Origin of the sequence: Ensifer sp. (assembly GCF_035999185.1) — a bacterium.
Classification (GTDB): Bacteria; Pseudomonadota; Alphaproteobacteria; order Rhizobiales; family Rhizobiaceae; genus Ensifer.
The window spans coordinates 1-55089 of record NZ_DASYHB010000110.1 but is presented as its reverse complement, the minus strand read 5'-3'; the positions used below and the strand labels follow the sequence as shown (position 1 = coordinate 55089).

Annotated in this window: 53 protein-coding genes (1 of these 53 only partly in view); 35 read left to right on the top strand and 18 right to left on the bottom strand. The window is 62.4% G+C overall.

All coding sequences use genetic code 11. The features are described 5' to 3' along the window. Positions 1-362: the 3' portion of a helix-turn-helix domain-containing protein gene (locus tag VGO04_RS12955; RefSeq protein ID WP_327496356.1), read on the top strand. 40 nt of this gene lie to the left of the window's left edge; the window shows 362 of its 402 coding nt (coding positions 41-402); its start codon lies off the left edge, out of view; its stop codon occupies positions 360-362. 26 nt (positions 363-388) lie between these two features. Here the strand turns inward: VGO04_RS12955 and VGO04_RS12950 are convergent, their stop codons facing one another. Then, complete coding sequence (locus VGO04_RS12950) at positions 389-1309, bottom strand: LysR family transcriptional regulator (protein WP_327496355.1); 921 nt, start codon at positions 1307-1309, stop codon at positions 389-391. 147 nt (positions 1310-1456) lie between these two features. On the opposite strand from VGO04_RS12950, the gene VGO04_RS12945 reads away from it, so the two are divergent. Both VGO04_RS12945 and VGO04_RS12940 read left to right on the top strand, forming a co-directional pair. Then, positions 1457-1729, top strand: a complete 273-nt coding sequence (locus VGO04_RS12945; RefSeq protein ID WP_327496354.1) for a DUF2798 domain-containing protein — start codon at positions 1457-1459, stop codon at positions 1727-1729. 162 nt (positions 1730-1891) lie between these two features. Beyond that, a complete protein-coding gene (locus VGO04_RS12940) occupies positions 1892-2257 on the top strand; it encodes an SH3 domain-containing protein (protein WP_327496353.1) in 366 nt (121 codons plus the stop codon). A 64-nt stretch (positions 2258-2321) separates the two neighbouring features. Here the strand turns inward: VGO04_RS12940 and VGO04_RS12935 are convergent, their stop codons facing one another. After that, positions 2322-4481, bottom strand: a complete 2160-nt coding sequence (locus VGO04_RS12935; RefSeq protein ID WP_327496352.1) for an inverse autotransporter beta domain-containing protein — start codon at positions 4479-4481, stop codon at positions 2322-2324. 262 nt (positions 4482-4743) lie between these two features. After that, positions 4744-5622, bottom strand: a complete 879-nt coding sequence (locus VGO04_RS12930) for a VOC family protein (protein WP_327496351.1) — start codon at positions 5620-5622, stop codon at positions 4744-4746. Positions 5623-5927: 305 nt separating this feature from the next. Between VGO04_RS12930 and VGO04_RS12925 the strand changes: the two genes are divergently transcribed. Next, positions 5928-6350, top strand: a complete 423-nt coding sequence (locus VGO04_RS12925; RefSeq protein WP_327496350.1) for a universal stress protein — start codon at positions 5928-5930, stop codon at positions 6348-6350. 64 nt (positions 6351-6414) lie between these two features. After that, positions 6415-6759 carry a TraR/DksA C4-type zinc finger protein gene (locus VGO04_RS12920; protein WP_327496349.1) on the top strand — a complete coding sequence of 115 codons (345 nt, stop codon included), beginning with the start codon at positions 6415-6417 and terminating at the stop codon, positions 6757-6759. 4 nt (positions 6760-6763) lie between these two features. On the opposite strand, the gene VGO04_RS12915 is transcribed toward VGO04_RS12920, so the two are convergent. Next, positions 6764-7237: a GNAT family N-acetyltransferase gene (locus tag VGO04_RS12915; RefSeq protein WP_327496348.1), complete on the bottom strand. Its 474-nt coding sequence runs from the start codon at positions 7235-7237 to the stop codon at positions 6764-6766. A gap of 243 nt (positions 7238-7480) precedes the next feature. Between VGO04_RS12915 and trhA the strand changes: the two genes are divergently transcribed. Further along, positions 7481-8143 (top strand): PAQR family membrane homeostasis protein TrhA, encoded by a 663-nt coding sequence (gene trhA, locus VGO04_RS12910; RefSeq protein WP_327496347.1) that lies wholly within the window; start codon positions 7481-7483, stop codon positions 8141-8143. 38 nt (positions 8144-8181) lie between these two features. Here trhA and VGO04_RS12905 read toward each other — a convergent pair whose 3' ends face one another. Then, the gene (locus VGO04_RS12905) at positions 8182-8706 is read right to left on the bottom strand and encodes a hypothetical protein (RefSeq protein WP_327496346.1); all 525 of its coding nucleotides are present in this window, start codon (positions 8704-8706) and stop codon (positions 8182-8184) included. Between the two features lie 128 nt (positions 8707-8834). Then, entirely contained in the window at positions 8835-9242 is a 408-nt protein-coding gene (msrB, locus tag VGO04_RS12900; protein ID WP_327496345.1) for a peptide-methionine (R)-S-oxide reductase MsrB, read from the bottom strand. Between the two features lie 153 nt (positions 9243-9395). Between msrB and VGO04_RS12895 the strand changes: the two genes are divergently transcribed. After that, a complete protein-coding gene (locus VGO04_RS12895) occupies positions 9396-10505 on the top strand; it encodes an endonuclease/exonuclease/phosphatase family protein (protein ID WP_327496344.1) in 1110 nt (369 codons plus the stop codon). Between the two features lie 17 nt (positions 10506-10522). Here the strand turns inward: VGO04_RS12895 and VGO04_RS12890 are convergent, their stop codons facing one another. Beyond that, positions 10523-12115: an EAL domain-containing protein gene (locus VGO04_RS12890; protein ID WP_327496343.1), complete on the bottom strand. Its 1593-nt coding sequence runs from the start codon at positions 12113-12115 to the stop codon at positions 10523-10525. A gap of 380 nt (positions 12116-12495) precedes the next feature. On the opposite strand from VGO04_RS12890, the gene VGO04_RS12885 reads away from it, so the two are divergent. From VGO04_RS12885 to mucR, 8 genes are all read left to right on the top strand, one after another. Then, a complete protein-coding gene (locus VGO04_RS12885) occupies positions 12496-14856 on the top strand; it encodes a putative monovalent cation/H+ antiporter subunit A (protein WP_327496342.1) in 2361 nt (786 codons plus the stop codon). After that, the gene (locus VGO04_RS12880; RefSeq protein WP_327496341.1) at positions 14853-15272 is read left to right on the top strand and encodes a Na(+)/H(+) antiporter subunit B; all 420 of its coding nucleotides are present in this window, start codon (positions 14853-14855) and stop codon (positions 15270-15272) included. The genes VGO04_RS12885 and VGO04_RS12880 overlap by 4 nt, the downstream gene beginning before the upstream one ends. After that, a complete protein-coding gene (locus tag VGO04_RS12875; protein ID WP_327496340.1) occupies positions 15272-15649 on the top strand; it encodes a Na+/H+ antiporter subunit C in 378 nt (125 codons plus the stop codon). The genes VGO04_RS12880 and VGO04_RS12875 overlap by 1 nt, the downstream gene beginning before the upstream one ends. A 7-nt stretch (positions 15650-15656) precedes the next feature. Further along, positions 15657-17219 carry a Na+/H+ antiporter subunit D gene (locus tag VGO04_RS12870; RefSeq protein WP_327496339.1) on the top strand — a complete coding sequence of 521 codons (1563 nt, stop codon included), beginning with the start codon at positions 15657-15659 and terminating at the stop codon, positions 17217-17219. After that, positions 17216-17692: a Na+/H+ antiporter subunit E gene (locus tag VGO04_RS12865; RefSeq protein ID WP_327496338.1), complete on the top strand. Its 477-nt coding sequence runs from the start codon at positions 17216-17218 to the stop codon at positions 17690-17692. Before VGO04_RS12870 ends, VGO04_RS12865 begins: the two co-directional genes overlap by 4 nt. Beyond that, a complete protein-coding gene (locus VGO04_RS12860) occupies positions 17689-18072 on the top strand; it encodes a cation:proton antiporter (protein ID WP_327496337.1) in 384 nt (127 codons plus the stop codon). Before VGO04_RS12865 ends, VGO04_RS12860 begins: the two co-directional genes overlap by 4 nt. Next, on the top strand, positions 18069-18428 hold the full coding sequence (gene mnhG / locus VGO04_RS12855) for a monovalent cation/H(+) antiporter subunit G (protein WP_327496336.1): 360 nt from the start codon (positions 18069-18071) through the stop codon (positions 18426-18428). Before VGO04_RS12860 ends, mnhG begins: the two co-directional genes overlap by 4 nt. 403 nt (positions 18429-18831) lie before the next feature. Beyond that, positions 18832-19263: an exopolysaccharide biosynthesis transcriptional regulator MucR gene (mucR, locus tag VGO04_RS12850; RefSeq protein WP_043620098.1), complete on the top strand. Its 432-nt coding sequence runs from the start codon at positions 18832-18834 to the stop codon at positions 19261-19263. 143 nt (positions 19264-19406) lie between these two features. Here the strand turns inward: mucR and VGO04_RS12845 are convergent, their stop codons facing one another. The 3 genes from VGO04_RS12845 to VGO04_RS12835 all read right to left on the bottom strand — a co-directional run bounded on the left by VGO04_RS12845 (position 19407) and on the right by VGO04_RS12835 (position 21469). Continuing rightward, the gene (locus VGO04_RS12845; protein WP_327496335.1) at positions 19407-19829 is read right to left on the bottom strand and encodes a SufE family protein; all 423 of its coding nucleotides are present in this window, start codon (positions 19827-19829) and stop codon (positions 19407-19409) included. A 181-nt stretch (positions 19830-20010) separates the two neighbouring features. Further along, the gene (locus tag VGO04_RS12840; RefSeq protein WP_327496334.1) at positions 20011-20787 is read right to left on the bottom strand and encodes a hypothetical protein; all 777 of its coding nucleotides are present in this window, start codon (positions 20785-20787) and stop codon (positions 20011-20013) included. A 214-nt stretch (positions 20788-21001) separates the two neighbouring features. After that, a complete protein-coding gene (locus VGO04_RS12835; RefSeq protein ID WP_327496485.1) occupies positions 21002-21469 on the bottom strand; it encodes a DUF5330 domain-containing protein in 468 nt (155 codons plus the stop codon). A 642-nt stretch (positions 21470-22111) separates the two neighbouring features. Here VGO04_RS12835 and VGO04_RS12830 point away from each other — a divergent pair. The 4 genes from VGO04_RS12830 (at position 22112) to VGO04_RS12815 (ending at position 26025) form a co-directional block, all read left to right on the top strand. Beyond that, a complete protein-coding gene (locus VGO04_RS12830; protein WP_327496484.1) occupies positions 22112-23680 on the top strand; it encodes a HAMP domain-containing sensor histidine kinase in 1569 nt (522 codons plus the stop codon). After that, positions 23652-24617 (top strand): peptidoglycan-binding domain-containing protein, encoded by a 966-nt coding sequence (locus tag VGO04_RS12825; protein WP_327496333.1) that lies wholly within the window; start codon positions 23652-23654, stop codon positions 24615-24617. The genes VGO04_RS12830 and VGO04_RS12825 overlap by 29 nt, the downstream gene beginning before the upstream one ends. A 59-nt stretch (positions 24618-24676) precedes the next feature. Beyond that, entirely contained in the window at positions 24677-25036 is a 360-nt protein-coding gene (locus tag VGO04_RS12820) for a DUF1491 family protein (RefSeq protein ID WP_327496332.1), read from the top strand. Between the two features lie 65 nt (positions 25037-25101). Continuing rightward, positions 25102-26025, top strand: a complete 924-nt coding sequence (locus VGO04_RS12815) for a MerR family transcriptional regulator (protein WP_327496331.1) — start codon at positions 25102-25104, stop codon at positions 26023-26025. Positions 26026-26069: 44 nt separating this feature from the next. Here VGO04_RS12815 and VGO04_RS12810 read toward each other — a convergent pair whose 3' ends face one another. After that, positions 26070-27152, bottom strand: coding sequence for a DUF2336 domain-containing protein (locus VGO04_RS12810; RefSeq protein ID WP_327496483.1), 1083 nt, complete (start codon positions 27150-27152; stop codon positions 26070-26072). 294 nt (positions 27153-27446) lie between these two features. Between VGO04_RS12810 and VGO04_RS12805 the strand changes: the two genes are divergently transcribed. The 3 genes from VGO04_RS12805 (at position 27447) to VGO04_RS12795 (ending at position 29120) form a co-directional block, all read left to right on the top strand. Continuing rightward, positions 27447-28157 (top strand): SH3 domain-containing protein, encoded by a 711-nt coding sequence (locus VGO04_RS12805; protein ID WP_327496330.1) that lies wholly within the window; start codon positions 27447-27449, stop codon positions 28155-28157. Positions 28158-28310: 153 nt separating this feature from the next. Further along, entirely contained in the window at positions 28311-28592 is a 282-nt protein-coding gene (locus VGO04_RS12800) for a hypothetical protein (RefSeq protein ID WP_327496329.1), read from the top strand. A 354-nt stretch (positions 28593-28946) separates the two neighbouring features. After that, positions 28947-29120, top strand: coding sequence for a hypothetical protein (locus VGO04_RS12795; RefSeq protein ID WP_327496328.1), 174 nt, complete (start codon positions 28947-28949; stop codon positions 29118-29120). A gap of 168 nt (positions 29121-29288) precedes the next feature. On the opposite strand, the gene VGO04_RS12790 is transcribed toward VGO04_RS12795, so the two are convergent. The 3 genes from VGO04_RS12790 to VGO04_RS12780 all read right to left on the bottom strand — a co-directional run bounded on the left by VGO04_RS12790 (position 29289) and on the right by VGO04_RS12780 (position 32781). After that, positions 29289-29834 (bottom strand): DUF1254 domain-containing protein, encoded by a 546-nt coding sequence (locus tag VGO04_RS12790; RefSeq protein WP_327496327.1) that lies wholly within the window; start codon positions 29832-29834, stop codon positions 29289-29291. Then, positions 29827-30414 carry a DUF1214 domain-containing protein gene (locus VGO04_RS12785; protein ID WP_327496326.1) on the bottom strand — a complete coding sequence of 196 codons (588 nt, stop codon included), beginning with the start codon at positions 30412-30414 and terminating at the stop codon, positions 29827-29829. Before VGO04_RS12785 ends, VGO04_RS12790 begins: the two co-directional genes overlap by 8 nt. Positions 30415-30570: 156 nt before the next feature. Then, on the bottom strand, positions 30571-32781 hold the full coding sequence (locus tag VGO04_RS12780) for a transglycosylase domain-containing protein (RefSeq protein WP_327496482.1): 2211 nt from the start codon (positions 32779-32781) through the stop codon (positions 30571-30573). A 257-nt stretch (positions 32782-33038) separates the two neighbouring features. Between VGO04_RS12780 and VGO04_RS12775 the strand changes: the two genes are divergently transcribed. Continuing rightward, positions 33039-33506: a YcgN family cysteine cluster protein gene (locus VGO04_RS12775; protein WP_327496481.1), complete on the top strand. Its 468-nt coding sequence runs from the start codon at positions 33039-33041 to the stop codon at positions 33504-33506. An 87-nt stretch (positions 33507-33593) separates the two neighbouring features. On the opposite strand, the gene VGO04_RS12770 is transcribed toward VGO04_RS12775, so the two are convergent. After that, positions 33594-33932: an MmcQ/YjbR family DNA-binding protein gene (locus VGO04_RS12770; RefSeq protein WP_327496325.1), complete on the bottom strand. Its 339-nt coding sequence runs from the start codon at positions 33930-33932 to the stop codon at positions 33594-33596. A 245-nt stretch (positions 33933-34177) separates the two neighbouring features. After that, a complete protein-coding gene (locus tag VGO04_RS12765; RefSeq protein ID WP_327496324.1) occupies positions 34178-34318 on the bottom strand; it encodes a hypothetical protein in 141 nt (46 codons plus the stop codon). An 887-nt stretch (positions 34319-35205) separates the two neighbouring features. Between VGO04_RS12765 and VGO04_RS12760 the strand changes: the two genes are divergently transcribed. The 12 genes from VGO04_RS12760 to VGO04_RS12705 all read left to right on the top strand — a co-directional run bounded on the left by VGO04_RS12760 (position 35206) and on the right by VGO04_RS12705 (position 49727). Continuing rightward, entirely contained in the window at positions 35206-35460 is a 255-nt protein-coding gene (locus VGO04_RS12760; protein ID WP_327496323.1) for a hypothetical protein, read from the top strand. Positions 35461-35596: 136 nt separating this feature from the next. Beyond that, positions 35597-36268, top strand: a complete 672-nt coding sequence (gene feuP / locus VGO04_RS12755; RefSeq protein ID WP_034789361.1) for a two-component system response regulator FeuP — start codon at positions 35597-35599, stop codon at positions 36266-36268. After that, positions 36258-37643 (top strand): HAMP domain-containing sensor histidine kinase, encoded by a 1386-nt coding sequence (locus VGO04_RS12750; protein ID WP_327496322.1) that lies wholly within the window; start codon positions 36258-36260, stop codon positions 37641-37643. The genes feuP and VGO04_RS12750 overlap by 11 nt, the downstream gene beginning before the upstream one ends. Before the next feature lie 222 nt (positions 37644-37865). Continuing rightward, on the top strand, positions 37866-38303 hold the full coding sequence (locus tag VGO04_RS12745) for a hypothetical protein (protein ID WP_327496321.1): 438 nt from the start codon (positions 37866-37868) through the stop codon (positions 38301-38303). A 133-nt stretch (positions 38304-38436) separates the two neighbouring features. Continuing rightward, positions 38437-39579 carry a c-type cytochrome biogenesis protein CcmI gene (gene ccmI, locus VGO04_RS12740; protein WP_327496320.1) on the top strand — a complete coding sequence of 381 codons (1143 nt, stop codon included), beginning with the start codon at positions 38437-38439 and terminating at the stop codon, positions 39577-39579. After that, the gene (gene ccmE, locus VGO04_RS12735; protein WP_327496319.1) at positions 39576-40028 is read left to right on the top strand and encodes a cytochrome c maturation protein CcmE; all 453 of its coding nucleotides are present in this window, start codon (positions 39576-39578) and stop codon (positions 40026-40028) included. The genes ccmI and ccmE overlap by 4 nt, the downstream gene beginning before the upstream one ends. A gap of 41 nt (positions 40029-40069) precedes the next feature. Continuing rightward, complete coding sequence (locus tag VGO04_RS12730; RefSeq protein WP_327496479.1) at positions 40070-42067, top strand: heme lyase CcmF/NrfE family subunit; 1998 nt, start codon at positions 40070-40072, stop codon at positions 42065-42067. Next, positions 42064-42519, top strand: coding sequence for a cytochrome c-type biogenesis protein (locus VGO04_RS12725; protein WP_414650537.1), 456 nt, complete (start codon positions 42064-42066; stop codon positions 42517-42519). Before VGO04_RS12730 ends, VGO04_RS12725 begins: the two co-directional genes overlap by 4 nt. Positions 42520-42837: 318 nt before the next feature. Then, a complete protein-coding gene (locus VGO04_RS12720) occupies positions 42838-44394 on the top strand; it encodes a Do family serine endopeptidase (RefSeq protein WP_327496318.1) in 1557 nt (518 codons plus the stop codon). A 190-nt stretch (positions 44395-44584) separates the two neighbouring features. Continuing rightward, a complete protein-coding gene (locus VGO04_RS12715) occupies positions 44585-45283 on the top strand; it encodes a response regulator transcription factor (protein ID WP_327496317.1) in 699 nt (232 codons plus the stop codon). Continuing rightward, entirely contained in the window at positions 45280-46686 is a 1407-nt protein-coding gene (locus VGO04_RS12710) for a sensor histidine kinase (protein WP_327496316.1), read from the top strand. Before VGO04_RS12715 ends, VGO04_RS12710 begins: the two co-directional genes overlap by 4 nt. An 86-nt stretch (positions 46687-46772) precedes the next feature. Next, complete coding sequence (locus VGO04_RS12705; RefSeq protein ID WP_327496315.1) at positions 46773-49727, top strand: bifunctional [glutamine synthetase] adenylyltransferase/[glutamine synthetase]-adenylyl-L-tyrosine phosphorylase; 2955 nt, start codon at positions 46773-46775, stop codon at positions 49725-49727. Between the two features lie 18 nt (positions 49728-49745). On the opposite strand, the gene VGO04_RS12700 is transcribed toward VGO04_RS12705, so the two are convergent. Further along, positions 49746-52073, bottom strand: coding sequence for a PAS domain-containing sensor histidine kinase (locus tag VGO04_RS12700; protein ID WP_327496314.1), 2328 nt, complete (start codon positions 52071-52073; stop codon positions 49746-49748). A gap of 279 nt (positions 52074-52352) precedes the next feature. Then, complete coding sequence (gene pepN, locus VGO04_RS12695) at positions 52353-55001, bottom strand: aminopeptidase N (protein WP_327496313.1); 2649 nt, start codon at positions 54999-55001, stop codon at positions 52353-52355. Positions 55002-55089: the final 88 nt, after the last annotated feature.

Below are 55089 nucleotides of genomic sequence, written 5' to 3'. Positions count from 1 at the left end.
CGCCGACCTGCCCGGTCGGCGAGTGCATGGTGATGCTCGGCGGTGCCTGGGCGCCCAACATCATCTGGTACTTGAGCGGCGGTCCCCGTCGCTTCAGCGAGCTCAAGATCGATATCCCCGGCATATCGGCGAAAGTGCTGAGCACGCGCCTGAAGGAGATGGAGGAGAAAGGCGCGATCGAACGGCGGATCGTGCCGACATCGCCGCCTTCGGTCGAATACAGGCTCAGCGACCTCGGCGAGGAATTCGTGCCCGCGATCCATGCGATCGTCGAGGTCGGCTACAAGCTCAAGCTTCGCCGCGAGGCAAAGCTCGCGGACGAAGCCGATCGCCAAGATGCCCCGCAGGCAGTGCCCGCCTGACAGAGGCTACCGCACGATAGAGACGGCTACCACCGGCCCTTCAATGTCTGCACGGCGTGTTCGATGAAGGCCCTAACCTTCGGCGTTTCCGCCTGGCGGTCGGCAAAGCAGGCGTAGAAGTCGAAGGGCTCGTGGTCGGTGTTGGCAACACCTTCGCGCGGTGCGCCGCCAAATAGCGGCACCAGCAAGCCGCGTGCGATCAGGTCCGCGGCGATGAAGGCTCCAAGGCGAGTGATGCCGGCCCCCTTGATCGCCATTTCGGCAAGCGTGTCGATGTCGTTGCTGACGATCGTCGCCTTCAGGTCCGGCTCGAAGCGAAGGCCGTCGCGGGTGAAGGCCCAGCGAAAGATGCGGCCGTGCCCCGCATAGCGATAGACGAGGCAATCGTGATGGACGAGGTCTTCCGGCCGCTCGGGCCGGCCGCGTCGCTCCAGATAGCTCGGTGCGGCGCAGATGACCATCGGCACGGACGCCAGCTTGCGTGCAATCAGCCCCTGTTCCAGCTGCAGGCCGAAGCGCACGCTGATGTCGACGCCTTCGCCGATATGGTCGATCTCGCGATCGGTGACGACAAGCTCGATCGAGACATCGGGGTATCTGGCCGCGAAGGACGGCACGAGCGGCGCCACGACATGGCGGCCGAAGGCGACGGACGAGGCGATCTTGAGGGGACCGCGCGGTTCAGCGCTGAGCGCCGAGACGGCCGCGGCCGCGAGTTCCAGCTCGTGTACGACGCCACGAACCCGCTCGTAATAGATCCGGCCGCTCTCGGTGAGGCCAAGCTGGCGCGTGGTACGGCTGAGCAGCCGACTTCCGAGCGTGCGCTCCAGCCGCGCAATGTTCTGGCTGGCGGACGCCGGGGTAATCCCGAGCTTTCGGGCGGCCGCAGCGATGCTGCCCTCTTCGACACTCCTGACGAAACTCTCGACCCCGCGCAAAGTATCCATAATTTCATCCATCGAATAGCTGTTTCAATTCGATGGTTTTGCCTATTTCTGAGCAAGGCTGCAATGGTCTACTTCGCTCGGGCACGATCCGTATATTGCCATCTTGAAGCGAGGGGATGACCCCTCGCCCAAAATGGAGACTTGCCCATGGAAGACACGCTGTCTGCTCCCCGGATCGCCCGCAGCCGCAAGCTGCCGCCGCGCGCCGCCCCTATCGCCTTTGCCTTCTTCATGTCGGCGATCATGGCGTTCCTGATGTCCTGCGTTATCGTGGGCGCCAACACGGGTATCGACGCTGGCTACCCCGCACGCGTGATCGGTGCCTATGCGCTGGCCATGCCGGTCGCCTTCGTCTGCGTGCTGTTCGTCCGCCCGTTCGTCGCCCGCCTCGTTGGCTCCGTTTGCCGCCTGCCGGCTTGAGCATGCGCCGTCCCGGCTGACCGGGACGGGCGCTCACGCACTGCGGGCAATCGTCGCCCGAGGTTCTGCCCGCCCATTCACTTGCAATTCAGCCTTGCCGTCGCATCTTCTTTGATGCCGTCGGTGATCGGCGGCTCCAGCCAAGGGGCTTTCGAGATGGGCATGCTGAAAAGACTGCTATCGGCCGTCGTTGTGACCGGCTTTGTCGCGGCGGGATCGCCGGCGACCGCGAGCACATTCGTCGCCTGGGAAGTTGCCGGTGTCGATTGGAACGATGTGCTCAATGCACGGGCCTGGCCATCCTCATCCTCGGCCGTGCGCGCCGGCTATCCCAATGGCACGAAGCTGCAGATGACCGGCCGCTGCATGAACGGTATCGACCTCAAACGCATCGCCCGCTGGTCAGCGATCGCCCAACAACGGGCTGTCCGCGCCACCTGGTGCCAGATCTGGCATGATCCGCAACGCAACGGAAACTGGCAGGAAGGATGGGTCTACGGCAAGTTCATCCGCCCGGCGCGGTTCTGATCCGCCTCAAAACCTGTTACGGCAAGAAAACCACGCCCGGTTGCCCGGGCGTGGTCGAGGGTATTTAGCGGCAACGTGATGCGGCGTTGCTCTGGTCAAGCTTGGTTCCGTTGACCGTCAGCAGCGAACCCGGCGACTGGGTGATCGTTCCAGCCGACCAGCCGGTATCGAGCGTGCAATCCTTCGGCGTGTTGGTCACGCTGACATTACCCTTGATGTCTTCGGCCGGGCCGGAGAAGTGCAGGCCCGCGATCCCGGCCTTGTCGACCGATATGTTCTTGAATACGACGTTGCTCACCGGGCCGCCCAGGAACCCCCAGGCGTCGCCGTAAATGTGCGCGCCATAGGTGCCGGCATTGGTGACCGTGACATTCTCCAGCGAAATGCCGGAGACCGGGTTGAAGAAAATGCCGGCCTTGAGCGTGCGGTCGATCTGCAGGCCTTTCACGTTCACGTTCGTGGTCTCTACATTGAGGTTGGGGCTGGCAACGAGCATCAGGCCGTTGATGCCGCCGGTGAGGCGCATGTCGTTGATGGCGACATTGGACGTCCCTTGCAGCGCCACGAGATCCATGTCGCGGTCCTGCTTGGAGTTGTCGACCGTCACACGGTTGAGCTTGACGTCCTTGCCGGCCACGAGCAGCACGCCTTCGCGGCGCGAGTTGCTGATCGTCACATTGTCGAGTGTCACGTTCTGCGTCCCGGTGACCATCTCATACTCGGTCCGGCTGATCTTCCTGAATTCGCCGCCCGCAAAAACTCCGTAGGTAACCTTGTCGATGACAGTGTCGCGGACGGTGATATTGCGGCCACCGACCGAACTGATCGCGGCATAGGGCGCCTTGTTCGGATTGTAGATCGAGAATTCACAGCTCGTGTTGTTCTCGCAGATGTAAAGATCGTGGATGCGGCTGTCCTGAACCAGCGCGCCATTCACCCGCGTGAAGCGGATGCCGTCGTGGCTGGTCGCGGCGATATCGACGCCGTCGACGGTCACGCCGGCCGCATCTGTCGCGGAGATCCCGGCAAGGCCGCCGCGGATCGACAACTGGGAGACGGTGCTGCCCGACGCCATGGCGATCACGTCCTGGGCCGGATTGTAGCCGGTGATCGTCGTGGCCGCACCCCGGTTGACGAAGTTTGCCGTTGCGCCGCTGGATGCGCCACGCACGGTAATCGCCCCGCCGCCACCGAGGAGCGTCTGGCCGTTGCCGAGTGTTAGTGTCCGATCCAGTCCGAGATTGCCGTCGGCAAGGATCAGCGCGTTGGTGCCGGCAGCGCCAATCAAGGCATTGATGTCGGAGGCACTACCCGAAGCCGAGGAAACCGTGACCACACGACCGGCGTTGCGGCCGCTGTCGACGAATTGCGCCGCCTCGATGTCGCCGGTGGCGCCGGCGTGCGTGCGGATCCGGGTCGCCCGTTCGACGCGCTGGGTCATCGGGTCGAAGGCGTCGCCGGTCGAACCGGTGGCACCGAACGGAATGCGCAGCCGCGCCATGACGGCGCCCTTCAGCTTGTCTTCGTTGTCATAGGTGCCGGTCACGCCGAGCGAAACGGTCGATCCCTCCGACAGTCCGGGCAGGTCGGCGAAGGTCAACTCCGCGCGCAGCTTGGCGCCGAACATGTCTCCGAGATTGCGGCCGCCATACCAGTAGCTGCCGCCGAAGACCTTGAGCTGTACATTCGAACCTTCGTCGAACACCGGCAGCCGCCCGCCGACTTCGGCGTCGATGCCGCGCCGGGCACGCTCCTTGCCTTCCTGGAAAACGAGCACATGGTCGCGCACATAGGCGGCGTTGAACGCGCTAAGGGCTTTGGCACCGGTCAGCGGCAGATAGAAGTTGCTGCGCATCTCCAGATCGCCGCTCAGCGCCTCAAGTCCGAAGGAGACCTGGCTGAAGGAATTGCCGTGGGTGCTCTTCAGGTAATCGTAATAGCCATAGGCGCCGATGACCCATTGCTCATTGGCGCGGAAGCGGTAACCGGCGCCGATCGAGCCCTGACGAACGGCGTCGTTTTCAATCGCTCCGCGTGTATCGATGAAAATCGCATTGCCCGAATCGACTACGAACGGCAGGAAGAAGCCGCCACTGGCGCCGGAGCCGCCGCTGAAGAAGCCGCCTTCGATTTCTGCCTGCGGTCGCAGGTCAAGCGCCAGGACCGGGCCTGAAAGCAAGGTGCCGCTTGCCAGGGCGGCCATAAAAATATTCTTATTTTTCATATCATTAACTCCGCATATATGCAGCCTTGGGCGAGGCCGCTTGGGCATGCGGTTAAGATATGTGAGTGTAATACTCAAGTTTATTGGTCGACAAAGCAGCCCCTATCCAGCGGCGTGTTGACGCAGCCGGGAGGCAAGGTCTGTCTGCAATTTTAAGAATATAGGGCAGTGCCTTGTCCACTATCCGCCGATCGGCTGTCTGAAGGCCCGTGCGGCAGGAGGGCCGCCGGCGTTCAAGCGTCGACGGCCGAGGTGAGGGTGTTTAGGCGACGAGCGTCAGGCCGATGCCCCAGGGGTCCACGAGGCGGTAGCCATTGCCGTTGCGGCTGACGGCGATCTCCAGCGCGTCGAGCTTGTCGAGTGCGGCGGCCCGTTCGGCCGGCTCCTTATACTGGATCGTGTAGTCCGAAAGCCCTGTCATGTGGCTCTCGCGCCTTGGTGCGCCGCGCGAGTTCCAGATGTTGGCCGCCACGTGGTGATGGTACTTGCCCGCGCCAAAGAAGCTCGCACCCGGATAGCGCGCCATCAGTCCGAGACCGAGAACATCGCGGAAGAACGCATCGGCCTGAGGAATGTCGGAAACCTGCAGGTGGATATGGCCGATCGCGGTGCCGTCGGCCATCCCGTCCCACCGGTCCTTGGACGCCTCGTCGTAGAGCGCCTGCAGATCGAGCGGCAGCGTATCCATGCCGACGGTGCCGTCGGGCTTGAAGCTCCACTCGTGGCGCGGACGGTCACGATAGACCTCGATGCCGTTGCCTTCGGGGTCGGCGAGATAGATGGCTTCGCTGACCAGGTGATCGGAGGCACCCTGCAGCCTGACATTGTTGTGCGCGGCGTGCGCAAGCCAGCGGCCGAGTTCGTCCCGGTTCGGCACCAGAAAGGCGTTGTGGAACAGGCCGGGCGCATTGCGTGGCGCGCGTGCCGCGCTGCCTTCGGTCGACAGGGTCAAAAGTGGCCGGCCACCGACACCGAGCGTCGCGCCGCTCGGACTTGTCTCAAGCGGCTTCAGGCCCATGATCTTCTGGTACCAGGCCGAAACAACGGGCAGATCCTGGACGACCAGGTGCGCGTGGTCGACATGGGCAGGCATAGCCAGCGCATGGTCCGTCGGGATGTCAGCTGTCTGGTGCGACGTCATTCCGGTCTCCTTGGCATCGAAGCTGCAGCCGATTGTCCGGCGCAGTTTCGGTGAAACTGATGCCGGGAATATGGGCCGTCTCGTCCGTTCACGGAAGGCTGTCAGTCACTTGATGTTGTGTTCGATGAGCGTTGACAGTGATTGCCGTCGCCCTACCTCATTTTGAGTGAGCCCACGCAAGCGCAACCCTTTCGATTTGATTTCAATCAAAGCAAAAAAGGCCGCGCGGGCGCAATCTTCAGGCGAGGGGTTGGCCTGTCGCATCGGGCGCCGGCGATCCGGGTGGGCAACAGAAGGAGTGCAGCATGTACAAGAAGATCATCGTCCCGATTGCCATGGATCAGCTCGAGCACGGAGAGTCCGTCATGGGCATCGCCGAAAAGCTGGTCGATGAGGGGGGCGAGATTATCCTGCTCAATGTCGTCGAGGATCTGAATGCCTATGCGCAGGGCTACATGATCGTCGACTTCCCGCTGGAAATGGTCGAGGAATCCCGCAAGCAGGCCCAGAAGACACTCGACGCGCTGAAGACCAAGCACGGAATCAAGGGCCGCGTCGAAATCCGCACCGGTGGTGCCGCCGGAACCATCAACGCGTTCGCCAGCGAAGAGAATGCCGATCTGGTGATCATCGCCTCGCACCGGCCGGGTCTGATCGATTATTTCATCGGATCAACCGCAAGCCGCGTGGTCAGCCATTGCCCATGCGCCGTTCTCGTCGACCGGTAAGCCACGAACAAAAAGAGCGCCTGCGGCGCGCACCATCGCGCCGCCAACGCCAAGGAGTGTTCAGATGGACAAGCATGCGCTTGACGACTTTCGCGACCGCCTGACCCGCCGCAAGGAGGAGCTGCAAGGGCGTCTGGTCAAGATTGAGCACGATCTCGATGAACCCATGAACGCCGACGTGCCCGATCGCGTGACCGAACGGGAAGGCGACGAAGTTCTGGAAGGCCTCGGCCTTGCCGGACAGGAGGAGATCCGCGCCATCGATGCCGCGCTCGACCGGATTGCAGCCGGCACGTTCGGTACTTGCGTGCGCTGCGGCCTGCCGATTGCGTCGGCGCGCCTGCAGGCCGTACCCCATGCGCCGCTCTGCCAGGAATGCGCGGCGGAGGTCTCCCGCGGCGGCCGGTGATCCTTCAGCCAGTCGTCCCGGCGCGCTGCAGCTCCAGTTTCAGTCGGGGCAGAAAGCGCCCCGGGATCACGCCTGATGCAACGACCCCATCGTCGACCGCGCCCATGCGGCGATAGAAATCGGCAGCGCCGGGATCTGCATCGATCGTCATAAAGGCCGCGCCACGGCGACGCGCCGCTCCGACGCACCAGTCAAACAGGATCCGCCCAATACCTGCCGCCCGCGCATCCGGCTCGATGAAAAGCTTGTCGAGCTCGGCGATATCGCTGCTGGAGCGGACCTGCGCAAGGCCGAGGATCGTTTCACCTTCGACGGCAATCTGCAGATCCGAGTCCCGCCAGTCTTCGGCCGTCAGGGTCAAAGCCGACCGGCACGCTTCAAGAAAGGCGGGGTCGTAGCCCCACACGGCTTTCGATCGCAGGCAGAGGGCGCTGAGCGCAACCGCCAGTTCCGGGTGAGGGGTGCGCAAGACGGGCATGGTCAATCTCCGGCTCAGTGACTTCCACTGCCCATGTGGTCATCGTCGCGTCTGCACACAAGTCCCGGCAGCGCGTCGAAGCCACGTGATGCGATTGTAGTAATGCGTTGCAAAAGTTGATGCTTTTGCCGCGTCGACGCGCCTATGCCACCGGGCGGCGCTGTGGCAGGATAAGGGAAATGGCACGGTGCGACACGTCAAGAGCGCGCCCTTTAAAAAGACAGGAACGGGGAGAGGGATCGCGTGGAGTTCGCTGGCGTCAAGTGGAACTATGACCGCTCGGAGCTGATTGCCGACGGCATCGTGCATGGCATTGGCCTGGCTGCGGCGCTTGTGGGTGTCACGGCGCTGATCTTCTACGCGACGCTCTGGAGCACGAGCGGCCAGCTTGCCGCAGCCGCCGTCTACGGCGGAGGGCTGCTCGCGACACTCTCGATCTCGTTTCTCTACAATCTCTATCCCGTCTCGCGAACCAAGTGGTTCCTGCGCCGCTTCGATCATTCCTCTATCTTCGTCCTGATTGCGGCGACTTACACGCCTTTCCTTCAGCGCGGCCTGGACGACCCGTTCCTGTTCGTGATGCTGATCGGTATGTGGACGATCGCCGCACTTGGCGTCGCGATCAAATGTCTTTTCCCCGGTCGCTTCGACCGGCTGGCGATCCTGCTTTATCTCGCCATGGGGTGGAGCGGCGTCCTTGCCATCGGGCCGTTGCTGTCGACCTTGACGGCAACGACGCTGCTGCTGATCCTGATCGGTGGCATCATCTATTCCGCAGGCGTCATCTTTCACGTGTGGGAGAAGCTGCGCTTTCAGAACGCCATCTGGCACGGTTTCGTGGTGACCGGCGCTGCCGTGCACTATTCGGCGGTTCTGACGTGTTTCAGCACCGCGACGTCGTCCTGAGCCGCGCCTGCAAGAGACAGATGCGCTCTTGCTTTCAATCAGTTCGGAGCTTCGCCCGCAGCCGCCGCGACAGGCGCGTGCTGACAGCCTTCTGATGGCCTCAGTGCTTCGGCCATGCGTGAAATCACGCCGTCGAAGCTCGTGAGCCGGCTCTTGCGGTACTGCAGTCGGAAATAGGCGGCGCTTCCGTCGCAGAGCGCAACTGCGCGGGTATAGAACACTTCCTCACCGCGCGAGCCGGAGAAGCTGGCCCAGGCCGCTGTGACGCGGGAATAGACGATCCGCCATTCGCCCTCCCGCTCGTAGCCGATCCGGTCGTTGACGTCGGTCTCAAAGTCACCGTCGAGCAGAGTGCTTCCGAAGACGGACAGCGTCGCGCCATTGTCGTTGGCGTGGAAACTCGCCCCGTCGCCGTTGTCGCCCTCGCTCTGCAATTCGAAGCCCGGCGGGATATCGAGCACATAACCAAACCGAGCATTGGAATAGGCCTGCCAGTCCTCCGCAGCCAACGCCGCTGAGGCGGTCGGCACGAGGAGTGCGAGTGCAGTCAGGATGCGCAGCATGCGGACCTCCTCTCGGCTCGCTCGATGCCTTGTTCTCTCAATGGCGCGGTGACCGGCGCTCCACGGCGCTCAGCCAACATGCAGTAGAAGAACATCAAGCCCCATGCCACTCCTTCCGCGCGCCAGTGTCAATCCTCGGTAAACGTCATGGCGTGGCCGTTGAGGCAATAGCGCAGGCCCGTCGGCGGCGGTCCATCGGGGAAGACGTGTCCGAGATGGCCATCGCAATCGGCGCACCGGATTTCCGTGCGCACCATGAAATGCGAGCGGTCCTCGATCTCGCGGATCGCTTGATCGTCGATGGCCGCGAAATAGCTCGGCCAGCCGCAACCGGAATCGAACTTTGTATCCGAGCGGAATAGGGCTCGCCCGCAACAGACGCACGCATAGGTGCCGGTCTGCTTGTTGTTGAGAAACGGGCCTGTGAACGGACGCTCGGTGCCCTGGTGCCGGGTGATGCGGTATTGCTCCGGCGACAGTTGCGCTTGCCACTCAGCATCGGTCTTTATCACCTTGGGCGCCTTCACCGTCGTCATCGAAGTCTCCTGTCGCTGCGGCGATAATATAGGAACGCGCCTGCGCCTGCGCAATCAGCGGGTCGAAGCGCGTCAATGTGTTCCTGGGCTGTGGTGACATGGAGTTGCAACATTGGATGGCGTATATTGCCTGGTGTTTTTCGGGAGGGGATCATGCGCTACTACAAGCTCAGGTTCGCGTTTCGGGAGCTCGATCGGCGCAGGCATGTCGTGGAAAACCTCAAGCGGCTTCGCGCCCAGCTTGATGCCGACGTGCCGGCCAAGGACAGCGACCGCAATCTGCTGCTCGCCACTTGGAACATCCGTGATTTCGGCAAGAAAAACCGGCGCGGCTTCGGCAGCCGCGAGCCTGAAACGTGGTTTTACCTTGCCGAAATCCTCTCCCGTTTCGATTTTGTCGCGGTGCAGGAAGTCAACGAGATCGAAGAATGGCTCGAGATCATGGACATTCTCGGTCCCGATTTCGATTTCATTGCCACCGATGTCACCGACACGGCGCTCGGCGGCAACGGCGAACGGCTGCTGTACCTGTACGACAAACGAAAGGTCCGGTTCCGCAACATCGCCGGCGAGATCGTGCTCCCGAATTCGATGCTGGTCTCCCCGGTGACGGCCGAGGTTGGGGGTGAGCGCCTTTATGCCGGCAAGCAGTTCCGCCGCACGCCCTTTACCGCTTCTTTCCAGTCCGGCTGGTTCCGCTTCGATATTTGCACCGTCCACATCTACTATGGCGAGGATTCCGGACCGGCTCTTGGAGAACGCATTCAGGAGATCGAGCGGATCGCCAATTACTTCGGGAAGCGTGCGGAAGACGCGCTGAAGCGCGGGAAGGCTCTCATTCTGCTTGGCGACTTCAACATCGTCCACCCCGAACACGAAACGATGCGCAAGTTGAAGGACGCGGGGTTCGCCATCCCGAAAAGTCTCGATCGCCCGAGCAATCTTGACCTGACGAAGTACTACGACCAGATCGCCTTCCAGGCCCGCTCCGAGCTCCTCAACTTTATTGATCAGCCGGCCGATGATCCGTTGAAGCGCAACTCGGGCATATTCGAGATCTACGCCTCGATCTTCAGGGACGGTGACGAGCCGGACTATCGCACTGCGATGCAAAAAAGCAGCAATGGCCGCGACAAGAGCGAGGCCGAGCTCAAGGCCTATTATCCGGACTGGAAGACCTATCAGCTTTCTGATCACAAGCCGATGTGGGTTCGCATCGGCACCAACGAGGCCTCAGCCTATCTGGACAGTCTGCTGACCTGAAAGCCACCAAGGGCCCGTCAGGCGATCTCGCGGCGTATCACGGTCGGGCCTACCCCACGGCGGCGCTTGCGGTCGTTGTAGAACGCGATGAATTCGGCCGCCGGAAGTGCCTTGGAAAACAGCCAGCCCTGGCCGTACTGGACCCCGCGCTCAAGCAGGTAGTCGGCCTGCTCCTGGCGCTCGATACCCTCTGCGACGATGTAGAGATCGAGCGACTTGGCCATGTCGATGATATGCGGCGTGATCGAGCTGGTGGCCGAGTCCGTGCCGACGGTATCAATGAAAGACTTGTCGATCTTCAGGGCGTCGAGCGGCAGTTCCTGCAAATACTGCAGGCTCGAATAGCCGGTGCCGAAATCGTCGATTGCCACCGAGTGGCCGCGACGGCGCGCCTCCTCGATTGTCGCCCGGGCCGATTTCACGTCCATGAAGCCCCGTTCGGTCGCTTCCAGCCAGACCTGTTCGGCGAGTATCCCGGTGTTTTCGAGTGCGGCCGCGATGACGGGCAGAATGCGACCCGACTTGATATCGTCGGCGGCGAGATTGACGGCGATGTGCAGCGAGCGGTCGGCGACGAGAACCGACTTCAGCTCTGCGATCGCCGCACGAATAACCTGATCAGTGATCTCCTCGATCAAGCCGTTTTCTTCCGCCAACGGGACAAAGAGGTCAGGGCGCACGACTTGCCCATCCGGTCGGCGCCAGCGCACGAGTGCTTCCGCACCGACGCAGATACCGGTCTTCAGCTCGATGAGCGGTTGATAGTGAACAATGAATTCGTGCCGTTGGACGGCAATCGAAAGCTCGCCCAGCGGCGAGAGCCGGCGTCGGGACAGCCAGATGACGAGCCCAACCATGAGCGCGGCGACCAGGGCGCCGACCGGCAGGAGAAGCAGGCGCTCGCGGTCCATGTCTTTGAGCATGGCGATGCTGGGCGCGCTTGCAACGGCGATCCAGTTTGCTCCCCGACCGGTCGCAAAGAGGTTGCCGCCACTGCTGCCGGTCTTGGGAAGTTCGGAAAGCCGCGCCGTGAGCGACGAGTCAGGGTCGTTCAAGGTGCTGACAACGACACCGTTTTTCGTCGCCACCGCAAGCCGGGTGCCAGGCTCCGCAATGACGTCGACGAAGCGGGCCGGGTTCGTCAGCACAGTGTAGGACCCGAGGCGAAACGCCGTCATGGCCGTGCCGGTGCTGATCGTCGGGTACATCCGCGGAATGACTTCTATGCCGTTGGCGGCAACAAAGTCCGCGGGCTGGGCGCGGGTGAGGCGGCGGGGCGGGTAGCCCCATGACGTGCACCTCAACAGACCGTTTTCGAAATAGCCGATATCTTCGATAGCGGTCGTGTTGACGACGAGGGCGCGCATGGCGGAGATGTGAGACGCCATGCAGGGCGGCACGTCGAACCGGTCGGCAGTTTTCAGCGCGTGTGTCGCTTCGTCGAGTGCGGCGTCGGCGCGCATGATGGCGTAGTCTGCAAGGCGCGCCAGCCGCATCTGTTCGCCGCGCACCGCAATCGACCAGGATAGGTAATAGGCTGCCAGCATCGGCAAGATAGCGCCGAGCGCGGCCAGGATACTGGCGATGACGACTATCCGAGATCGTTCCAAGTGGGCCTCGCCCATTCGAGATGGTGGGGGTCTTCAGTTCTGTGCAGCTTGCGGTGCCGGCTGCTCCTGACGTGTTTACTCCGAATTGAGAAGGCTTGAGAATACAACTACCACGTCTTGCTGTGCCGATTCCAGGACGTTCGAACCATGCGCCGGCTCAGAATGTATAATGCGCTAACAGCATTTTAATTGTTCGCTTCACGGACGCACAAGCCCGGCGAATCTGGTAAAGCATAGCCTGCTGTTTTCGGATGGCTTGGCCGAATTGGCAGCACATAACGTCGATTTTACCTGCATAAGGCTTGAGGCGCCAACACCCTTCTTCTATGTCGGGCGTTCGATTGATTATACGGCGAAAAACAAAGGAGAACGCCAGGACGATGGACGTTGCGGCCCTGACATTTCTGGCTCTTGCACTGCCTTTCGTCGCGGCATTGGTCGCGCCCCTTCTTACCCGTGTTCTCGGCCACAATGCGGCTTGGGTTCTGGCGCTCTTTCCAGCGGCAATCGTCCTGCATTTCAGCGGTTTCTGGCCGGAGGTGTCCAGGGGCGAGGTTGTCACCGGAGGCTATGCCTGGATCCCGTCTTTCAATGTCAGCTTCTCCTGGTTGATCGACGGACTGTCGTTGACGTTTGTGCTTTTGATCGCCGGCATCGGCATGCTGATCGTGCTTTACGCGGGCGGCTACCTGAAGGGACATCCGCAGCAGGGACGGTTCTTTTCGTTCATTCTGATGTTCATGGGCTCGATGCTCGGGCTCGTCGTCTCCGACAGCTTCCTGATGCTCTTTGTCTTCTGGGAGCTGACCTCGATCACGTCGTTCCTCTTGATCGGCTTCGACCACGCGCGCGAAGCTGCAAGGCGTGCAGCCCTGCAGGCGCTGGTCGTGACCGGGGGAGGCGGGCTGTTCCTGCTGGCCGGGCTGCTGATCATCTGGAATGTCAGTGGCGTCACACAGCTCTCGTTGCTCACCGCCTTCGGGCCGGAAATGCGCGAAAGCCCGTTTTATCTCGCCGCACTCCTTCTCGTCCTCGGTGGCGCCTTTACGAAGTCGGCCCAGTTTCCGTTCCATTTCTGGCTGCCAAACGCGATGGAGGCGCCGACGCCCGTGTCGGCCTACCTGCATTCGGCAACGATGGTGAAGGCTGGCGTCTATCTGCTGATGCGGCTCAATCCGGTGCTTGGCGGGACACCGGAATGGCAGATCCTGTTGCCGCTCTTCGGCGGCTCAACGCTTGTCATCGGCGCGGTGCTCGCGTGCCGTCAGACCGACCTGAAGCTGATGCTCGCCTATACGACAATGGCGTCGCTCGGTCTGCTGGTCATGCTCACCGGTCTTGGCGTTCCGCAGGCAATCGAAGCGGCGGCGCTCTATCTCGTTGCGCACTCCCTGTTCAAGGGCGCCCTGTTCATGGTCGCCGGCATCATCGACCATGAGGCCGGCACGCGCGACGTGACCAGGCTCGGTGGCCTGCGCTCCGCGATGCCGCTTACCTTCGTGATCGCGCTCACAGCTGCGTTCTCGATGGGCGGACTGGTGCCCTTCTTCGGCTTCATCGCCAAGGAGGAGATCTACTACGCGCTGTCGGGCTTCGACCGCCGCACCATGGTCTTTGCCGCTCTTGCCATTGTCGGCAATGCGCTGATGTTTGCCGTCGCCTTCGCTGTCGCCTTGCGACCCTTCATCGGTCCAAGGGTCGACACACCGAAGGTGGCGCACGAAGCGCCGATCCTTCTTTGGCTCGGCCCCGCGCTGCTGGCGGCCAAGGGGCTTTCCGCCGCGTTGCTGTCGGGGCTGACGCACCAGCTGGTGTCGACGCCGATGGCCTCGGCGATCGCGGGCGAGCCTCGTACCGTCGCGATATCCGTCGTCCCGCACATCGGCCTTCCCTTGGCTTTGTCGATCGCGACCGCCGTGATCGGCGTTATCTTATACCTGAAGCTTGATCGCCTGCGCGCCTTCATTGCCACCATCCTTGCCGATATCGGCTGGGGTCCGGATCGCGGTTTCGATCAGTTCATCCGCGGGCTTGTGCGCTTTTCCGTGGCCCTGACACGCCGGCTGCAGTCGGGCCGTCTCGAGGTCTACATGACCGCGACCTTCATCCTGGTGGCCTTCGTGCTTTTGGTCGTTCCGCTTTCCTACGGTGAGTTTCCGCGCGCTCCATATTTCGCAGCGGATGTGCCGCTGCACGAACTTGCGATCATGGCAATCGCGGTCATCGGCCTCGGCGCCGTGGTGGTCGCGGCCGATCGGCTGACGGCGATCGTCTCGCTCGGCATCCAGGGCTTTGCCGTTGCCGTCATTTTCCTGCTCTACGGCGCACCGGATCTCGCCTTCACCCAGTTCATGATCGAGACGCTCTCGGTTGTCGTCCTGGCGCTGGTCATGACGCGGCTCAGGCTCTCGCCGTCCGACCATCGCCCGCTCGCTCAGAAGGTCCCCGATCTTGCGATCGCGCTTGCCTGCGGCGCCGGCTTCGGTCTGATGCTCCTGAAGGTCACGGGCGTTCCCTTCGATACGACGCTCACCGATTTCTTCAACCTCTATTCGAAGACGATCGCCCACGGCGCCAATGTCGTGAACGTCATCATCGTCGATTTCCGCGGTACGGATACGCTGGGTGAGATCGCCGTGGTGATGGTTACCGGTCTCGCCATCCTGTCGCTGGTTCGCTTGAGAGCCGGTTCGCTGCGGCGGATCGCCGACAACGACCCGGATGCGGAGGAACGCGCATGAAGTCGGTGATCTTCCGAGCCGTCGCGCCCTTCTTGACGAGCCTGATGGTGCTGTTTTCGATTTTCGTGCTGTTGCGCGGCCATAACGAGCCCGGCGGCGGCTTTATCGGCGGCTTGATTGCGGTTTCGGCACTCGCGATCTACGGCATCGCATGCGGCGTCGAGACCGTGCGCCGCGCCATCTATTTCCATCCGATGGCGATCGCCGGCGCTGGATTGTTCGCATCGACAATTGCGGGTCTGATCTCGATTGCGGCGCGCGTTCCCTTCATGACCGGCCTCTGGATCTACCCTTCTGTATTTGGTGTAGAAATACCGCTTTCGACGGTGACGCTCTTCGACTGCGGCGTCTATCTCGTCGTCGTCGGCGCGATCAGTTCGATTGCGCTTTCGCTCGAAGAGCGGGGAGGCGAGTGATGGAAGCCTGGTTTGCGCTGCTTGTCGGCATCTTCTTCACGGTCGCAATCTATTTGCTTTTGTCGAAATACATAATTCGCGTGCTTTTGGGCGTCGCGATCCTCGGCAATGCGGTGAACCTTTTGATCTTTACCGGCGGACGGCTGACCCGCGGTGTGCCGCCGGTCATTCCCGGCGGTCAGGACGCCCTTGCCAGCCCGGCCGCCAATGCCTTGCCGCAGGCGCTGATCCTGACGGCAATCGTCATTTCGTTCTCCTTCTTCGCCTTCCTCTTGGTTCTTGCCTGGCGGGCGTACGAAGAACTGCAAACCGACAATACCGACGAGATGCGCGTCGCCGAGCCGAAGGACGAGCCGGCTCCGCCGCTTGGATACTGACTGACCCATGGCCGCTTCAACCTCCGCCCCCGCCGATCTTTCCGCAGCACTCGTGCTCGCGCCCGTCGCACCCGCCGATTGGCTGGTGATCCTGCCGGTTGCCTGGTGCCTGGCGATTGGTGCGCTGCTTGTGATGCTGCGCCGGAAGATCGATTGGCATCCCTATGTCGCCGTCGCCGGGCTTGCCGGGCTGGTGGTAATCGATGCCCTTCTGCTTCGGCATGTGATCGCCACAGGTCCGGTAACGATGGTCATGGGACGCTGGCTGCCGCCGTTCGGCATCGCCTTCACCGTCGATTTGACAGGCGCGCTTTTTGCACTGACGGCCTCCGTGGTCGCGCTTGCCGGTGGCATCTATTCGCTCGCTGACATCAACGACAGCGGCCGCCGCTACGGCTTCTATCCGTTCCTCATGCTGTTGATGGCCGGCGTCTCCGGCGCGTTCCTCACGGGCGACGTCTTCAATCTCTATGTCTGGTTCGAGGTGCTGCTGATCTCGTCCTTCGGCCTGATCGTGCTCGGCTCCGAACGCGAGCAGATCGACGGCGCGGTGAAGTATGGCTTTCTCAACCTGGTCGCCACCACGCTGTTCCTGATCACGACCGGCTATCTCTATGCGAGCTTCGGCACGCTCAACATGGCCGACATCGCCCGCAAGGCCGAAGGGCTCTCCGGCACGGCGCCGCTGATGACCTTGACGGCACTGTTCGTGCTCGCTTTCGGCATGAAGGCCGCGGCCTTCCCGGTGAATTTCTGGCTGCCTGCGTCCTATCACACACCGCGCGTGGTGGTTTCGGCGCTGTTTGCCGGGCTGCTCACCAAGGTCGGGATCTACGCTCTGATCCGCATCACCGTGATGCTGTTGCCGGTCGAGCGCGAAGAGTTGAGCTTGGTGATCGCCGCGGCCGGCGCGTTGACCATGCTGGTTGGCGCCTTCGGCGCTCTGGCGCAATCTGACTTCCGCCGCATGCTCGGCTATCTCGTGGTTTCCGGCATCGGCTCGATCCTCGCCGGCGTTGCCGTGGGCGGGCCGGGCGGCATCGGCGGCGCGATCTTTTACGCGCTGCACTCGATGCTCGTGATGACCGCGCTCTACTTTGCCTCCGGCATCGCGGCCAGGCTTGGCGGCAGCTTCTCGCTGTCATCGCTTGCTGGCCTCTACCGGCGTCACGTCGGCTTTGCGGCATTGACGCTCATGCTCTGCTTCGCCGTTTCGGGCCTGCCGCCGTTCTCCGGCTTCTGGCCGAAGGTCATGCTGGTCAAGGCCGCGCTCGATATCGGCGCCTGGTGGCTGGCGGCGGCTCTGCTTGTGACCGGTTTCCTGACGACGGTTGTTACGGGGCGTTTCTTTCTGCTGGCCTACTGGCGCGATCCGGTTGACGGAGGCGGCGAGGCCCAGTCCGTGTCGATCGCGCCCGCCACGCTGTTGCCGCTGACGGTGCTGACGTTGCTGGCGCTGGCGATCGGCCTTTACCCGGAGCCGGTGCTGTCGACGATCCAGAATGCCGCGGCCGGACTTGCCGAACCGTCGGCCTACCTGAACTCGGTCTTTCCGGGAGGTACCCCGTGACCAAGTTTCTGACCATCAACCTGGTGTTCACGGCAATCTGGGCAGCGATCAGCGCCAGCTTCTCGCCGGCCAACCTGGTTCTCGGCTTTATCGTTGGCGCGTTGTCGCTGTTTCTGATCCGCCGCGAGCTTGAGCCGGTCGCCTACCCGGTGCGTCCGCTCAGGCTCTTTCTGCTGACGGCGCTGTTTTTCAAGGAACTGGCGGTCTCGGCGACCAAGGTCGCCTGGCTGGTGGTTCAGCCGAAAATGGTGCTGAAGCCGGGTATCTTCGCCTACCCGCTGACAGTGAAGTACGATTTCGAGATCGCTCTGCTTGCCAACCTGATTACGTTGACGCCGGGGACATTGTCGGTCGACGTGTCTGACGACCGCCGTACGCTTTATGTGCACGCGCTCGACTGTGCCGATCCCGGCGCCTTGAGGCGCGACATTGCAAGCGGCTTTGAGCGGCGGATCAAGGAGGCATTCGAATGACCCTGCCGGAGCAGATAGAAGCCCTTGCGACCGGTTTCGCCCTCGTTGTGCTTTCCGTCGCGCTGTTGATTACAGTCTGGCGCATCATCCGTGGTCCAACGCTGCCGGATCGGGTGCTCGGCCTCGATATGCTGGTGGCGATCGCCATCGGCCTGATCGCCGTCGTCGCGATCCGCACCGGTTTCAATCTCTACATCGACATTGCCATCGCGCTCGGGCTCGTCGGGTTCCTCGCCACGGTCGCCTTTGCACGCTTCATTCTTGCGCGCGGCCTTTCGCCTGAAAAGGTCGGCGTCGAGGGCGGTGCCGCCCAAGCAAAGAGAGCGGCGGTCGCACGGAGCGGAGCGACGCATCGCAAGCGCAAGGGAGGCCGCCGATGAGCCCTGCCATCGATATGGTCGTTGCAGTGCTGGTCGCAGCCCTGCTTGTGGTCGGCGCGATTTTCTCGTTGCTGGCGGCGATCGGCATCGTGCGTTTCCCCGATCTCTATACGCGAATGCATGCGGCGTCGAAGGCCGGCACGATTGGATCGGGCCTGTTGCTTTTGGCGGCGGGGGTGCATTCTCTGGACGCTGCGATCTTGATTCGTGCGCTTGCCGGCTTTTTCTTCTTCGTTCTGACTGCACCAATCTCGGCTCATCTCTTGGCAAAAGCGGCACATCAGGCAGGTTACAGGCTGGCAAAGCTATCTGTCATAGATCAGCTTCCGCAAAAGGAAGAGCCGCGTCGCGGCTGATCGATCACATTTCTGACTCTGTATTTCAGAACTTTGCGATGAAGTGTGGCCATTTTAGCAATTTGGAGATAAAGTTGCTAAGCATCGCTAAATTTATGTTTGGACTTTTCGGGCATCGATGTTAATCGAGTAAATGTAAAGTGTCGTCGTGGAAAATACTTTGATCTGAAATTCCAGCGTGAGTTGTGAATGTTGGTTGTTGCTTTGAGAGTTCGGTCGTCACCGGTGACTCGGCAGCAGGTTTCGTAATCAAAATTCCAACTCTTGATATCGCGGCCAGCGTTTCTCCTTGCCGCGTATGATGGTCTATCCCAAGGCAGCGAAGGCTTCCTCACGACTCTTGCAAGCGTTCCTCCCCCGAAACGCCGTTTCGGGTTGTGCTGAAGTCCGATAGGAGAAAGAAATGACTGAAACAGCGCTTGGCGCGAGCCATGAACTTCTGGTTGAGCTGACGGCGGAAATCGTTGCCGCATACGTCAGCAATCATGTGGTTCCGGTCGCCGAGCTTCCCACGCTGATCGCAGACGTGCATTCGGCGCTCAACAACACGGCTGCTCCGGCGCCGGTCGTCATCCCCGTTGAAAAGCCAAAGCCGGCCGTATCGGTTCGCAAGTCCGTCCAGGACGACCAGATCACCTGCCTGGAATGCGGCGGCACCTTCAAGTCGCTGAAGCGTCACCTGATGACCCACCACAATCTGTCGCCGGAAGAATATCGCGAGAAGTGGGACCTGCCGACCGATTACCCGATGGTTGCGCCGGCCTATGCGGAAGCCCGCTCGCGCCTCGCCAAGGAAATGGGCCTCGGCCAGCGCCGCAAGCGTCGCGGCAAGTAAGCGCCTGACCCGTCCGGCGCAGGAACCAAGAAGGTTTCGCGCGCCGACGGGCGCGGACATTTTTCACAAAGGCCGGACCTTCAGCGTCCGGCCTTTGTGTTTATGTGGTGTGCAAGGGGCGGCCGGGGTCGCAAGGCGCCTTTTCAGGCGGCGAGGCGAAGCTCTGCTTCGCTTTTAATGCGACGGATCATCGAGCGCAGGCCGTTGGCGCGCTGGGTCGACAGATGCTCGATCAGGCCGATCTTGCCGAAGGCGTCGATCGCGTCGATCCTGGCGATTTCAGAGGCGTGCTTGCCGGAGTAAATAGCCAGTACAATGGCGACGAGGCCTCGCACGATATGGGCATCGGACTCGCCCTCAAAGGTCAGCACCGGATCGTCCGGGTTGCCGGCGGTCTCCGTGACGAGCCAGACCTGGCTGGCGCAACCTTGAACCTTGTTTTCCTGGGTCCGCTTGGCTTCCGGCATTTCGGGCAATGCCTTGCCGAGTTCGATCACATAGCGATAGCGATCCTCCCATTCGTCGAGGAAAGCGAAATCATCGATGATCTGGTCGAGCGTCGTCATGGTCCGGGTCCAATTATCGGGAGATTATACGCTCGCGGGTGCTTGTCGCGAACGTGCTTCATCCCTGTCCATCCCTTTGCCGTTTTGGCGTGTGGGCTTTCAGCCTTCATATAGGGGATGGCAACGTCATTGAGAACCGTCAAGTGCGGTTCCCTGGAGCCGACGGCTTTGACAGCCGCTGTCAGACCGAAACGCTTGTTGGGATGACGACGGGACTTGTCGTGCTGGCGTCGGACGATCCGAGTTTGCCGACGGCAGCCGACAAGGCATGGCCGGCAGCGCGCGCTTCGTCCGCACCACGGCCAGATCCCTTTGCGCGCAAATCCTGCTCGGCCTTGCGCAGCAGCTGTTTCACTTGTTCGGCAACGGATTTGAGTTCGGCTGCCACGCTCGCTGTCGAGTCGGATCTATCGTGATCGCCATCGAATTCGCGATAGGCGCGCTCCGCAAAGGTTGATCGGTCCGGCGAAGAGGCCCCATCTTCAGCAGTATCCGTGCCTGCGGCCCGCGTCTCGACCAATTGTGTCTCGTCGACTTGTGTCTCGCCTGGTTGCGTATCACCCGATTCGACCCCGTCGCCCTGCGCGTTTCCGGCGCCTGCCAACGTCGCGGCGGCCGCTGTCGCAGCGCCGGAAGCGGATGCTCCGCCGCTCGCACCTGCGCCGGCCAGTTGCTGGGCGACCGTGCCGAGTTGCTGGGCGAGCTGTTTTGCGAGCCGCGCGAGCGTTTCTGGATCCGATGCCCAGAACCGCAGCATCCGCAACTGCTCCTTGATTTCGTCAAGCTTCTTCTTCGCCAACGCAGCGCGTTCGGCGTTGCTTTCGTTGCTGGCAAGGAGACGCAAGGCAATGGAGGTTGGGGCCTTGTTCTCGCCGTTGACGCCATCGGTGGCGGTTGAGGCGCCTGTCGCCGTCGCTCGCGCCGCACCCGTACTGGTGAAAAGCCCATAGATCTGCATGGGGGTACCTCCGCTTGTCGTGCGGCGGACCTAAGCAGCTATGGCTTGTGCGTGGCTGGTTCTGCTACGATCAGTGGTTGCGTCGATCAAAAAAGAAACGCCGCGAGGGGATGGGCTCCTCGCGGCGGCCGCAACAAGCGGCGAGTCAGGCAGTTTGGAAGTCAGGCAGTGAAGGTCAGAATGTCGTCGATCAGGCCGTCCGGAAGACTTGCGGTCACTGGATGACCGTCGTCTTCGGGTCGAGGCGCTTCTCCGGAACCGGGGTGCGCTTGAAGACGGGCTCGGCGTCAAGCGTGCTGACCTCCGCGGTTGGGGTTGCTGCGTCCGCCGGTGCGACCGTGCCGCTCGCAACCGGTGCGACCGTGCCGGTCGTCACCTTGGCGTCCGGATTTGCGACATCGGTTTCGGCAAACTGGGTGTCGAGGAATTCATAGGCGATACGAGCACCTTCGCGAGCCCGGTGACCGAGGGCGACGAAGGTCTCCGCGCCCTTCTCGCAAACTTCGGGCTTCTGGATGCAGATGGCGCTGATGTACTGGAACGCTTCGTTGGCGGCGGCGAAGGTGTCGCCAAGCTCTACCTTGGGCGCATGTTCAAGCTTGTTCGAACTCGAGGGATCGAGGAACGGCAGCAACACCAGCACCATCGAAAACCAGAAAGTCGCCTTGATGAGAAACCACATGTTCTGCCCATCCTTCGTTCGGTCGCCGAGGCTCGCCAGTCTTTTAGCCGGCTTTTGCACCTTCGGCATCCCGCAGCGCCGTCGTATCCCCTGATACCCGTTCACGCTGCCATCGTTTCCTCAGGGACCTGCCGGCGTTCTCTGGATGCCCGGCCCTTTGTTGAGACCGACATTAGAGCGGGAATCACAAGACGGCTTTTCCAAATCGAGCGGCATTTGCTTCAAATTTTAATGAAAACGCGGTGGCCGGCGATTTGATGCGCATTTGCATTGCATTTTAGCTTTTGCCGTTAAGGTTCGTGGCAGAGCCCTCGGCACGAACCCCGAAAGTTCCGGCCGCCACTGCGCGCGAGGCCTGCCACAATCGTTAACGCCGTCCAGAAAATGCACAGAAATCCGTTGCTTACGCCCCGTTAACCACAAGAAATGAAGGCCGTTCGATTTGCCTCAAAACGGGATTTTTGGGCCGTTTCAGGCCGTTCCCGCAGGCCCGCGTTTATTCTTTCATTAAGCCGGGGATGCGAGATTCCGACATGTCACGAGGCAGCTTTTTGAGTCCCGGTCGCAGAATGCGGAAATCGCCGGAACCAGCCTCGCAAGAACAACAAAGTAGCAGGGTATAGCGTGAGCGTATTGCGTAACATGGCTGGCAGATGGGCGTCCCGTGCGGACGAAGTCGCGGCCCTGTGGCTGCCCCGTCGCCAAGGTGCTTCGGCTGTGAGCCGGCGCGATGCAAAACGCCTGCGGACCGTCGCCGCCGTCTCGCTGACCGCACTGCCGGTCGTGCCGCTCGCCCTGTCGCTCGTCCTGCCCGTCTCCTCGGCGCTTCCACTTGGCGCCGCTTTGTGGGCGTCCGCTTCGCTGCTGGCTGCAGCCGGCGCCATTGCGCGCGGCCCGGCTCCGGAAACGGAGGCAAGTGTATCGTCGGAGATCGCCCTGCCGGATCTGTCGGCGGCCTATGATCTCTTTGCGGGCCTGGTGACCGTGCACGATTTGCGAGGCAACGTCCTTTCCGTCCACGGTCGCGACGCGCAGGAGCATCTGACGTTGATGCGCGATCCGGCTGGCCGTGGCTTCATCGAGCAGATCCACGTTTCCGATCGCATCACATTCCTGAGCGCGATCGACATCCTGCGCCAGGGCGGCGACCGGGCGACGGTCGATATCCGCATCGAGCGGCGCACGCTGCCGATCGAGGGCGAACAGTTCGTCTATATGTCCTGCGAACTGGCGCCGCTGCGCGACGACGAGGGCCGATTGACGGCTATTCTCGCCCAATCGCGCGATGTCTCTCAGGAAGCCGGCCTGCGTGCCGAAGCCGCCGCCAGAACCGCTGAGGCGGTATCCGCGAACGACGCTAAGACCAGGTTTCTTGCCGCTGTCAGCCATGAGCTGCGCACGCCGCTAAACGCCATTCTCGGCTTTTCCGACGTGCTTGCCGGCGAATATTTCGGCAAGCTCGAGAATGATCGCCAGCGCGAATATGTGGATCTCATCCACAAGTCCGGCGAGCACCTGCTCTCCGTCGTCAACACCATGCTCGACATGAGCAAGATCGAGGCCGGCCGTTACGAGCTCATGCCCGAGCCGTTCCGCGTCGCCGATGCGGTCGCCGCCTGCGAGGCCATGCTGTCTCACCAGGCGACGGAAAAGGGCGTCAAGCTGGCGAGCCGCATTACCCGCAGCGTCGGCGAGATCAACGCCGATCAGCGCGCCTTCCAGCAGATCCTCATCAATCTGGTCGGCAACGCCGTCAAGTTCACCGATCGCGGTGGCGTGGTGACGATCGACGCGGAAGCGGACGGCGCGATGCTGAAGCTCTCCGTCAGCGATACCGGCATCGGCATTGCGGCCGACAAGCTGGCGCTGCTTGGTCAACCTTTTGTCCAGATCCAGAACGATTATACCCGCCGCTACGAAGGCACCGGCCTCGGCCTGTCGCTGGTCAAGGGCCTTGTGGCGCTGCACGGCGGCGATCTTTCGATCCGCAGCCGCGAGGGCGAGGGCACGGTCATAGTCATCACGCTTCCGCGCGACGGCTCAGGTATCGCGTGCCCAGAGCACGAAGAAGAGCGCGCGTCGGTGACGGTGGAGTTTCCGCCGCGCCTCAAGGAAAACGAAGTCACTCCAACCGTCGAAGCGGAGCGGTTCGAGGGGAAAGGTTTGAACGGGGAACGGGGATATGGCGCCGCGCAAGCGAAAACAGCCTGAACGGAAGAAGGCCGCGCGGCGTGCGCCCGGCCTGGCCGGGCGTGGGCTGGTCCTTGCCGGACAGGGTGTGGGGCTTGCCGGCCGGCTGATGGCGCGCCATCCGCTGGTCTCGGGCGGCTCGGCCGCCTTCCTCGTTGTCTTCTCTTTCGTCGCTGCCAACGCTATGTGGTATCAGCACGGCGTGCACCCGTCGCCACTGCTGCGTACGCGCGTGCCTCTCGTCAGCGCCGAGACGGCCCAACGGATCGCCATCGCCAAGGGTGAAGAGATCGAGGCGAAGAACGTCACCACCTTCGTCATCGAGCGTGAGGCTGAGCCCAAGACGGACAATGTCGAAGATGTGATTGCAGCAGCGTCCGCGGAACAACCGCTGCAGAAGCCGTCGCCTGAGCGTGTTGCCAGCGTGCCGGACACGACGCCGTCGAAGCTTATCGCCGACATCCAGAAGGAACTGGGCCGGATCGGCCTTTACGACAGCGTGCCGGACGGCCGCAGCGGCCCGCGAACGACGGCTGCGATCCTGCGCTTTGAGGAGCGGTCCGGCCGGGCGGGGACCGGCCTTGCCAGTGCAGAGCTGCTAAAGGCACTTCGCGCCGCTCCAGGGCTGAAGGTCGCGCAAATCACCCCTGTCGGAAGGCCTCTTGCCGAGGCGAAAAGCGGAGGCGTGGAAATCGATCCTGTCGCCGCGGCGATCAGATCCGCCGAAAAGGAAAGCACGTTTACACCGCGCGCAGACATTCCGGTTTCAAGCGAGCTGGTGCTGAACATCCAGAAGGGGTTGAGCAACCTCGCCTATGCGGATGTGGCGGTCGATGGCGTCGCCGGCGAGCAGACGAAGGCGGCGATCCGCCATTTCGAAAAGCACTACCGGCTGCCGCAGACGGGCGAGCCCAACCCTCAGGTGCTGAAAAAACTGAAGGAAATCGGCGCGCTCTGACATAAGGGCGTGCCGGCCGCGGATTTGCCTACGTCGCCGCGCCCGTGTATCAGCCTGTCATGCGCCTGAAGTCTCATATCTTCGTCTCGTCCCTCCTGCGCCGCGCGTTTTCGCTCGGCGGCTATGCCGCAGTGCTGCGCAAGGGAGCTGAGGACGCCGGAGCGATTTTCATTCGCCAACGCACGCGGCTCGGTACCGAGACGCTCTTTGCCCCGGCACCGCAGAATTTCTTTGCCGATGAGGTCGATCTCGGCCGCAAATTCGAGGTCCGGCTTCGAGACAGCGACGCCGAGCGCGTCGATGCTGCGCTCGCAAGCGAGGTCCGGTTCGATCCCGATTGCTGGATCGTCGAGATCGAACTGGACGACCGCGGCGACCTTTTCGATGTCGTTTCCGAAGATGGGGCAGGGCGGCGATAAGCCTGTTTCCCGGTCAGCGGCGGGCGGCTTGACTCTCCACTTGGTGGAAGCCGTAGGACGCTCGCATGGACGATCAAATCTACTCGATAGGCGAACTTTCGGCGCTGAGCGGTATCCCGGTCAGGCGTCTGCGGTTCTATTCGGACAGGGGCCTGCTGCCGCCGTTCACCCGGACGCAGAGCGGCTACCGTGTCTATTCCAGTGCCGACCTTGCCCGGCTCGACCTCGTTCTTGCCCTGCGGGAAGCGGGCGTGAGCCTGAAAGAGATCGGTAAAATCCTGGTCAACCGAACGTCACTTGCGGACGTTCTGGCACTGCGGCTTCGGACGCTGGAAACCGAGATCCGGTCGAAGCGCCGGATCGCTGCAGCCTTGCGAGCGGCTTTGAAGATCCATGACCCTTCCCCAGCGGATCTCAGGAGATTGTGGACCGTGACAGAGCTTTCAAAAACGGAATTCAGAAAGGCGCTCGATCGCTTCTACGACGAGGTCGCCGGCGGCGCGCCGGTGGACGCGGAATGGAAGAAGAGGATGATAGATGCCGGCACGCCGGATCTTCCCGAGGATCCGACCCCGGAGCAGATCGACGCGTGGGCAGAGCTGATGGGCATGCTGTCCGACAAGGCCTATGCCGCCGAAATGCGCGCCCACATGTCCACCTTATGGACCGCAGACTTTAATCCCGCTGCCTATGCGCAAGCCGCGGATGAGACTTTTGCAAGGGTTCGGGCCGCCATTGAAAATGGACTTAGCCCACAGTCGAAGGACGGCAGGCAGATCGCTGCAGACTGGCTCGCGAACTCGGCGCGGGCGATGAAGCAAAACCCGGACAAGGCATTCATTGATTGGCAGCTTGAGCAGTATCGCAAGCACCACGCGCGTTCTGCACGCTATCAGGAACTGATGGCGCTCTTACAGGGGCAGGGGCCGCAGGCTCCGACCGGACGCGAGTGGAGCTGGATCATCGATGCCATGAAACAGCACTTCTAGGACAGGCGGTGCAAAGGTTGTTTGTGGAGAGGTTGCGGGCGCGCTTAGCCGCGTCGGCGACCGAAAAGCCTCTGGGGCGTCGCGTTGCTCGATGAGGCCGCAACCTTGCGGGCTGCGCGCTGGCGCGCATCGTTCGCAGCATTGTCGGCAAGATAGGCCTCATGCTTTGCCGCCGCGGCGGGTTCCCCGGTGTCGGCCTTGAGCCAGGCTTCGAGCTGTTCCCGGCACGCGGTTTGGTTCAGTGCGCCGACCAGCGCGTCTGCGTGACTTGTCTGGCCATAGGGTTCGCGCAGATGCGGGTACAGTGCCGTCAGCACAAACCCGGCATCGGCCGCGTCAACATCGAGGGCGACCAAGCTCGTTGCCAGCCACTGGCCGGAAATGTCGAGCAATATGCGCTCGACCTGCGGATCCTCGGCCTGCAATGCTTCGGCGAGGACGCGCGAGAAAAGGATGATTTCGCCGCTGCGGGCAAAACGGACCAGCAGGGCAGCGTGCACGTCGCTGATGGCTTGCCGCGTGGCTGCCGGCGAGATTTCTCGCGAACCTGTGCGGGCGAGCGCCTTGATCTCGCTGCGCAGTGCTTCCTCGCGTGTTGTGCGAAGCAAAAAGGCGTCATCCGCTTCATTAGGCAAGTGTTCGGTTGCCGCATCGGCATGTTTGATCGTGCCGGCGCGGGCCGCAAGCCCTGGCGGGTTGTGATGGTTGACCAGGGCGTCAACGACAAGCGGAGGAAGGTTCGCACGGCGCGCGATCGCGGCGGCATGCTCTGGTCCTCTCTCGCGGATGATGGCGATGAGGGTCCTGTCTGTAATTGCCTTCGACCGGGTGAGAAAAATCGCAGCGATTGAAATCGGCATGCCGCCGATCAACGCCGCGACTGCCTCGGGGATCTGCGGGCACTGGGAAAGGGCGGCCGCCGCCTGCCGGCGTGCTTCGTTGCTGGAGCCGAGAAACAGCGGCTCGAACAGTTCTGCAAACTGCTTCATGTCGGATTTGCGGGGCAGACGCAGGCTTTCGAAACCAGTGACGGTCGCCATCAGGACAACGTCCTTCAAGCGGCCGGTCTGTGGCCTTTCCAACTCACGAAAGCGATCCGTCACGATAATTCCCTGCACGCAAAACATGATCGCCATTGCCGGCGATCCGGAACGGCACACGTCGCAAAAATTAAAAGAAAAGCGTTAGCGCACTGTTAACTATGGATGTTGGAGCTTTATTCAGGCTTGCGGCATGGGGACAGCATGTTCTCGTGATAGATCAATGCGCTGGCCCGGCATTTGTCCGGGGACATCCCCCTCATCAGCCATAAAAAATCCACATGCGGTCCTGAGGTATCGCGGCGACGGTGAAGGGCTCCGGACGCCCGCCGACGTTTGGGGCCATGTGAAGAGGGGCCTCTCCATGGGAGATATGGAACTGTGAAGAAATTTATTCTGCGCGTGGCGGCGGTCTGCGCGCTCCTTGCCGCTCCGGCGATCGCTGCGGCTGCGGAAGGCTTTGCCACCGCCAATGTCAACATGCGCTCAGGCCCGAGCACCCGCTACCCGGCGGTGTCGATGATACCGGCCGGCGAATCGGTCGAAATCCATGGTTGCCTTGCGGATCTGCCGTGGTGCGATGTCTCGTTCTACGGTGGGCGCGGTTGGGTTGCCGGGCGTTATGTCCAGGCCGACTATCGCCGCAACCGCGTTTATGTCGAGCCGCGCTACTATCGCCCGCTCGGCATTCCGACGGTTGTCTTCCAGTTCGACAGCTACTGGGACCGCAATTACCGTGGTCGGGATTTTTATCGTGAGCGCGATCGCTGGCGCCGCGGGCCGGATTGGGTCGACGACCGCCGTGACCGCCGCGACTGGGAGCGTCAGCGCGAACGCGACCGCCGCGACTGGGAACGGGACCGGCGCCAGGAGCAGCGGGACTGGGAACGTCGTCAGCGCGAGGAAGAATGGCGCCGCGATGGAGAATGGCGTCGGGAGCGCACGGAGCGTACGGAACGCGAGGAGCGGCGCACTTGGGAGCGCCGCAGTGACGGCGTCCGGGTCCGCCAGGACGACAGCGGCGTATACGAAGGCGCGCGTCCGGTTCCGATGGTCCGTTGCCAGGTTGACGACCCCTACTGCGAGAACTGAGAGGAAGAGCCGCATCTGCGCGCTTCCAAGTTGACGGACAGACGGGCGGCTTTGGCCGCCCGTCTGCTTTTGTCGGCCTGCTTCATTCGGCATTTGGGGGAACCAAACGGCACCCGGCGCGTTGAGACCGCGCAGACAAAGGGAGCATTTGTAATGGTCGAGAAGAAACTACAGGCGGTCGAAAAAGTTGTCGAAAGCGTAGCGGAAGCGGGCACACGCGCCGAAGTGGACGCCCAGATCGCCGAGTTGCGCGCCGAAATTGCCCGGTTGACGGATGCTGTCTCGGCGATCGGGACGAGCACGAAGGCGGTTATGCAAGGAGAAGCGGATCTCTTGGCGGAGCGTGTACGCGAGCGCGTTCGCGATGAACCGCTGTCCACCCTCGTTGCCGTTGCGGGCGTGTCCTTCCTGTTCGGTCTGCTTTCCCGCCGTTAGGCAGGCCCTCCGCCCTTGGGCAGGAAAGTAGGCAGCAACAGCAACGAAACTGGCGCGGGTTGTTACTTTGGGTACATCGCGATGCTCTGCCCTAGGTAATAATGAATACAGGTCGAGGTTGAAGTGCTTGTATTAGTAACTTGTTAACCAGCCTGTGGCTCTATCGAGTCGGACCCTATAACATCGGTCCGCGTCGCGTGAACCAGAACAGTAACATCCGGGCGACCGGAAGAAGGAGCAAACGAGAAAAGCGCGCCTGTCCAGGTAACCCCTTGGAAAATGCGCTAGCCCGAGAACGGGCAGGGTGACATCTGTACGGTAGTTCATCCGTCTCAAGACTTTATGGAGACGAGCATGGCAGACGTGATCAGAATTCAGGACCGCAAGGTTCGCATACCACCACGCAGACCTCCGGCCATCTCAGGCGGAGCCCAAGTGCTTCTGTTTACCGGCATTCGCTACGAGCGCCTCGACGGCCGCGATCCGCAGCCGACGGCACCCGACGGCCGCCGCATCAAGAAGCAGTAAGCGTCGCTTCCATCAGCGTCAGCGACCGCAAGGGTTGCGCGCGTCTCCTCGGCCTGAGTGTCGGCCGTCTCAAATTTCAGCTTCTCCATGCCTGCCGAATACGGCTGTTTGCCATTGCAAGCGTTGACCGTGCGGCAATCGCCGCGGCTCTGTCGAGGTCTTAGGCCATCACCGCCGGAACGGCTCGCAGTTCGATTCCGCCAGGAAATTGCGGACCTGCTCCTCGAAGCTGTCGACCGGAGCCATCGCTCTCAGCACCGCATAGCCGTCCTGCTCCTTCATCTCCACCATGATCGATTGCGCGAGTGCCTCCGGGGGCGACTTGCGAAGCTCGACCAGCTGGATTGGCGTGGCGACGACCAGATCAAGCTTGCCGTTGACCGCCGTGTGGTCGTTCATGCTGAAGACTTCGTTCGAGTTGCTGTCGAAGACCGCGAGCGACCAGAACGGAACGTTGCCACTGGCGAGAAAGCGCGCCGGGCCGTCCTCGATGGAGAAGCTGCAGACGGCAGTCCTCAGGTAGGGGTCGTCATTGGCAAGCCCGGTTGGCCCCGGAGTGCTCGTCAGAGCAAAGAAGCTGTCCATCTCCAGGAGGCCGAGCACGCGGGTATAGGCATCGCGGCCGGTAAATTGCGGCAGTGCCAGCACGATGATGATGTGCAGCAGCGCGGCGCCGACCAGGCCGAGGACGGTGACGAAGAGCACACTACGCATCGCCACACCCCGTCCTGGTGATGACCGGCATGGCAAGGTCGATGAGGCCGGACGAGCCTGCCGTCGGTGTGTCGAGCAGCGTCAGGACAAGACGAAACGTGCCCGAATGGCGGATGGCCAGCCAATTGTCGGGTTGTGCGTTCGGCGAAACATGGATCGTGAAGTTGCTGTTCTCGCTGCGCAGCACCGTCCAGGAATTGAGCGCAGATGGCAGGTCGGAGCCGGGGCGGAGCGGCTGCCCGTCGTCGTTTGCCGCATAAAACGTCCAGAAGCGCGCCTGTGGCGTCAGCCCGGCCACGTCATAGGAGCAGGAAGCCTGCAGCTTCTCGCCCTTGTCGTCGACCTGGGCGCTGAACATCAATCCTTCCGCGCCGCCGTAAAGAAGCTCGCCCGCGCGGGCGCGGTGCGCCTTGGCATAGGGATCGGCATTGGCCGTCTGTGCCTCGGGGAAGGCGACCCAGGGGCCGATGGCGATGGAGCCGAAGCCGACCGTCGCCTTCAGCGCCCAGACGGCCGACGCAATGCCGCCGCCAAACGCGATGGCAAGGGAGAGGGCGACGAGGAAGGGAATTCGAAACAAGGGCGGCTCTATCGAATAGGATCTTGCGGCGAGGCACCTGAGGGTTGCCCCTCTATCTCGCCGAAATCTGCGCCCGGCGCAACGACATCCGCGATTTCGCGGCCGGGTCGGTTTTTGTTGGCGCAAGGCGGCACCAGGGGGTATCCGCGGAAAGGATCAATTGCTCGCGGCATCGCGGTTCGCCTGTCCGGTGCGTTGTTCTTCAGCCGCACCGAGGGCGGCGAGATTGCCGCCGGCCTTCTCGGGCGCCTTAAGCGCCGGCGCCTTTTCAAATGTTTCGCCGATCGTGCGCAGAAGGCGGGTGACGTCGGTCGACAGCGAGCGCGGCCGGACAAGCGGCGGCAACGCATTTTCATCCGGCTTGGCGGTTGCGACCTCCGGCTGCTTGGCTGGTGCTGCCGGCGCAATGCCTCCCGGGATCGCGCGATGCTCGATGCCTTGCTCGGCATAGTCCATCAGGCGCTTGAAGGTCATCGCCGGCAGCGAGCCGCCGGTCATGTTGTTGGTCGAGGTATAGTCGTCATTGCCGAACCAGACGGCGGTCGTGTAGTCGCCGGTGAAGCCGACGAACCAGGCGTCGCGATATGCCTGCGTCGTGCCGGTCTTGCCGCCGACGACGATGCCGTTTTCAAGCGCGGCCTTGCGGGCCGTCCCGATGATCGGGATTTGCGTCAGCATGGAATTCATCGATGCGTTGGCCGTTTCGGAGAGAATGCGCCGGGCCGGCGGTTCGTCGCGTCCGAAATCGTAGAGGATGTCGCCGTCGTAGTTGAGGATCTGGCTGATCCCGTGGCGGCGCGACTGCACGCCGCCGGCCGGGAAGACCGCGTAGGCCGTCGCCTGGTCGAGCACGGTCACCTCGGATGTGCCAAGCGGCATGGTCTTGTCGGTACGAACCGGGGTCTCGATGCCCATGTCCTTGGCCGTCTGGGCGATCAGCTCGGTGCCGAGCTTGTCCTTGGCGAGCCGCACGGGGATCGTGTTGATCGACTTGGCGATCGCGGTCAGGATGGTGATGCGGCCGGCATAGCTGCGGCCGTAATTCTGCGGCGACCAGCCCCGCCAGGTGATCGGCGCGTCGACGACCACCGTTTCCGGGGTCATGCCCTTCTCCATCGCCGCCGCATAGGTATAGACCTTGAAGGACGAACCCGGCTGACGCAGGGCGCGGGTCGCGCGGTTGAACTGGCTTTCGCCATAGTCGCGGCCGCCGACCATGGCGCGCACCGGGCCGCCATTCTCGATCATGACCAGCGCGCCCTGTTTGACGCGGAAGCTCTCGCCATATTGGCGCAGGCTCGATTCGACCGAGTCCTCGGCTGCGTTCTGCAGGCCCATGTCGATCGTGGTGCGCACGATCAGCGAATGCTGTGCGAAGGGACGGGCGATACGCTGGACTTCGTCGAAAGCCCAGTCGAGGAAGAAGTCGGGAGCCTTCACCTGCGCACGGTCGATGACCGTCGCCGGGTTGAGGCGCGCCGCAATCACCTGGCCTTCCGTCATCAGTCCGCCCTGGACGAGGTTGGTCAGAACCTCGTTGGCACGGCCGCGCGCGGCCGGCAGGTTGACGTGCGGCGCGTAGCGCGCCGGCGCCTTGAAGAGCCCGGCAAGCATCGCCGACTCGGCCAGGCTGACATCGGTGATCGACTTGCCGAAATAGAACTGTGCGGCCGCCGCCGCGCCAAAGGTGCCGCCGCCCATATAGGCGCGGTCGAGATAGAGCCTGAGGATTTCCTTCTTCGACAGATTGCACTCGAGCCAGACGGCGAGGAAGGCTTCCTTGATCTTGCGCTCGATCGTGCGTTCGTTGGACAGGAAGAGGTTCTTGGCAAGCTGCTGGGTCAGCGTCGAGCCGCCCTGGACAACGCCGCCGGCGCGGGCGTTCTCGGTCATCGCGCGGGCAAGACCAAGGAAGTCGATGCCCCAATGGTCGAAGAAGCGACGGTCCTCGGTCGCCAGCACCGCCTTGATCAGATGGTCGGGCAGCTCGTCGATCGGGACCGAATCTTCATGAATGATGCCGCGATGGCCGATTTCGTTGCCGTAGCGGTCGAGGAAGGTGACGGCGAAATCGCTCTGGGCACGCCAGTTTCCTTTGGTCTCCTCAAATGCCGGAAGGGCGAGTGCCAGCATCAGCACGGCGCCGACCGTACCCCAGTTCATGCCTTCGCCAAGGACCTCGAAGACGGCCTTCTTCCAGCCCGTGACGCGGAAGCGGCGAAAGAAAATGGTGGTGTTTTCCCACCATTGCGCCAGCTTGAAACCGGCATTCCAAACCGTCGAATCGATAAAGGAATCGATTCGGAGAAAGATGTGGCGCTTCTTCGGCCGGTTGTCGTCTTTCCTCGGTTCCCGCACGGTCTCAATGTCCTGAAGGCTCTACGGCATCATGCCGGCGCCATGTAATATTTGCACGGCGTCAAATTCCAATCTACTTGCATATCGCGCCGCCAGCCTTAAAAAACCGGCAATTTTCTGCGAAATTCCTCTCTGTCTGATACCTTTGGTCGGTGCCGAGCAAAGGACAAACAGGCAGCAACCCAAATCGCTACTGCGACCCTCGCGCGTCTGATGTGACCCGCCCGAGCCAGTAGCGCGGACGATTTGACGAAAGTGTGATGACGATGGGCGAAATGCCTTTCTGGAAGGCGAAGAGCCTTGAGGACATGACCGACACGGAGTGGGAAAGCCTCTGCGACGGCTGCGGCCTCTGTTGTCTCAACAAGCTCGAGGATTGGGAAACCGGCGAGATCGCCTGGACCTCGATCCGTTGTACGCTGCTCGACGGCGAGAGCTGTCGCTGCAAGGATTACCCGAACCGGCAGGCAACTGTGCCGGACTGCATTCAGCTGACGCCCAAGGAAGTGCGAGAGATCACCTGGTTGCCGCCAACCTGCGGCTATCGGCTCGTCGCTGAAGGCCGCGATCTCTATTGGTGGCACCCGCTGGTGTCGGGCGATCCGGAAACGGTGCACGCCGCGGGAATTTCAGTGCGCGGCCGCACCGTCGCTGAAGACGGCATCGACATCGAGGATTACGAGGATTACCTCGTCACCTGGCCGCTGGAAGTGGGTGAGGAAAGCGCGGATTGAGCAGACCTTGCGCAAGCTCGCGCAGTCACGTCGCAAGCTCCGTCTGCCGAAGTCCTGCGCAGACGAACACCGACGCCTGATTGCGGCTCAGTGGCCGCCGCCGTTTTTCTTGACGAGATTTTTGGGAGCGACGTTGCGCCAGGCGGTCTCCATCGATTGGCGCACCAGGTCTTCGTCCGCTTCGACGAAATAGAGGGAGGTCCAGCCACGATCTCCCCAGCCGCCGGGCACGGCGGCGCAGACGCCTGGCTCCATCTCAAGCAGCATGCGCTGTTGGTCCGGAGTAAACTTGAAGACCGCACGGCCGGCCTCGGGCAAGGTCATGAAAATGCGCTTGCCCACGCGGAAATCCCGGGTGCCGAAATGCGCATTTTCCTCCGTTCCCGGCAAGCTTAGCGCGAGTTTTTCAATCTCTTCGGTCAGCATTCGGCAAGAGTAACATGGTTTTGCCGAATGGCCAAAAGGCTGAAAATCACTACAAAAATCGCAGGGCTAACCCTCGGCATCCAAGGGTCGGCTGCCACGCTGGCGGCCGATATCGGTCGCGCTCCTATGTCGCGATCTTGCGCAAAAGCAACGTGCCACCGAACTCCAGAGGACTTCGGTGGCACGAGTGCTGGTACTGGAAAAGTAGATCACGGCGCGCAAGCACGTGCGCGGCGTTGCGCTCTTTATTCAGCCGGCTGGACTGGCTTCGGCGTAACATCGTTGGCAACGCGCATCGCGCGCCATTCGTTCTCGAACCGGTCGAGCAGCGATTGCGGTACCTTGGACTGCTGAGATGCGGCCTGGTTGTTCGCTTGCGTCTGCATCCGATCCTCCCTGGGTCTGTGACGGTTTCGTGAACTTTAATAACGCGGACAATTTCACATCGTAAAGGCTTTGTAAATCAGAGGCTTAAATCATTTAAACGATTGAAAAATATTTAAATCGATTAATTTTTCACTGATCCACAGCCGTCTGTCAATAAGCTTTGTGTCGGTGCCGTATAGATGTTCTTTTGAAGTAATTTGCCGGCATTTCCGCATCCTCGGTTCGTTGAATATTTTCGCGGTGATTACTGCATGTTCTGTCCGCTAATCGTAAGAATTAGATGCGACAATACATGCGCAAGACCTTCGCGCGTCTGCAAGGCAGCAGCGTGAAGGAGCATGGTCTCGCCCGTCCGATGTGCCGCGAAAAGGTTGAGATGCGCCAGTGATTTGCAGGGTCTGCCGGAATCGGAACGCGACCGCCTTGAATCAAATTGGCAGGAGGCTGACCCGATCCTTGAACAAGCAGCGCTAAAGGATTCGAGCGATTCGGGAATCAGTCCGCTCAAGACGGAAAGACGCCACGGCGGGCGCCTTTGAAAGCACGCTGTACGTGTGCTGCTGCGACCGCTCTAATTTAGCGAAACAGGCTTAACAAAAGGCTGACGTTCGCCTTTGTGCAGAAGGATGCGGCACAGCGGCGGGACTTTTCCTTGAGAGCGCTCACGCCGGGGAACCCGCCGCATCTGCGGCCATTTCCTGGCGAACAAGCTATTGTCGCGGGTTCCGTCTGCGCTGGAATCGCTGCAATCTAAGGTCGGATCGCGACGGGGCCGGTGCATTCCTTGATGGGTGCTCCACGCTCCGCAAAGCCGACATTCATTTGCCATTCAGCCTCATTGGGTTATTGCTTCTGCCATGATGCTTCCCAAGTCGAAAGTGCGTTCATGTCTTCACCAGTGATCATAGCCGCGCTTGCTGCAGGCCTTTCGGGCTTCAGCCCGCCGGCGATCAGCGTGCCGTCGGATATCGTCGTTCGTGTGTCCGGCGATTGCAGCGCGGCAGCGGCACAGGTCGTTGCCGACACCGGCGGCGAACTGCTGTCGGCGCAACCGACCTCCGATGGTCAGTGCGTGATCACCGTGCTCATTCCTGGTAATGGCGGTAGGCCGAAAAAGGTGACCGTCAAGGTCCCGATGTAAGCCGTCCCGGGTGGCGCCCTGTCCGGGCGCGAGGGACGCTGTGGTACTTTGAATGCCGCATGTTTGATCCTGAGATATTCGGCTAGGATCCAACGAAACATGCGGGCGGGATCGCCGCGAGAGGAAGTAACGACGAATGCGCATTCTGATTGTCGAGGACGACGCCAACTTGAACCGGCAGCTCGCCGAAGTGCTGAAGGAGGCTGGCTATGTCGTCGACCAGGCCTATGACGGCGAGGAAGGGCACTATCTCGGCGATGCCGAGCCCTATGACGCCGTGATCCTCGACATCGGCCTGCCGGAGATGGACGGGATCACCGTTCTCGAAAAATGGCGCGGCGACGGCAAGACCATGCCGGTGCTGATCCTGACAGCGCGTGACCGCTGGAGCGACAAGGTGGCCGGTATCGATGCGGGCGCCGACGACTATGTCGCCAAGCCCTTCCACGTCGAAGAGGTGCTCGCGCGCATCCGCGCCCTGATCCGGCGCGCGGCTGGCCACGCAAGCTCGGAAATCGTCTGCGGCCCGGTCCGTCTCGATACCAAGGGATCCAAGGCGACCGTCGACGGCGTGGCGCTGAAACTCACCTCGCACGAGTTCCGGCTTCTGTCCTATCTCATGCACCACATGGGGCAGGTGGTATCGCGCACGGAGCTGGTCGAGCACATGTACGACCAGGATTTCGATCGCGATTCCAATACGATCGAGGTTTTCATCGGCCGGCTGCGCAAGAAGATCGGCAACGATCTGATCGAAACCGTGCGCGGTCTCGGATACCGAATGCAAGCGCCGGGCAATGGCAATTAGATCGCTCACAGCCCGCGTTCTGGTGGTTTCGACCGTCTGGGCGGTCGTCTCTCTGGTCGTGATCGGCGTGGTCATTTCCGAACTCTATCGTCAGGGCTCCGAGCGCGGCTTCAAGGATCTGCTGCGGGCGCAGCTCTTCAACGTCGTCAACTCGATCTCCGTCAACGAGAGGACTGTGCTGTCAGGCAGCCCGCAGCTTGGGGATCTGCGCTTCTCGCAGCCGCAGACCGGCTGGTACTGGGTCGTCGATCCGATCGGCGAGTTCGATACGCCGCCCCTGATTTCAACCTCGCTCGGCAACGGAAAGCTGCCAATCGCCAGTGTCGACGAGGTCCCCTTCGACACCGGCTATGTGCGGTTCTACACCACCAAGGACCCGTTCGGTAACGCGGTCGAGGTTTCCGAGACCGAGGTCGTGCTCGACATCCAGGGCCACACGGCGCGCTTTCGCGTCGCCGGCAACCGCGACGTGCTGGAAGCCGACATCAACCGTTTCACCCGCAACCTGACGATTGCGCTCTCCATCTTCGGTCTCGGCGGTCTTGGCGTGAACGCCTTGACCATTCTCTTCGGCCTGCGGCCGCTCGATCAGGTGCGCCGCTCCCTGGAAAAGATCCGCGCCGGCGAGAGCGAGCGCCTGGACGGTGCCTTCCCGCGCGAGATCCAGCCGCTTGCCAACGAGGTCAACGCGCTGATCGACAGCAACCGGCGCATCGTCGAGCGCGCGCGCATGCAGGTCGGCAATCTCGCGCATTCGCTGAAGACTCCGATCGCCGTGCTGCTCAACGAGGCGCGGGTGCTCGAGGCGTCCCATGGCGAGCTGGTCAGGAGCCAGGTCGATGCGATGCAGACGCAGGTGCAATCCTATCTAAGCCGCGCTCGGATCGCCGCACAACGGGAATCGGTGCTGGCAAGGACGGAGGCCCAGCCGGCGCTGGAGCGCCTTGTTCGCGTCATGCGCAAGCTCAATCCGGAAAAGCAGGTTCATCTCTCCATCAATCCGCCGGGACTGGTGCTGGCGATGGAGCTGCAGGATGTCGAGGAGACCGTCGGCAACCTGCTCGAAAACGCTGCCCGGCACGCCCGCGGCGAAGTGTGGCTGAACGTGCGACCGGCACCGAGCGAGGTGCACGCCAAGGAACCGGGCCGCCAATGGATCGTACTCGATGTCGACGACGACGGGCCGGGGCTCAACCCGGATCAGATCGCACTGGCGATGAAGCGCGGCAAGCGCCTCGACGAAAGCAAGCCCGGGACCGGGTTGGGCCTCTCGATCGTCAGCGAGATCGTGCGGGAGTATCAGGGAAGCCTCACCCTTTCGCGACGGGACGAAGGCGGCTTGCGGGCGGAACTTGTCTTGCCGGCTGCCGTTTAACGTCGGGTGGGGAAATCCGTGAACTAAAATTATCGTGATCTAGGTGTCACACCCAGACTTGAAAATATCACACGGGCAGGGCCCCGCCGTTGCCTCGGCAAGCGGGGGATGCCAAAAGAAAATCAAATACAAGTCGTCATTTGGCTCGAATGGAACGAGCATCGGAAATGCGGCTTCGGATAGGATGATTGAGTGTCGCGGATCATGAGGAACCAGGCGGAAATGACACGGGCTTTTGTCGCCGGCGGCAGGATCGCGGTGATCGCATCGGCCGTAGCGCTTGCCGGGTGCGGCACGACGGGCAGCAAGGGCGCTGTCGCAAGCCTCGGTTCGTCGTCAACGCGCGGCGTCTCATCAACGGCCTATATCGCAGCGCTCCAGGGTGGCGTGATCGGGCGCCTTGCCGATCTCGACATCGGCACGTCAGACCGTCAGCGGGCTCTGGAGGCGGAGTACCGCGCGCTTGAAGCCGCTCCCGGCGGGCAGCCGGTGGAGTGGGCCGGGCGCGGCGTCAGCGGCTCCGTCGTCGCTGCGGCTCCCTATCAGGTCGGATCGCAGAACTGCCGGCAATACAGCCACACCGTCACCGTCAAGAGCCAGCCGAAGACCGCGCGTGGTGCCGCCTGCCGCAATCCGGACGGCAGCTGGACGCCGCTCTGACCGAGCGTGCTCTCCTGCAGCGTCTGATGCGGGCCGAGAGCGCCCAGGCGGTCATTGCGGCGAAACGCCTCAAATCTCCGTCATGACGGGTTTTCGAGTTGGAATGGCTTGGGCGCCATAGTATTGAGCGTCCATGTTGTTCTGGATCCTTGTCGCCACCCTGACGGCGGCCGTTGCCGTCGTGCTCATCCTCCCGCTGATGCGGGCAGGCGAGCCTCCATCGTCTCCCCATAGTCACGACGTCGAGGTTTATCGCGACCAGCTCGATGAGCTCAAACGCGACCAGGACAGCGGACTGATCAACTCCGATGACGCCGAGCTTGCGCGCGCCGAAGTGGCGCGCCGGCTCCTGGCCGCTGGCGAGATCGACAAAGGCGCTACGCCAGCCGTTCTCCAGCGGCGCGGGGTCAGCCGTCTGGCCCAGGCATTCGTGCTGCTCTGTCTTCCCGCCATCGGGCTCTGTCTTTACATTTTGACGGGGAGTCCGGGCATGCCGGCGCAGCCGCTTGCCGCGCGCCTTGCCGATCCGTCCGCCGACATCAACATTTTGATTGCCAAGGCCGAGAACCATCTGGCCGTCAATCCGACCGATGGCGCCGGCTGGGACCTGCTTGCCCCGATCTACATGCGCACGGGCCGGGTCGACGATGCGGTCGACGCCTATGACCGGGCGATCCGCCTGCTCGGGCCGACGGCCGCACGGCTGGGCGGCTATGCCGAGGCGCTGGTCACACGTTCCGATGGCCTGGTGACGACCGAAGCGCAGGTAGCACTCAAGCAGGCGCTGTCGCTCGACGCCAACGATCCGCGTTCCGAATTCTATCTGGCGCTCGGGCTGAAGCAGGAAGGCAAGAAGGACGAGGCGCTGGCGGCATTCAACAGGCTGATCACGATCTCGGCAGCCGACGCGCCTTGGCTGCCGCTGGTCAGGCAGCATGTCGCCGAACTCAACGCCGCGGGCGCTGGCAGTGGTGATGCGCCCGGCAATCCCAGCGGCGAGGCCGTCGCTGCAGCTGAGACCATGAGCGCCGGTGACCGCCAGGAAATGATCCGCGGCATGGTCGAAAGTCTCGAAAGCCGCCTCAAGGAAAACCCTGATAATCTCGAGGGGTGGGCGCGGCTGATCCGCTCCCATGTTGTCCTCGATCAGAAAGACAAGGCCGTAGCGGCGCTAAAGGAAGGTCTGAAGACTTTCCCGGCCGATGGCGATGGCGGCAAACAGTTGTTGGCGCTTGCGCATGAACTGGGGATCGCGACCGACGGAGTGACGCAATGACGCGGAAACAGAAAAGACTGGCGATCATCGGCGGCGGCGTCGGCTTCCTCGTCCTGGCGGCGTTTCTTGTCATGTTCGCCTTCAGCCAGGCGATTGCCTATTTCTACGTGCCGAGCGATCTCGAAAAGGCGAACCTGGCGCCGGGTACCCGCATCCGTCTCGGCGGCGTGGTCGAGGCCGGTTCGGTCAAGCGCGGCGACGGCAAGACGGTGACCTTCACCGTGACCGACACGTTGAGCGGCGTGCCGGTCACCTACACCGGTATTCTGCCGGATCTGTTCCGCGAGGGGCAGGGCGTCGTGACCGAAGGAACCTTTGTTGCGGGAAGTTCGGTTTTCGTCGCGGATTCTGTGCTCGCCAAGCATGACGAGACCTACATGCCCAAGGATGTCGCCGATCGCTTGAAGGCCCAGGGCGTTGAGCTCAGTGGCAAGGAGACCATTCGATGATCACCGAACTTACTGACCTCGGACAGTATGTCGCCGCGCAGATGCAGGCTCCGATCATCGAAATCGGACACTATGCGCTGGTTCTGGCGTTGGCGACCGCTGTCATCCAGGCGGTGCTGCCGATCCTCGGCGCCCGGCTGAACGATCGGGGGCTGATGGAGCTGGCGTCGAGCGCTGCGGTCGCCTGTTTCCTGCTCGTTGCCTTCGCCTTTGCTGTGCTCACCTTCGCCTACGTGACCTCGGATTTCTCCGTCCGTAACGTCTGGGAAAACTCCCATTCGCTGAAGCCGATGATCTACAAGATCTCAGGCGTCTGGGGGAACCATGAAGGCTCGATGCTGCTCTGGCTGCTGATCCTGACGTTTTTCTCTGCGCTGGTGGCCACCTTCGGCCGCAACCTGCCGGAGACGCTGAAGGCGAACGTGCTTGCCGTCCAGGCCTGGATCGCCTCCGCGTTTGCGCTGTTCATCCTTCTGACCTCCAATCCGTTTGCGCGGCTGATGCCGGCGCCGGGCGAAGGCAAGGACCTGAACCCGATCCTTCAGGACGTCGGTCTCGCCATCCATCCGCCGCTGCTTTATCTCGGCTATGTCGGCTTCTCCGTCTGCTTCTCCTTTGCCATCGCCGCTTTGATCGAAGGCCGCATCGATGCGGCCTGGGCGCGCTGGGTCCGTCCGTGGACGCTTGCCGCCTGGACGTTCCTGACGGCCGGCATCTCCATGGGCTCCTACTGGGCCTATTACGAACTCGGCTGGGGCGGCTGGTGGTTCTGGGATCCGGTCGAAAACGCCTCCTTCATGCCCTGGCTTGCCGGTACGGCACTGCTGCATTCTGCGCTCGTGATGGAGAAGCGCGAGGCGCTGAAGATCTGGACCGTGCTTCTGGCGATCATGACCTTTTCGCTGTCGCTGCTCGGCACCTTCCTCGTTCGCTCCGGCGTCCTCACGTCCGTCCATGCCTTTGCCACCGACCCGAGCCGCGGTATCTTCATTCTCGCCATCCTCGTCTTCTTCATCGGCGGTGCGTTCTTCCTCTTTGCCCTGCGCGCCTCGCACCTGAAGGCCGGTGGCATCTTCGCGCCGATTTCGCGTGAAGGGGCTCTGGTCTTCAACAACCTGATCCTGACGACGGCGACCGCGACGGTTCTGACCGGCACGCTCTACCCGCTGGTGCTGGAAGCCCTGACGGGAGACAAGATCTCCGTCGGCCCGCCTTTCTTCAACATGACCTTCGGCCTCCTGATGCTGCCGCTGCTCTTTGCGGTGCCGTTCGGGCCGTTGCTTGCGTGGAAACGTGGCGACCTTGCCGGCGTCTCGCAGCGGCTGTTCGCCGCCGTCGCCATCGGCCTGCTCTTTGGCACCGCCTACTATTACGCCATGAATGGCGGTCCGATACTGGCGGTCTTCGGCATTGCTCTTGGCGTCTACCTGATCGCCGGTTCGCTGACAGATCTGGCGTTGCGCTCGGGTCTCGGCAAGGTCGCAGGCAACATCGCCTGGAAGCGTTTCTCCGGCTTGCCACGCTCCGCCTTCGGCACGGCGCTCGCCCATATCGGCCTCGGCGTGACCCTGATCGGCGTCGTCGCCGTCACCGCGTTCGAGACCGAAACGGTCGTCGAGATGAAGCCCGGCATGACGGTGGAAGCGGGCGGCTATACGCTGCGCTTCGACGGCATGCGCAACGGCAGCGGGCCGAACTATTCCGAGGAGTCCGGGCACTTTACCATCAGCCGCGGCGGCGTTGCCGTCAGCGAGGTCTGGTCGTCCAAGCGCCTCTATCAGGCCCGCCGCATGCCGACGACGGAGGCCGGCATCCGCACCTTCGGCCTGAGCCAGCTTTATGTTTCGCTCGGCGACCAGATCAGCGAAGGCGGCATCGTCGTGCGCATCTGGTGGAAGCCGATGATCCTGTGCATCTGGGGCGGGACCCTGTTCATGATGGCGGGTGGCTTCGTGTCTCTGAGCGACCGCCGCCTGCGGGTCGGCGCGCCGTCGCGCGCAAAACGACCGAAGCCCGTCCGGGTGGAGGCCGCCGAATGAAACCCCTGCTGCTCGCATTCCTGCTGTTCGCCTTGCCGTTCGGACCGGCCTTCGCCGTCAACCCGGACGAGGTGCTCTCGGATCCGGCGCTTGAAACGCGCGCGCGCGCGATTTCGGCGGAACTGCGCTGCATGGTCTGCCAGAACCAGTCGATCGACGATTCCAATGCCGAGCTTGCCAAAGATCTGCGGGTGCTGGTGCGCGAGCGGCTGGCGAATGGCGACAGCGACGAAGCGGTTATCGACTATGTCGTCTCACGCTACGGCGAGTTCGTGTTGCTGAAGCCGAGATTCGAAACGAAGACCCTCATTCTCTGGGGCATGCCCGCGACATTGCTGCTGATCGGCGCGATCACGCTCGTCGTCGCAGCCCGCCGGCGCGCGGGGCAGGCGAAGGGCACGCCGCTGTCTGAGGACGAGAAGGAAAAGCTGAAGAAGCTGCTTCAGCCCTAGCTGCGCGCGAAGGCAGCGCTTTCACGCAATATCTGCACCAACTTTCTTGTTACCGGCGATTGCTTCCGGCGAGCGTTGCTGCGGTTCGCGGCAACGTACGGTCTCAGACGACTTTGCGGCCAACCTTGGCCACCTCTCGACAACATTACCAAAAATTCATCTTCCGGACAGAACTCAGTAAGGTCCCATCCGTTACATCTTTGGTCATCGGCTGTTCCTCCGGTCAGCCAAACGAGCCCGCCCTCCCTGCGGCGGTTTCGAAACCAGGTTTCGGTGCGGCGTTTCACGCTGCATCAAGGAAGAGAAAAGGCAAAACGGATGTTTAAGACCCAATCCCTGCGTCCCTCCCTCAAGACCGTTCTGAAGGCTTCGACGGTTGCCGGCCTTGCCGCCGTCATGTTGACCTCCGGTCTGCCGGCCAGCATCTCCCAGTCCTTCGCAGAAGCGGTCAAGGTGGAAGCACCGTCGGTACCGAGCTTTGCGAACGTCGTCGACGCGGTTTCGCCCGCCGTCGTTTCGGTCCGCGTCCAGTCGCGCGCCAACCCGGTTTCCGACGAAGGCAACGGCTTCAGTTTCGACTTCAACGGTCGCGGCTTTGATGAGCTGCCGGATGATCATCCGCTGAAGCGCTTCTTCAAGGAATTCGGCCCGCGCGATGGTGACCGTGCCGATCGCGGCCCCGGCCGCCGCAACCCGCATGGCGAGGGCCGCCTGCGCCCGACGTCACAGGGCTCCGGCTTCTTCATCTCCGAAGACGGTTATCTGGTGACGAACAACCACGTCGTTTCCGATGGCGCGGCCTTCACCGTGATCCTCAACGACGGTACCGAGCTCGATGCCAAGCTGATCGGCAAGGACAGCCGCACCGACCTTGCAGTGCTCAAGGTCGACGACAAGCGCAAGTTCACCTATGTCGGATGGGCTGACGACAGCAAGGTTCGCGTCGGCGACTGGGTTGTCGCTGTCGGCAATCCGTTCGGCCTCGGTGGCACCGTGACCTCCGGCATCATCTCGGCCCGCGGCCGCGACATCGGATCCGGCCCCTATGACGACTATCTGCAGGTCGACGCGGCCGTAAACCGCGGCAACTCGGGTGGTCCGACCTTCAACCTCTCCGGCGAAGTGGTCGGCATCAACACCGCGATCTTCTCGCCGTCGGGCGGCAACGTCGGCATCGCCTTCGCCATACCCGCTGCAACGGCCAAGGACGTCGTCGCCGACCTGATCAAGGATGGCTCCGTCTCCCGCGGTTGGCTCGGCGTCCAGATCCAGCCGGTAACCAAGGACATCGCCGAATCGCTCGGCCTGGCCGAAGCAAGCGGCGCGCTCGTCGTCGAGCCGCAGACAGGTTCTCCGGGTGAAAAAGCCGGCATCAAGAAGGGCGATGTCGTCACCGCTCTGAATGGCGATACGGTCAAGGATCCGCGCGATCTTGCCCGCAAGGTTGCGGCGATCCGCCCGGGCACCACGGTCGACGTTGCGCTGTGGCGCAACGGCAAGTCTGAAACCGTCAAGCTCGAAATCGGTACTCTGCCGAAGGACGAGAAGGACGCCGCCAAGAGCGACGACAGCCAGACGGATGAGGCACAGCCGTCGAGCGAGCAGGCACTCGCCGACCTTGGCGTCACGGTCGTGCCGTCAGACGACGGCAAGGGCGTCACCATCGCCTCTGTCGACGAAGACTCCGACGCCGGCGATCGCGGCCTGAAGCAGGGCGAAAAGATCGTCTCCGTCAACAATCAGGAAGTGAAGTCCGCCGACGACATCCTGAAGGTCATGACCGCTGCCAAGAAGGACGGCCGTAGCAAAGCGCTCTTCCAGATCGAGGCCGATAACGGCAGCCGCTTCGTGGCCCTTCCGATCGACAAGGGCTGATCGCGGCAGGCACCTAAATGACCGGAGCGCCGCGATTTCCTGGTGATGTCGCGGCGTTCGTCGTTTGGAGCGGGGCGAGGAGAAGTGTGCGCGCTTTTCCGCCCGCATCCCGCTCTCCCTTTCAAGAACACGCGTCAACCCGGTTCTCGGAAAAGTCGAAACCGGTTGAGACAGATAGGGATCCGGGACTATGGTCGCGCGTATGAAGATTCTCATCATTGAAGACGATCTCGAGGCGGCAGCCTACCTGGCGAAAGCCTTTCGTGAGGCCGGCATCGTGTCCGATCACGCCAGCGACGGCGAGAGCGGTCTCTTCATGGCCAGCGAAAACAGCTACGACGTTCTGGTGGTCGACCGCATGCTGCCGCGCCGCGACGGCTTGTCCGTCATCACCGAACTCAGGCGCAAGGAAATCCACACGCCGGTGCTGATCCTGTCGGCACTCGGCCAGGTCGATGACCGCGTCACGGGCTTGCGCGCCGGCGGCGACGACTACCTGCCGAAACCCTATGCCTTCAACGAGCTGCTTGCCCGCGTCGAAGTGCTCGGCCGCCGCAAGGGAACGCCCGAACAGGACATGGTCTACCGCGTCGGTGACCTTGAACTCGACCGCCTGTCGCATTCGGTGCGCAGGCAGGGCAAGGAAATCCCGCTGCAGCCGCGCGAGTTTCGCCTGCTTGAATATCTGATGAAAAATGCTGGCCAGGTCGTCACCCGCACGATGCTGCTCGAAAACGTCTGGGACTATCATTTCGACCCGCAGACCAACGTCATCGACGTGCATGTGTCGCGGCTGCGCTCGAAGATCGAGAAGGACTTCGAAGTGCCGCTGCTGCGCACAGTTCGAGGGGCCGGCTACATGATCAAGGATGACCGGGCGCCCGCATGAGCAAGCTTCGCGTTCTCTTCAGAACGACCGCAGTTCGGCTGTCCGCCCTCTATCTCATCCTCTTTTCTCTCTGCGCGGCCTTTCTCGTCTTCTACGTCACCGGCATGTCTGAACGGCTGCTGCAGCAGCAGACCCGCGATTCCATCACGGCCGAAGTTACCCAGATCGAGCAGGTCTATACCCGCGCTGGCATGAACGGCTTGCTGCGCTCGCTGGAGCGGCGTGCGCGCCAGCCGGGCGCCAATCTCTATGTCATTGCCGGGCCGAGCGGGGAGATCCTTGCCGGCAACGTCCAAAGCCTCGAACCCGGACTGCTCGACAGCGAAGGCTGGACCGAACGCCCCTTCGCCTATCAGCGCTATACGGACGAGACGAAGGATGACAGCCACGTGGCGCTCGCCCATGTGCTGGTGCTCGACAACGGCCTGCGCATTCTCGTCGGACGCGATCTGCAGGAGCCGCAGAAGTTTCGCGCTCTGGTCCGCCAGGCGCTGATGGTGGCGCTCGGCGTCATGGGGCTCGGCGCGCTCGTCATCTGGTTCGGCATCGGCCGAAACGCGCTGAAACGCATCGACCGCATGTCGGAGGCAAGCACCAAGATCATGGCCGGCGACCTCTCGCAACGCCTGCCGATGAGCGGCTCCGGCGACGAGTTCGACCGGTTGTCGGAATCGCTGAACGCGATGCTCGGCCGCATCGAGAAATTGAACGAGGGCCTGCGCCAGGTCTCCGACAACATTGCGCACGACCTGAAGACGCCGCTGACGCGGCTGCGCAACAAGGCTGAAGCCGCACTTGCCCGCAAGGGCACCAGCCAGCGCGGAGCGCTGGAGGAGATCATCGGCGAATCCGACCAGCTGATCCGTACCTTCAATGCGCTCCTGATGATTTCGCGCGTCGAGGCTGGTTCCTCCGCTGCCGAAATGAGCGACATCGACCTTTCGCAGATCGTTGCCGACTGCGTCGAACTCTACGAACCGGTCGCCGAAGATGTCGGCCTGAAGCTTGAAGCCGAGGTGGCGCAAAGCATCGTGATCGCCGGCAATCGCGAACTCGTGGGGCAAGCGCTCGGCAATCTCATCGACAACGCAATCAAGTACGCCGAGGGCGCCGGCAATCCGTTGATCCGGGTTTCGCTGGAAAAGCAGGATACGCATGTGGTGCTGGCGGTTGCCGACCACGGCTCGGGCATTCCACAGGCGATGCACGACGAGGTGGTCAAGCGCTTCGTCCGGCTCGACGAAAGCAGATCCAAGCCGGGCACGGGTCTTGGCCTGTCGCTCGTCGAAGCGGTCATGGAAATGCACCATGGATCGCTGCGTCTTGCCGATACCGTTCCTTCGGCCAGCGAAGGCGGCAAAGGGCTGACGGTGCAGATGGTTTTCCCGGTGACCACAACCTGATAGACCGTTTCGCGGAGAACGAGGACGGTGTGAGGAGGCGTGCGCGGTTTGCCGCTGACGCGCTGCCGTGGCCGAAGGGAGAGGGCATGCAGGAACAGGTGCAGCAGTGCTGGGAGATCGAGACGGCACCGATCCGTCCCGCAACCCAGGCCGATGCCAAGGCAGCACTTTCGGTGCTGAAGGACATGGCCAAGGGCCACGACCGGGTCGCTGGCCTGCTTGCCTCCGAAACCCCGTTCAAGACCTTCGTCGTATCGGCCTTTGCGCTCTCGCCTTTCCTGCGCGACACCGGCGGCAGCCAGCCCGCCATTCTCGAAGAACTGCTGTCCACGGATCTCTTGACCTTCCTCACCGAGCGGGTGAGGCGCGCCCGCGACGCCTGGAAGCCGAGCGGCGCCGGCGCCGCTCTTCCGGACACGGAAATCATGACACGGCTGAGAAAAGCCAAGCGCGAGCTTGCCTTTGCGGTGGCGCTGGCCGATCTCTCCCGTCATTTTGACGGTCGTGAAACGACGCGCTGGCTCAGTGAATTTGCCGGTGCCGCGGTCTCGGCGACCATCGATCATCTGCTCTTGAGCGCCCATGAGAGCGGCAAGCTGATCGTCAAGGATGTCGCGTGCCCCAGCGTTGGCTCGGGCGTTCTCGTCCTTGGCATGGGCAAGCTGGGCGCTTACGAGCTCAACTACTCCTCAGACATCGATCTCGTCGTCTTCTACGATCCGCAATCCGGCATCATCGTCGAGCGTGACGACGCGTCCGAAACCTTCGGCCGGCTGCTGCGTCGCCTGATCCGCATCCTGCAGGAGCGCTCCGGCGATGGCTATGTCTTTCGCACCGACTTGAGGCTGCGCCCCGATCCGGGCTCGACGCCGCTTGCCATCCCGGTCGAGGCAGCGATGCTCTATTACGAGAGCAGGGGACAGAACTGGGAGCGCGCCGCCTTCATCAAGGCGCGGCCGGTCGCAGGCGATGTCGAGGCCGGCGAGCGGTTCCTCAGAGAGCTGACGCCCTTCGTCTTTCGCAAGTATCTCGACTACGCGGCGATCGCCGACATTCATTCGATCAAGCGCCAGATCCATGCGCACAAGGGGCACGGTGAGATCGCCGTCAAGGGACACAACATCAAGCTCGGCCGTGGCGGCATCCGCGAGATCGAGTTCTTCGTCCAGACGCAGCAGCTGATCGCCGGCGGTCGTATGCCCGAGTTGCGCCAGCGCGCGACCGAACCGATGTTGCGCGCCCTCGTCAAGGCGGGCTGGATCGACGAGGAAACGGCCGATGAGCTGATCGAAGCCTATTGGTTCCTGCGTGATGTCGAACATCGGATCCAGATGGTGCGCGACGAGCAGACGCACGTGCTACCCGAGACCGAAGCGGAGCTGAAGCGCATCGCCTACATGCTCGGTTTCGAGGATACGGCATCCTTCTCGAAGGCCCTGTCGCGCGTGCTTAAAACGGTCGAGCGCCGGTACTCCCAGCTCTTCGAGCAGGAGGCGAAGCTCTCGACCGAGACGGGCAACCTGGTGTTCACCGGCCAGCGTGACGATCCCGACACGCTGGAAACGCTGAAGAAGCTCGGTTTCCAGCGGCCGTCCGACATCTCGCACACCATCCGCACCTGGCACTACGGCCGATACCGTGCAACGCAATCGGTCGAGGCGCGCGAACGGCTGACGGAGCTGACGCCGGAACTGCTGCGCGTCTTTGGCGAAAGCCGACGCGCCGACGAAGCGCTGCTGCGCTTCGACAACTTCATCTCCGGTCTGCCGGCGGGCATCCAGCTGTTCTCGCTGCTCGGCAACAATCCGGGTCTTCTGTCGCTGATCGTCAACGTCATGTCGTCGGCCCCGCGGCTTGCCGAGATCATTGCGGCGCGCCCGCATGTCTTCGACGGCATGCTCGATCCGGGCCTGCTCGCCGAATTGCCGACCAGGGACTATCTGGCGCCGCGCATTGCCAATTTCGTCGGCGGCGCGCGCCACTATGAGGATGCGCTCGACCGCCTGCGCATCATCGCTGCCGAGCAGCGCTTCCTGATCGGCATCCGGCTTCTGACCGGCGCCATCTCTGGCGCGCAGGCCGGACGCGCCTTTACCGACCTCGCCGACCTGATCATCGCCGCGGCGGTGAAGGCGGTGCAGGATGAAGTCCGCTCTGCGCATGGCGATTTCCCCGGTGGGCGCATCGCCGTCGTTGGCATGGGCAAGCTCGGCAGCCATGAACTGACGGCGGGCTCCGATGTCGATCTGATCCTGCTCTACGACTACGATGAGACGGCAACCGAATCCGACGGTGCCAAGCCCCTCGATCCGACGCGCTATTTCACGCGGGTGACGCAGCGGCTGATTGCGGCCCTTTCCGCGCCGACGGCCGAAGGGGTGCTCTACGAGGTCGACATGCGGCTTCGGCCGTCTGGCAACAAAGGCCCGGTCGCAACCCGGATCAACGCCTTCGCCAAGTATCAGCGTGAAGAGGCCTGGACCTGGGAGCACCTGGCCCTGACACGGGCGCGCTGCCTCTGCGGCGACGACAGGCTGATCGGCGAGGCCAATACGATCTTCGCCGAGATCCTCGGCCGCAAGCGCGAGATCGCCAAGGTCAGCGCCGATGTGATCTCGATGCGCGAGATGATCGACAGCGAGAAGCCGCCGAGCGACATCTGGGATTTCAAGCTCATTCCCGGCGGCCTCGTCGATATCGAGTTCATCACCCAGTATCTGGCACTCGTTGCACCCGCAAAGGGCGTACAGCCGCTTAAGGCCGGCACCAATACCGCCGATGCGCTGAAGCTCCTCGGCAATACCTTGATGAACCCAAACGATCTCGACGTCGCCCTAGAGGCGCTGCACCTCTTTACCGAGCTGTCGCAGATCGTGCGACTGTGCATCGAGGGTGAGTTCGAGCCGAAGGATGCGCCGGCCGGCCTGATCGATCTCGTCTGCCGCGCAGGGGACTATCCGGACCTGAAGACGCTGGAGGGAGACATCCGCCGGCTGTCAAAGGCCGTGCGACGCGTCTTCCACGCGGTCGTTTCCGGTTAGGCGTCGCTTTCTGACCCGTCAGGCGCGGTCGGGAATGCGAACCGAGATGATGGTGCCGACGTTCTCCGTCGAGTGGATTTTCATGCTGCCGCCATGAAGACGGGTGAGTGAGCGCGAAATTGCCAGTCCCAGGCCCGATCCGCCCTTGCTCTTGGCATATTGGCTCTGCACCTGCTCGAAGGGCTGGCCGATCTTCTGGAGCGCGTCGCGCGGTATGCCGATGCCGGAATCGGCGATCGTTAGCGTCACGGCCCCCGTGACTTTGCGGGCCCTGAGCGAAATGCGCCCGCCTTCGTTGGTGAACTTGACCGCATTCGACAAAAGATTGAGCAGCACCTGCTTCATCGCGCGGCGGTCGGCAATCATCGTGAGGCCCGACGAAATCTGCTGTACCACGTGGATGTTCTTCTGCTCCGCCGGAATGGTGGTGAAGCGAAGGGTCTCTTCGATCAGCGGCGCAAGATCGATCGTTTCGCGGCTGATGCGCATGTGGCCGGCTTCGATCTTCGACATGTCGAGGATGTCGTTGATGACGTTGAGCAGATGCTTGCCGCTGTCATGGATGTCGCGCGAATATTCGTTGTACTTCTCCGACCCGAGCGGACCGAACATCTGGTTCTGCAGGATCTCCGAGAATCCGAGAATGGCGTTGAGCGGGGTCCTGAGCTCATGCGACATGTTGGCGAGGAATTCCGACTTGGCGCGGTTGGCCGCTTCGGCACGGTCCTTTTCCGCCTGGTAATTGGAGTTGGCGACCGAAAGTTCAGTCTTCTGGCGCTCGAGTGTCATGCGCGAGGCAGAGAGGTCTCCGATCGTCGCCATCAGCCGGCGCTCGGATTCGCGCAGGCGCACCTGGTGCCGCTTCAGGAGCGTGATGTCGGTGCCGACGGATACCAGGCCGCCGTCGCGTGTGCGCCGCTCGTTGATCTGCAGCCAGCGCTCGTCGGCAAGCTGAACCTCGCTTGTCTGCGACTGGTTGGAGTGATCCGGGTCGGCAATGCGCCGTTCGACCACCGGGCGCGATGCTGCCGTCTGGACGGCGATGCGCTCGGTGCCCGGGACGAGCACGTGGTCGGGAAGCTTGTAAGCCTCCTGGAAGTGGGTGTTGCACATGACGAGGCGGTCATGCTTGTCCCAGAGCACGAAGGCCTCCGAGGTACATTCGATGGCGTCGGCGAGCCGCTGGTCGGCCTCGGCATAACGTTGCGCCAGGCGGTGCTGTTCGGTCACGTCCATGGCGATGCCGATCAAATGCGCCCGCCCCGAAGCGGTGCGGATGATTTCTGCACGGGCGCGCAGCCACACATAGTGGCCATCCGCGTGACGCATGCGGAACACCTGGTCGATCTGGCGCGCATCGCCGCGCGCGATCGTGCGGGCCACGCTGTAAATGCCGTGATCATCCGGGTGCATCAGCCTTGCTGCGTCACCGAAGGAAAGCACGCTGCTTTCGCCGGGCATGCCGAGCATCTCGTACATCGAGCGCGACCAGAACAGCCGGCGGTTGGCGAGGTCGAAATCCCAAAGGCCGCAGCGGCCGCGCGAGAGCGCCGTCTCGACGCGCAGGTTGGATTCGGCAAAGACCGAATCGGCATCGCGCGCGCGCTTGGCCTGGATGTAATAGGCGTAGAGCACCATCAGCAGGATCGCCGAAATGCCGGCAAAGAGCGTGACATTGAGCGAGACTTCGTCGCGCCAGGTCGTTTCGAGCTGGGTGAGCGGGGTTGCCGCCAGCACGACGCCGGCGGCATCAGCCAGTTGCGACAGCGCCACGATATGGTCGACGCCGCCGATCGACGTCTTCATGATGCTGGAATGCTCGCCGAAATACTGCAGCGTCGCGATATCGGGCGCGGCCGCTGCAAGCGTCCGGCCGATGAGCGCTTCGCCCCCATTGGTGCTGGCGAAGATGCGGCCATCCTTGCGGACCGCGAGAATGAACGTACCCGGATCGAGCAACCCGGTCGGCAGGTACTGGCTGAAGCGTTGCTCCGTTTCCGTGCGACGACCTTCGTCAAAGAGGGCGGCGCCATCCGCCTGGAAGGCGGCAACCGCAGTCGCGGCCGCAAGCCCGACGGCCTGGCGCGAGCTTTCCTCCATGCGGGCATGCTCGTCCATGATGCTGGACATGCGCGAAACCGCGACGATGATCAAAAACGCGATGATGAGAATTGGGATCGAGCGTTTGAGAACAGGCTCGGCGTTCGCCAGGCGGCGTGACGTCGGTCCGGCAAAGATCTTCGCCTGCGCGATGAACTCCTGTTCGAAGCCCGCAAGGCCCCGGAACTTGAGTCGCAACCGCCCGTCGGCTGCGCTCGCCCGTCGCGCGTCCGCCATCTTTCCCAAAATCAAACCCTCTGATGATTCGGCGCGCCGCTCGCCCGAATCTGACTCAATGAATCACAGGGCGATTCGCCTTGTCCAGATGCGCTGGTAAAGATTTCTTAACCATTTCTTATCGTTGGAAAATAATAGGGCGGGCTGCCGGCGCGGCCCGGCCGACTGCATGTTTCCTTCGATCGTCCTTGATTGAAGGACAAAAACATGCAGCATTTCAAAGCGCTACAGCGCCGCGCGTCTGGTAAGACGCGCGGCGCTGTAGAGAAAATTCAAGGGGTTGAGCGGTCAGGCTTTCAGCATGCGCTCAACGATGTCGCCGACATCCGCCGAAAGCTTCGATGCCGCCGCGATCTCCTTCAGCGCCTTGCGCGCATGACCGGCGCGCTTGTCCTCAAGCGATCGCCAGGAGCGCATCGCCGTCAGGATACGGGCTGCAAGCTGCGGATTACGCGGGTCGATGTCGAGGATTTGCCGTGCCAGGAATCGGTAGCCTTCGCCGTCGGCGCGGTTGAAGCCGGTCGGGTTGGCAAAAGCATAGGTGCCGACCAGCGAGCGTACGCGGTTCGGATTGTTGCCGTTGAACAGCGGCTCAGCCATCAACGCCTTGACGCGGTCGAGCGTCGAAGCACCCGGAATTGTCGCCTGGACGGCAAACCACTTGTCGATCACCAGTGCGTTGTCGGCGAAACGCTTGCGGAAGGTCGCAAGCGCCTCCGCGGTCTCGGCGGCATCCGGGAACCGGTGCGCGAGCAGCGCCAGCGCATGGCTGAGATCGGTCATGTTGTTGGCCGATGCAAATGCCTTTGCCGCGCGCTCCGGTCCCCCATCTGCCTGGACCAGATAGGTCAGTGCGCTGTTGCGCAGAGCCCTGCGTCCGGCGCTTGCAGCATCCGGGCTGAAGGAGCTGGCGGACACCAGCTCGTCGGAGAGCCGCAAGAAGGTGTCGCGACCGGCCGTGGCAACCGCCGTCAGGATCTGCTGGCGGGCGGTATGAATGGCGTCCGGATCGTTGTTGGTGCCGATCTCGCGGGCAATATCGGATTCGCTCGGAAGCGCGAGCGCCTGCGAGCGGAAAGCAGGCTCCAGCGAGTGATCGGCGGCAGCTCGGGTCAGGCCGTCGATGAGGGCCTGGTCGCAGGTCACCGGCTTGCCGGCGCGCACGTTCGCCGTCGCCGCGACCAGATTGGTGAGCGCGATGGCATTGAGCGCCTGCCAGCGGGCGAAGAGATCGCTCTCGTGATGCGCAATCAGCGCAAGGTCCTCGGCGCTCTGCTCGATATGCAGGTTGATCGGCGCCGAGAAGCCGCGGTTGAACGACGGCACCGGGCGCGAGGCAATGCCCGAGAACACGACGGTCTGCTTGCGCTCGGTCAGATGCAGGACGTCGCCGGTCAGGTCCGCGCCGGAGACCGCCGAAAGGTCGGCCTCACCGCCGCCTTCAAGCAGCAGGCCCATCTTCAGCGGAATGTGCATCGCCTCCTTGGCGCCCTGGCCGGGTGTCGGCGGCATGGTCTGCTCAAGCGAAAGCGTGAAGGTCTGCTTGGCGGCGTCATAGGCGCCGGACGCGGTGACCAGCGGCGTTCCGGCCTGATGGTACCAGAGCGCGAACTGCCGCAGGTTGCGGCCGCTTGCCTCTTCGAAGCAGGCGACGAAATCCTCGATCGTCACAGCCTGGCCGTCGTGGCGGTCGAAATAGAGGTCCATACCCTTCTTGAACAGATCGCGGCCGAGGATGGTCGCGATCATGCGGGTGACTTCGGAGCCCTTTTCATAGACCGTCGTCGTGTAGAAGTTGTTGATTTCGCGATACTTCGTCGGGCGAACCGGATGGGCAAGCGGACCGGCATCCTCGGGAAACTGTTCCGACTTCAGGTGCCGCACCTCGGCGATACGCTTGACCGCGCGCGAGCGCATGTCGGCCGAAAACTCGTGGTCGCGATAAACCGTCAGGCCTTCCTTCAGGCACAGCTGGAACCAGTCGCGGCAGGTGATACGGTTGCCGGTCCAGTTGTGGAAATACTCGTGCGCGATGATCGCCTCGATATTGGCGTAGTCGGCGTCGGTCGCCGTTTCCGGATCGGCGAGCACGTATTTGTCGTTGAAGATGTTGAGGCCCTTGTTCTCCATGGCGCCCATGTTGAAGTCGGAGACGGCAACGATCATGAAAATGTCGAGATCGTATTCCCGGCCGAAGGCCTCTTCGTCCCATTTCATCGAGCGCTTCAGCGCGTCCATGGCGTAGGAGGCGCGTGGCTCCTTGCCGTGTTCGACATAGATCTTCAGCGCGACGTCGCGGCCGGACATCGTGGTGAACGTGTCTTCGACCACGCCGAGATCGCCGGCGACAAGCGCAAAGAGATAGCTGGGCTTGGGATGCGGATCGAACCAGGCGGCGAAATGGCGGCCATCGCCCATATCGGCGCCACCGAGATAGTTGCCGTTGGAGAGCAGCAGAGGCGCGGATTTCTTGTCAGCGATGATGTTGACCGTGTAGACGGCAAGTACATCCGGGCGATCCGGGAAGTAAGTGATGCGGCGGAAGCCTTCTGCCTCGCACTGGGTGCAATAGATGCCGTTGGTGCGATAAAGCCCCATCAGCTGCGTATTGGTTTCCGGCGAAAGCAAGGTGGTGACGGTGATTTCGAACGGAGCGGTTTCGGGCAGACCGCGGATGGTCAGCGTGTCGTCGGCGACATCGTAGAGCGCCGTCGCAAGTTCCTCCTGGTCCAGCAGCAGGCCGGTCATCGCCAACTCGTCGCCGTCGAGTACGAGCGGAGCGGAGGCATCCGCGCCTTCGCGGCGATGGAAGATCAACCGGGCTTCGACCTTGGTTTCCTTCGGATCGAGTTCGAAGGTTAGATCCACTCTCTCCAGAACGAAGTCGGTCGGCCGGTAGTCTTCCAGATGAATGATCTGGCCAGTATTTGTCCGCATGGTCAGTCCCGCTTGCGCCGTTCTACTGGAGAATTTGTAGTGGGCGCCTGTGATGGTGAAAAGGCCAAGGGGCGAAAAGCCGGATATT

Bases quoted from the DNA above. Each gene is read 5' to 3' on its own strand.
- msrB (WP_327496345.1), bottom strand. From the start codon at position 9,242: ATGACGACGGTGAAGGCGCCCAAGGTGATAAAGACCGATGCTGAGTGG.
- VGO04_RS12790 (WP_327496327.1), bottom strand. From the start codon at position 29,834: ATGCGTAGTGTGCTCTTCGTCACCGTCCTCGGCCTGGTCGGCGCCGCG.
- VGO04_RS12800 (WP_327496329.1), top strand. From the start codon at position 28,311: ATGGTCGAGAAGAAACTACAGGCGGTCGAAAAAGTTGTCGAAAGCGTA.
- VGO04_RS12930 (WP_327496351.1), bottom strand. From the start codon at position 5,622: ATGACGTCGCACCAGACAGCTGACATCCCGACGGACCATGCGCTGGCT.
- VGO04_RS12940 (WP_327496353.1), top strand. From the start codon at position 1,892: ATGCTGAAAAGACTGCTATCGGCCGTCGTTGTGACCGGCTTTGTCGCG.
- VGO04_RS12880 (WP_327496341.1), top strand. From the start codon at position 14,853: ATGAAGTCGGTGATCTTCCGAGCCGTCGCGCCCTTCTTGACGAGCCTG.
- VGO04_RS12775 (WP_327496481.1), top strand. From the start codon at position 33,039: ATGGGCGAAATGCCTTTCTGGAAGGCGAAGAGCCTTGAGGACATGACC.
- VGO04_RS12725 (WP_414650537.1), top strand. From the start codon at position 42,064: ATGAAACCCCTGCTGCTCGCATTCCTGCTGTTCGCCTTGCCGTTCGGA.
- VGO04_RS12915 (WP_327496348.1), bottom strand. From the start codon at position 7,237: ATGCCCGTCTTGCGCACCCCTCACCCGGAACTGGCGGTTGCGCTCAGC.
- ccmE (WP_327496319.1), top strand. From the start codon at position 39,576: ATGACGCGGAAACAGAAAAGACTGGCGATCATCGGCGGCGGCGTCGGC.
- VGO04_RS12945 (WP_327496354.1), top strand. From the start codon at position 1,457: ATGGAAGACACGCTGTCTGCTCCCCGGATCGCCCGCAGCCGCAAGCTG.
- VGO04_RS12825 (WP_327496333.1), top strand. From the start codon at position 23,652: ATGGCGCCGCGCAAGCGAAAACAGCCTGAACGGAAGAAGGCCGCGCGG.
- VGO04_RS12770 (WP_327496325.1), bottom strand. From the start codon at position 33,932: ATGCTGACCGAAGAGATTGAAAAACTCGCGCTAAGCTTGCCGGGAACG.
- VGO04_RS12925 (WP_327496350.1), top strand. From the start codon at position 5,928: ATGTACAAGAAGATCATCGTCCCGATTGCCATGGATCAGCTCGAGCAC.
- VGO04_RS12730 (WP_327496479.1), top strand. From the start codon at position 40,070: ATGCAGGCTCCGATCATCGAAATCGGACACTATGCGCTGGTTCTGGCG.
- mnhG (WP_327496336.1), top strand. From the start codon at position 18,069: ATGAGCCCTGCCATCGATATGGTCGTTGCAGTGCTGGTCGCAGCCCTG.
- VGO04_RS12750 (WP_327496322.1), top strand. From the start codon at position 36,258: ATGGCAATTAGATCGCTCACAGCCCGCGTTCTGGTGGTTTCGACCGTC.
- ccmI (WP_327496320.1), top strand. From the start codon at position 38,437: ATGTTGTTCTGGATCCTTGTCGCCACCCTGACGGCGGCCGTTGCCGTC.
- VGO04_RS12765 (WP_327496324.1), bottom strand. From the start codon at position 34,318: ATGCAGACGCAAGCGAACAACCAGGCCGCATCTCAGCAGTCCAAGGTA.
- VGO04_RS12895 (WP_327496344.1), top strand. From the start codon at position 9,396: ATGCGCTACTACAAGCTCAGGTTCGCGTTTCGGGAGCTCGATCGGCGC.
- VGO04_RS12905 (WP_327496346.1), bottom strand. From the start codon at position 8,706: ATGCTGCGCATCCTGACTGCACTCGCACTCCTCGTGCCGACCGCCTCA.
- VGO04_RS12710 (WP_327496316.1), top strand. From the start codon at position 45,280: ATGAGCAAGCTTCGCGTTCTCTTCAGAACGACCGCAGTTCGGCTGTCC.
- VGO04_RS12720 (WP_327496318.1), top strand. From the start codon at position 42,838: ATGTTTAAGACCCAATCCCTGCGTCCCTCCCTCAAGACCGTTCTGAAG.
- VGO04_RS12860 (WP_327496337.1), top strand. From the start codon at position 17,689: ATGACCCTGCCGGAGCAGATAGAAGCCCTTGCGACCGGTTTCGCCCTC.
- VGO04_RS12820 (WP_327496332.1), top strand. From the start codon at position 24,677: ATGCGCCTGAAGTCTCATATCTTCGTCTCGTCCCTCCTGCGCCGCGCG.
- mucR (WP_043620098.1), top strand. From the start codon at position 18,832: ATGACTGAAACAGCGCTTGGCGCGAGCCATGAACTTCTGGTTGAGCTG.
- VGO04_RS12810 (WP_327496483.1), bottom strand. From the start codon at position 27,152: ATGTTTTGCGTGCAGGGAATTATCGTGACGGATCGCTTTCGTGAGTTG.
- VGO04_RS12830 (WP_327496484.1), top strand. From the start codon at position 22,112: ATGGCTGGCAGATGGGCGTCCCGTGCGGACGAAGTCGCGGCCCTGTGG.
- VGO04_RS12875 (WP_327496340.1), top strand. From the start codon at position 15,272: ATGGAAGCCTGGTTTGCGCTGCTTGTCGGCATCTTCTTCACGGTCGCA.
- VGO04_RS12815 (WP_327496331.1), top strand. From the start codon at position 25,102: ATGGACGATCAAATCTACTCGATAGGCGAACTTTCGGCGCTGAGCGGT.
- VGO04_RS12870 (WP_327496339.1), top strand. From the start codon at position 15,657: ATGGCCGCTTCAACCTCCGCCCCCGCCGATCTTTCCGCAGCACTCGTG.
- VGO04_RS12920 (WP_327496349.1), top strand. From the start codon at position 6,415: ATGGACAAGCATGCGCTTGACGACTTTCGCGACCGCCTGACCCGCCGC.
- VGO04_RS12795 (WP_327496328.1), top strand. From the start codon at position 28,947: ATGGCAGACGTGATCAGAATTCAGGACCGCAAGGTTCGCATACCACCA.
- VGO04_RS12715 (WP_327496317.1), top strand. From the start codon at position 44,585: ATGGTCGCGCGTATGAAGATTCTCATCATTGAAGACGATCTCGAGGCG.
- pepN (WP_327496313.1), bottom strand. From the start codon at position 55,001: ATGCGGACAAATACTGGCCAGATCATTCATCTGGAAGACTACCGGCCG.
- VGO04_RS12845 (WP_327496335.1), bottom strand. From the start codon at position 19,829: ATGACGACGCTCGACCAGATCATCGATGATTTCGCTTTCCTCGACGAA.
- feuP (WP_034789361.1), top strand. From the start codon at position 35,597: ATGCGCATTCTGATTGTCGAGGACGACGCCAACTTGAACCGGCAGCTC.
- VGO04_RS12840 (WP_327496334.1), bottom strand. From the start codon at position 20,787: ATGCAGATCTATGGGCTTTTCACCAGTACGGGTGCGGCGCGAGCGACG.
- VGO04_RS12745 (WP_327496321.1), top strand. From the start codon at position 37,866: ATGACACGGGCTTTTGTCGCCGGCGGCAGGATCGCGGTGATCGCATCG.
- VGO04_RS12835 (WP_327496485.1), bottom strand. From the start codon at position 21,469: ATGTGGTTTCTCATCAAGGCGACTTTCTGGTTTTCGATGGTGCTGGTG.
- VGO04_RS12705 (WP_327496315.1), top strand. From the start codon at position 46,773: ATGCAGGAACAGGTGCAGCAGTGCTGGGAGATCGAGACGGCACCGATC.
- VGO04_RS12950 (WP_327496355.1), bottom strand. From the start codon at position 1,309: ATGGATACTTTGCGCGGGGTCGAGAGTTTCGTCAGGAGTGTCGAAGAG.
- VGO04_RS12885 (WP_327496342.1), top strand. From the start codon at position 12,496: ATGGACGTTGCGGCCCTGACATTTCTGGCTCTTGCACTGCCTTTCGTC.
- VGO04_RS12760 (WP_327496323.1), top strand. From the start codon at position 35,206: ATGTCTTCACCAGTGATCATAGCCGCGCTTGCTGCAGGCCTTTCGGGC.
- VGO04_RS12935 (WP_327496352.1), bottom strand. From the start codon at position 4,481: ATGAAAAATAAGAATATTTTTATGGCCGCCCTGGCAAGCGGCACCTTG.